Genomic DNA, 57,671 nt, shown 5'->3' with positions numbered 1-57,671 from the left:
ACCCGCGCCTTTGTCGGCCAGGGCGGCACGCTCCGGGCCGCCTCGCTCGACGTCAAGGCGGACGGCGATTATGACGCCAACTCCGATACGACGGCCGTGGCCGTCTCGGGTGCGGTCAGCGTTTCGGACATCAAGGCGACCGCCAAGGTGACGGGCCAGGTCGATGCACATGTCGGTTCGGCTTCCGGCGTCGCACCGTCCTCCGACATCGGCGTTGTCGATATTGACGGTCAGGTCAACATCACCGCGATCGGCAACATGCTGGCGACGCCCGACATCTTGAATGTCGGGATTTCCGGGCTCGCCACGGTCTCGCTGCTTGAACAGAACGCTTTCGTTTCCGGCACGGTTCGAGCCTATATCGGCCAGGGCGTCGATGTCGACGCAAGCGGCGTGGCCATCCTTGCCGACGCGCCTGAGATGAAGGCGGATGTGCAGGGCGCGAGCATCGCGGTGGGCGGATTGGTCGCAGGCAGCGATGTTACCTCCAACGCCACCGTAGACGGTGTCGTCGAAGCCTTTATCGGCGCCGGCAGCAGCCAGGTTGCGGCGAACGTGACGACCGACGTCAATGTGGGCGGCGGTGCGATCACTGTCGTTTCAGACAGCGACATGCATGCGGTCGCAAATCTCCTGGGCGTCGACGTGGGCGGGATTCTGTCTGTCGGCCTTTACAAGCCGACAGCCACCGACAGCGGCAAGACGTCATCCTTCGTGCGAGACGGCGTGAACCTGCTGGCAGGCACGCTCGACGTCAGTGCGGGCAAGCTTGGCGGCGTGGACAGGGTTGTCAACAAGGCCGAGGCGAAAGCCAACAGCGTCGGCGTCTCGCTCGTCGGCACCGTGCAGGATCTCGAGGCCGTTGCGCAAACCAGCGGCATCATCGAAGCCTATATTGGCGCAGCAGACGGCGTGAGCGCCGGCGGCGACCCGAACGCCGTGGTCAAGGTGACCGGCGGAGCTGACGCCGTCGACATTTCGGCGCGCGGCGACATCGACGCGATCGCCCGCACCGAAGGCGGCGGCGGCGCGCTCGGCGTCACCGTCGGACTTTACAAGCCAACAGCCATCGCCGGCGGCAAGACGCGGGCCTATGCCGGCGACGGCGCGGACCTGCGCGTGACGGACCTGAACCTGACGGCCGATGGGGATGCGCTGGCCGATGCCAAGCTCTTCAACGTCACAGTGTCCGGTCTTGCATCCGTTTCCGGCCTCTCGCCCACCGCGCTGACCTCCAACGACGTCGAAACCTATGTCGGCCGCAACGACGATGCCTCCGAAACTTCTATTGTGAACATCGACATACTGAGCCAGGACGGGCTGTCGCGTGGCCGCATTGACGCGGTCGCCACCGGCAGAACGGAGGCGCGCGCCGTCACCGAAGGCTTCAGCATCGCCGGTCTGGTCGGCGTGTCGATCACCACCGCTGTCTCCGACATGCAGGGCAAGACCCGCGCCTATGTCGGCAAATACACCGACCTGACGGCAGGAACCGTCAATCTCACCGCGACGGAAGCAACCGCCGCGGCCAATTCGACTGTCACCGCCACCAGTTTCGGTGGGCTCGCCGATGTCAACGACCTCGAAGCCCGTGCGACCGCCAGTCGGATTACCGAAACCTTCGTCGGCCACGATTCGATCATCGATCTCGGCGGTGCTGCCCTGACCGGTATCGCCACGACCGCGACCGGCGCGTCGATGGCCAATGCGGTCGTCAACGCTGCCTCGGGATCGCTGGGCGTTTCGGCCAGCGACATCACGGCAATCGCTACGATCGGCGACGGAACCGGGCAATCCTCACGTACCCGGTCCTATATCGGCGACAGCGCCAAGGTGACCGCGGGCGATGTAACACTGAACGCGACCTCCAATACGACTGTCAATGCCGATGTGACCAGCTTCAAGGCCGCTGGCCTTGCTGCTATTACGAGCACCACGATCACCGCCAAGGCCGCGCATGACACCGAAGTGTTCGTGGCCGACGGCGCGGACGTGACGCTGAGCGGCGCGCTGTCCATGACCGCGACGGGCACGTCCACCTCGGCGCCACAATCCAAGGGCGTCGGCATCGCCGGCGGTATCGCCTTTGCGTCGACAACCGTCACGACCTGGATCGACAGCGATACCCGCGCTTATATCGGCGAGGACGGCGAACTCTCCGCGACGAGCGTCAGGCTCCTGGCGGAAGGCCACCACACCGCCGCTGCGGCGGCGCTGGGCACCGGCGTTGCCGGTCTGGCCTCGGTCACGGCGCTGGACGTGACTTCGAAGGATACCGGCGGCGCGGAAATCCGCATCGGCGCCGAGGCAAGCGATGCTTCGCAGGGCACGACAAAGATCATCACCACCTCGGGCGGCATCGACCTCGATGCCGACCTGACGTCGAATGTCAGTTCCACTGCGAAGGCGACAACGCTCAGTGTCGGCGCGTCGATTGGCGACGTCATCACACGGGCGACCAACCAGTCTCAGGTCATCGGACGGATCGGCGGCAATGTCGATGTGACTTCGGCTGCTGGCTTCGACATGCAGGCAAAGCTGGTCGGCAACTCGATCAGCGCTGCGACTTCGCTGACCGCCGGCGCAATTGCCATTTCCAACTCCAATACCTTCTCGGATTTCGACGCCTCCATCGACTTTACCAGCGGGCAGGGCGGCTCGATCCACGCTGAGAACAGCGTCAACATAGCCGCCCTTCTGAACCACGACGGCGCCAATTTCCTGCGAGTCTCGGCAGCCACGCCGCGCGGCGCAGTCGCATCTGCCAATAACGTTACCGGCGGCCTGGCGGCTGTCGATAGTACGCAGGTCAATGCCGATGCCAGTTCAACCCTGAACCTCGACATCGACGAGGGCCTGTCGCTGACCTCCGCATCCGGCGATATCAACATCGCCGGCCGTCATGGCAACGAGGCCTTCGGCGGTGGTTCCACGGCTAGCGGCGGCATTGTCCGGGTATCCTCGGTCGATGTGAACGTGACGGCCGGCGGTTCGACCACGGTGAAGTTCCGCGGCGATGTGGATGACGATACGAACAGTGCCGCCAACAACATCAATGTCGATGCCGTAGCGCTTGCCACGACCACTTCGACCATGTCGTCGGACGGCGGCGGCCTCGCCAATTTCGCATCCGGCAGCGCGGATTCGACGACCGTGCATACGATGAACCTGACCTTTGCCGGCGTCGGTAGCGTCATGCGCGTTGGCGGTAACATCAAAGGTACGGCCAACCTTGTTACGGACGCCGACTCGGCGGGCCGCGTCAGCGGTGGCGGGTTCATCAGCGATAGCTCGGTGACGACAAGTGCTTCGGCGACCGGCACGGTGAATTTCGTGATCGGCGATTCCGAACGCGTCGAAGCGCAGGGCAACATCGAGATGATCGCCCAGCACGGCGCCAACGGCGGCGACGTGTCGGACGGCACGGTTGCAGGGTCCAACGACGCCGGCAATTTCATCGACTTCGGCAAGCCACACAAATTGAGCGACAGCGCGACGATCACCTGGACGGGCGCCACCACAGGCGGTCTTGTCCAGAACAAGGAATACACCGTCGTCGTGCGCGACGGGAATACTGTGCAGCTCGGCGCCAGGTTCGGCTCGAGCGCCGTCAACGCGGAATATGACACGATCACGATCCCCAACCACACCTTCGTGGACGGTGACCAGCTGATCTACAACTCGAACGCAGGCGACGTAATCGACGGCCTGTCGAACGGCACGACGTATCAGGTCAAGGTCATCGACGAAAACACGATCAAGCTGCAGACGATCGGTTTCGTGGAGGTGTCGGACACATTTACGCGCGGCATGATCGACGACGCGAACGACAAGATTCTCGACGCGAGCACGCCTTTCAACAACGGCGACGTGGTGACGTATCGCCCGGCGCAGCCTCGCACGTTCATTCCGGCATTCGTCGACGCCAATGTCACGCTCGACAATCCGGCGACCGACGCCAACGAGTTCTCCGTGAGCCAGGACAACTCCAATGTCGGCCGCATCTATCTGCCCAGCCACGGATTCTCGAACGGCCAGGCGGTGATCTATACTGGCTCAGGAATAGCCGGGCTGGTCAGCGGCCATACATATTATGTCATCAACGGCGGCAGCTATACCGGCGCCGTCGGCGTGGCATATAATTTTGACGCCAACTTCATTCGGCTGGCTGACAATCCTGGCGATACGGTTGGTTTCATCAACAACGCCGGCACCCCCGGTGATACCAGTGACGACTTCTATGTCGCGCCGGTCGTCAAGAACCTGGCCTTCTCGAACACTTTCACTGACAATTCGCTCATCGGCGTGGGCGAGCAGACGCTCAGCAACCTGAACTCGGGTCAAGCTTACTACGTGGTTCAGAAGGATGCCGCCGGATACAAGCTGTCGACCAGCCTCAACGGCACACCGGTCGCGCTGAATCTCAACGGCAATAGCAGCACCGGCACGCATAGGTTGGTCAAGGAAGGCGTCGATCTGCAGGACTCAGGTCCTGCCTCGGGCCAGACTCTGGTCTACAACATCACAAGCAATTCGATTTCCGGCCTGTTCGACGGTGTCGGCGGTGCAGCCGGCTTCAACGTGCCGACCTCGGCCGATGGCGTGGTCACCGGTTCGGCCGGCGGCTCGTCCGGCGGCGCCTGGAACAACAAGGACTCGAATACTTCCTCTTCTCAGACGGTGTCGACAAACCTGACGGTGAACGCCGGCGCAATGCTGAAGGGCGCCAATGTCCTGCTTCAGACCGACAGCCGGATGGGATCGGTCGCCACCGCGGACGGCGGTGGCGGCGGCGGCATCTCGCTCGAAGGGGCCCAGGCTACGGCCACCGGCGTCAACAAGAGCGACATTGTCATCGGTTCTGACGCCAGCATCGAGGCGCTTCATGACCTGACGGTCAGGGGCATTACCAAGTCCTATGTCTCTTCGGAGGCGCAGACATCGAGCGGCGGCCTGGGCGCGTCAAGCGACGGGACTGCGACGTCGACGTTGAGCTTCGGCATGAAGCAGCAGATCAATGGCGACCTTAAGGCCGGCCATGCCCTGGTTGTCGACAACAAGGTTGACAACAACGCGACCGCGCATGCTGAAGCCTATGGCGGCGGCCTCGGGGCCAGTACCAATGTGAGTGCGACCGCACAAGTGCAGGCCGCGGTTGGTTACAAGGGCGCTGAAATCATCCTTCAGGGCAACGCCGACCTCGTCGGCACGACCGTGACGGTGAATTCGGAGATCGTCCGCAACCGCGCCAACGCCAACACCAACACGACTGCCGGCGGCGCCGGCGGCTCTGCGGTCGCCAACTCGACAGCGAGGATCAGCGGCAGCAACGAAGTTGTTCTCCAGCATAGCTCATTCGTGCTCGCCAACGAGTCCATCCTTATCCAGTCGCTCTACTCCGGCACGGACAACCGCGCGACGGCAAGAGCGAAGCTCTATGCGATCGGCGGCTCGACGACCGCAAACGCGACCGATGAGGTGACCAACAACGCCAAAATCGAGGGCTTCTGGGAGGCCGTGCTCAAGGCCACGACGGTCGACGTCAACGCGCTCGATTACAATTTCAGCAATACGCGCGACCGGAGTCCCGGCGGCTTCTATATCGGCCCTGCTCATAGGGGCGGAAGCGAATCCACCGACCGCAACCGTGACATCTTCTGGGAGGCGCATGTCATCCTGCTCGGCGAGCCCAATCCCGAGCTGGAGATCGACAAGGACGGCGTCATCACCAAAATCGCCAACATCAATTTCCTGGGCGTCAATGCCGGCAAGACGATCGGCGACACGCTGGTTGCGTCCAACGCTCTAAATCCGCAGGTCATCATCGACGATATCGTCTATGACTCGGCTGGCAAGCTGACCTTCTATGCCAATGCAATCTCTGGAGAAAACGGCCGAATCTGGGGCAATCACGGGCTGGTCGACAGCCAACGCACCTGGGATTCGGTGAAGATCACGAACTCGTCGAAATTCGACCTGGTGGTCAACCACATCGACACGCTCGACGGGTCTTCGGTCGTCGACATCAAGGTCGACACCATCTACGGCGATACCGGCAACAATCCAGCCGACAACAACATCTCTCTGAATCCGGACGATCCGACAAAGCGGGCCGACGGGGTAACACCGGCAACGCCCACCTTCGAATTCGACGTGAACCTGCGGCATCCTCAGACCGACGTGAGGATCATCAACCTCGCAGCGGCCGGCGTGCCGAACAGCGACATACTGCTCTACCGCGGCATCGAGAACACGCTGGGCTTCACCAAGATCGAGAACCAGCGCGGCAACATCTTCGTCGACGAACTCAACCTCGTCGATCAGCAGGCGGCGCTCGCTGGCCTGTACCTGAACACGCATCCGGCCAGCGGGCATCCTTATGACGAAGGCCTGATCCGCACCAACACGCTCGACGTCGACGCATCCGGCAATATTGGTGACCAGAATGCCGCCGGAGGGCAGCCGCGCAAGGCGCTGATGGTCGAACTCATCCGCATCACTCATGCGGTCGACAAGGGCCAGACGCCCACCTTGAAAGAGGTCCATCTTACCGCCGATGCGGGCGGCGATGCGGTGCTCGACATCACATTGCACGACCGCTCCGCCGATCCGGCGCTGTCTTCGCTCGCCGTTACCATCGACCGCATCACGGCCGGCGATGACGTCGACGTGGTCGTCAACGACTCCAGGGCCGGCGACAATCTGTCGAACATCGACGGCGTGCATGTCAGCACGTACTACCCGCTGGTCAACCTCGTCACGACCCAGGCTCGCACGGGCGAATATTTCGACCATTTCAGCCCGGACGTCACCGGCATCTCGCTCTACAACTTCGTGCGCCGCAGCCTCGGCACCGAGTATGACGAGGTGGATTCCACCTACACGTTCACGGCGGTCCGCGCCGGCGATGACATCGACATCGGCCACGTCACGACCACGTCCCTCTACACGGGGGACGAGCCGCGCAGCTACCGGACGACGTCGATCGAAGGCACGCCCTATGGCGCCGACGTTGTCGTCGATACGCCGGACACGACCATCAACTTCATCGTCAACACCGACGTCGCCTGGACCGGGGGGACGCCGCCGGACGGCACGCCGCAAATCTTCCTGACCACAAACGGCAACATCACCGCCACCGAACTCAAAGGCGACATGCTGGTTGGTCATATCCATTCGACGCTGGGCAACGTCATCCTGAGCTCGCCGCAGAAGATCCTCGACGCCGACGGGTTACCGACCGTCGACGTGACCGCCGTCAACATCACCATGTTCTCGGGGGTGGCCTCGTCCGAACAGGCCGCGACATTCGGCGGCATCGGCCTTGCGACCGACTTCCTGGAAATCAATGTCGACCGCAATAACGGCTTCGGCGTCCTCAACGCCTTCGACAACAATGCCGGTATCGTCTCGCATGGCGGCATCTACCTCGACGAGCTGTTCGGCCCGATGGAGGTCGACACCGTCAGGTCGCTCGCCAATGTCAGCCTGCGCACCGTTGACGGCTCGATCCGCGACGCGCGCAACAACGGCCTCGGCGATGACAACGCCAACGTGTATGGCAATGCTATCGATCTCGACGCCAACGGCGTCGGTGCGAGCATCGGCTCGTCCGGCAACGATCTGGAGATCGACAGTTCGCGCGGGTCGCCCACGCTGACCCTCGACCAGAATGGCGACGACGTCGCTATGGAGGCCGACGCCAGCATCTATGTGACGGAAACCGACGGGCTCCTGCGGCTTCTGCTTGCCCATACTTACACGGGCGACATCCGCATCACGGTGCGCGAATCCGCCAACGCCACGTCGACGGGCGAGGACCTGCAACTCGTCAAGAGCGGTAGCGCGCAGTTCGCGGAGAGCAATTCCAGGCTCCCCGGCCTGCATGTGGACGCCCTGCGTCCGCTGCCGCACGGCCTCATCCTTGCCGAAACAGGCTCGGTGACGCTGCGCGTCGGCGACGACGTCGAGACGCATGAGAATTCGGCCATCGTCGCCGGCAACCAGATCGACATCCATGGCGACCATGCGGACGCCGATGAGGGCTATGGCACGCACATCCTGCTGCGCGGCCAGATCATCGCCGGCGCGATCATGGTCGTGGCGGGCAATCGCTCGCCGGGCTCGCCTTCCGGTACCTCCGCGTCGCGGCCGATCGGCACCTGGCGGCCTGACGACAACGCGGCCGGCGTCACCAACGCCGACAGGCTGACCCGCATCTTCGGCAACGCCGACAGTGACTTCTTCCAGTTCGGCGACACGACCGGCTCCGCAGGCGGCACCGCCTGGGGCAGCGCGGGCTACGTCTTCATCGGGTCGAAGACTAGGGTTTATGGCAGCGACGTTACCGCGACCGGCAGCTATGCGACGCCGAATGACCGCAACGACGGCGAGGACAGCTTCAAGGTCTACTTCCTGCAGGACGCAGCCGCCCAGACTTCGCCGGCGATCACGCCGGTGGGCGTCACCTTCACCACCGACCAATATACGACCGGTGCTGCGCTTCCAGCCTATACCTACCAGATGAATGTGCTCGCCGAGCACACTCTGACCCTCGACGGTCAGTCGGACACCGACACCTACGAGGTCTACACGCTGGGCTCGCAGGGCAACCAGCGCAACTACATCATCAACGTGCTCGACACGGGCGAGGAAGATGATGGCGTGGACACGCTTTCGATCTTCGGCCGGGACAGCGCCAACAACGGCGCCGCTTTCCAGAACGACGACATCTTCCTGCTGCGCGCGGCGGCCTACTTGCCGCACGAGACGGCCGACCGGCCGGGCTATGTGGCCCTGCTGCATGGCACGCTCGGCCCGTATCAGGACGTCGTGCAGGGGAACGAGGATTCGAAAGAGGTCCAGAGGATCAACTACGACACTGGGCTGAACGGCCGGCTCGCCGTGGAAGGTCGCGGCGGCAACGACGCCTTCTTCACCGACGACACAACCGTCATCACCACATTGGACGGCGGCGCTGGCGACGATCAGTTCCAGGTTGGCCAGATATTCGGCGCGCAGCGCGATTCCGCCGATGGCGGGCTGCTGCCGCAGGATGTCTTCCCGAACCTCGTGGCCACGACCCGCGGTTGGCTGTCGGCTGGCTCGTCGTCGCCGATGGTCGCCCAGGGCGGCACCGGTAACGACACTTTCCGCGTCTATTCGAACCAGGCCGAACTGCGCCTGGAAGGTGACGACGACAACGATCTGTTCATCGTCCGCGCGTTCGCGCTGGCGGCGACGACCGACTTCGACTGGAACGGTGACGGAACGATCAACAAGGCCGACCTTGATGCCGGCGTGGCGATCCTGAAGGGGCTGAAGAGCGGCTCGCTCACCTTCGCGCAGCTTTCAAACGGCACGGCCCTGCAGGCCAAGATCGGCAACGTCTTCGACACCAATGGCGACGGCGGCATCAACTATCTCGACCTGCTGATCACCAGCGATCCGACCGACGACGTCATCGTTCTCGACAGCAAGGGGGTTGCGACGCCCCAGATCGGACTCGGATTCTCGGTTGCCCAGGCACCCGACATCCGCGCTGGCGGTGGCCAGGACGAGGTCCGCTACAACATCAACGCGCCGGTTTCGGTTGACGGCGGCACGGGCTTCGACAAGCTGGTCATCCTCGGCACCGAATTTGCCGACGACATCGTCATCACGGACAAGGGCATATTCGGCGCCGGCCTCAACGTGCGCTACTCGACCATCGAGGTCGTCGAGGTTGATGGCCTCGAGGGCGACGACGAGTTCTTCGTGCAGTCGACCGCTTTCGGCGTCGCCTACCGCGTGATCGGCGGGCTCGGCTCCGACACGATCAACGTCACCGGCGACGTCACCGAGGACATCGTCACCCGCGAGCTGGAAGGCGTATCCGGCGCGGTCGACCACCTCGTCACCTCGAACGATGCGCTCTACAACGGTCTCGTTGTCGACGGCTTCGACTACAACGTCTCGACCGCGCATGAAGGTCTCGTGGTCATCAATGAGGAAGCTGCCGGCGACACCAGCTCGGGACACACCGTTGTCCGCGAGGAGTCCACGCTGGCCAACCAGTTTGCCGACTTCTACACGGTTCGGCTCTCGCAACAGCTGACGGGCACGCAAGTGGTTTACGTCACGGTCTCCGCGGCGCGCTCGCCGCAGGAGGAGCGTACGATCAACCCGGCGACCGGTCTTCCCTACGATCTCAATCCCGATCCGCTTAGCGATAAGCTTGGCGACTCGATCTGGCTTTCGACCGATCCGATGTCGGGCAATCACACCAACACCTACGCCGACGGCGACCTTGCGACGACTGCCGACGACAGCTTCCTGCACAAGGTCACGATCGACGGCCAGGACTTCTGGATTCCGGATCGCGCCGTCGTCCTCAGGTTCGACGCAAGCAACTGGAATCAGGAGCAGAACGTCTACGTCTTCGCCCCCGACGACAAGCGCTCGGAAGGCGACCGCGTGGTCGTGATCCAGCATTCGGTCATCTCGAATGTCGGCATCTACAACGGGGCCGATGTGCGCAACGTCGAGGTCGACGTCCTGGATAACGACACCCCCGGCGTCTATGTCCGTGAGGTTGATGCAGCGGGCAATCTCGACAACCGCACCATCGTCATCGAAGGCACCAACACCACCAAGCTGACCGATCAGATCGAACTGCGTCTGGCCAAGGCTCCGGCCGGAACGGTGGTGGTCGACATCGTGCTCAACGACTTCGCCGACAAGGCGATCAAGTTCTTCGACAAGGTCGATTTCGCCGATGACGGCCTTCTCAACGGAAGCGCCACGGACAGCCGCCTGACGCTGTTCGCCAATCCGACCTATGACGCGGTGAACGATCGCGTGGTGATCGGGCAGGTGAAGTTTACTGCCGGCAACTGGAACGACCCGATCATGCTCGGCGTCGAGGCGCGCGATGACTACGTCCGCGAGGATGTGCAGACCGCCGTGGTCGAATTCGTGCGCAATGACGTTCTGACCACCGACGCGAACTATGTGTTCCCCAACCTGCGGTCGGGCCTGCAACTCCTCGACGTGGAAGTCCACGACAACGAGACCTCGGGCGCGGTCATTCTGGAGAGCGGCACCGGCACGCAACTGATCAAGGACATTCCGGCCGGCAGCGGCAAGAACGACACCTACCAGATCCGCCTGACCCGCGAGCCGGACGCGACGGTTCGGGTAGCCGTGCTCACGGACGGCCTTGCCGATGTCGTCAAGATCGGTTCCACCGTCATCTCGCCGGAAGACTATGCCGTTATCGGTGGGCTGCAGGCCACGCAGATGTTCACCGGCAATATGGTGTTCGGCACCCAGGGCGGGTTCCTGACCATCAAGCGCGGCGCAGGTTCCGATCTTGGCAGCTTCATCGACCAGGGCTTCTTCGGCGCTTCCGATGCCGCTCATCAGGTCTTCAGCGGCAACCTGACCTTCGCCACCAGCGGCGGCAAGCTGGCGCTGAACGGCGTCGGCCTCAACATGCTCGGCTTCGCTGCCGGGGACAAGATCCGTGTCAGCGCGCCCTCGGCGAACGGCTTTGACGTCAACAACGACGATTATGTGGTGTCCAGCGTCAGCGCCACGCAGATCGTCCTGACGAAAACCGGTGTGTGGGCCAAGGCGGGTGCTTCCGCCCAGCCGGTCGCTCTCAGCGAGTTCGTGCCGATCGAAGGCGAGCATATCCGCATCGGCGGCAGCGCGGTCGCACAGGAACTGTTCGACGGCGTGCTGACCTTCGGCGTCAATGGCCTCAATCTGGCGGTCAACGCTACTGGCATTGGCGGGCTGGGCTTCGTCGTCGGCAACAAGATCCGCATCGACGCGACAGGTGCGTTCTCCGCCAATGACGGCGACTACGTGATCCAGTCGGTCAGCGCCAACCAGATCGTCCTGACGACGCTCGCGGCGGTCGATCCGTGGACGACCTCTGGCACCGCCACCGCGGCAGTCTCGGTGAGCAAGCTCGTCAGCAATGACGGCGACTACCAGATCGCGTCGATCTCGGAAGACGGCAAGACCATCACCCTGACCCAGACGGGCTCGTGGGCCGCCGCCGGCGCGACCGCCAATCCGGCCGTGCTCAGCGATCTTGCCGAACGCTTCATCTTCGAAGGAACCGTGAATTACGGCCAGGAGACCAATCCGCAATCCTTCCCCGGCCAGTTCCTTGACCGGGGGCTGACCGGCGAGCAGGAAGGCTGGCTCTCCGAGGGCTTCCTCGAGGGTATGTGGGTGCGGATTTCGGACCTCAATGGTGGCCATCCCGACATCGAGGCCAAGATCCAGCTCATCCGCGGCGACAACGCCGGCAAGGATGCGAAGCTGCAGCTGATCCACGTCATGATCGACGGCGTCGAACAGACGCTGAGCGCGACATGGCTGGGCGACGCCACGGCCGACAATGTGCGCGTTGTGCGCATTGCGCCTGAGGCGGTGTTCAGCGGCGACCCGTCGGCTGCCGATGCCTGGTACAAAGTGCAGACCGTCGAACTGGCGGCCGACGTGGATTACATCGTGCCGCCGACCCGCGACGGCGTGAAGGTCTTCCCGGTCTCCACACATCTTCTGTCCAAGCTGCGCGGCCCGCTGGCCGTCGAGGGCGGCCCGGCCGGCGCCGACCGCTCGCTGACCGCCGGCGTCAAGCTGCCGGGTGAGAAGGATACCTTCCTGATCGCCATCGGCGCACAGCCGCCGGAAAGCCAGCAGATCGACGTCCTGAACATCTTCGACGACTCCAGCCAGGCAGACGGCACCGGCGTCATGGATCAGACGACGCTGCGCGGCTTCGGCATGGCCAACGACCTCATCTTCAAGGGGCTGAGCGGCCCGCTCTATGGTGAAGCTGCGGCAGGCTCGCCCCAGATCGTCGTTCCCGGCGGCATCAGCTTCGGCAAGGTGAACTACGGTTCGACCAGCGTCGGCACCGACGGCCACCAGAGCACCATCGAAGTGTTCAACCTGATGCTCGGGCAGGGCAACGACCGCCTCGACATCGGCGGCACGCTCGATCCGGCGCCGTTCGTCTCGGCCCAGAACGTGTTCGAGTACAACAATGTGGGCCATGACCCGGATTATCCGGCCAATGTCACCATCCGCAGGGACGATTTCGACTGGAAGGCGCAGGGCTTCCTGCCCGGCCAGACCGTCACGATCGACGGGGTTGCGGGAAGCTGGACCGTCATCTCGGTCGAGGACGCGTTCTATCTCGACGGCAACGGCCAGAAAGTTTCCAACGGGTCGGGCGGGTTCCTGCGCGATCCCAACGACAACTCGATCCTGGTGTTGAGCGGCCCGGCCTTGCCGGCTGGCCTGACGGGCGAGCGCAAGATCGTCGCCGTCGATCCGCTGGTGCTGGAGACGGTCGCCTATGACGTGGCCTATACGGCGACGGGCGGCATCCTGAAGCGCAAGGACGGCCAGAGCTGGGAGGCTCACGGCTTCCTCAAGGGGCACCTGATCAATATCGGCGGCCAGAACGGCAGCTTCGATCAGGCGAAGCAGTACCGCGTCCTGTCGATCAATGGCGACACCATGGAAGTGCTGGGCGAATCGATCGACAGCGCTACCAACGTCAGCAACAACATCTGGGTCCAGGGTCCGCATGGCGGACTGACCATGGTGCATGGCGGCGGCAACCTGCCGGTCCAGACCATAGGCTCCTACCAGACCAAGACTTACACGAGCGGAAACGTCAGCAAGAACATCCTGACCCGCCTCGACGGTCGCAACTGGCAGAACGACCGTTACGTCGTCGGCCAGCTCATCCAGGTTGGCAACGAGGGTGAGACCCGCGAAATCCTCGGCTTCGGCAACGCCGCCGATTACGGCATCGCGAAGCCGGCCGGCGAGTTCGCCACCTGGGGCACTGGCTCGGTGATGATCCTCTCCGGTCCGAACTTCGGTGCGGCGACCACCATAAACAACATCGACCTGCATCGTTCGATCCCGCAGCGCGTGGAAGTGCAGATCGAGGCGACGCTGGTGGTCGACACGCTGACGCGTGCCGCCGGCAGCTGGCTCGACGACGGCTTCGCGGCAGGGCAGGTGATCTACATCGAAGGCCTGCCGGGCGGCTTCACCGTCAAGTCAGTCACCAAGACCGACCTGGTGCTGAACGGCACAGCGATCCACGACTGCGTCATCGACGAGGGCAGCACGATCACCGTCTACCGGATCGACCTGAAGAAGGATGCCGGTCCGGAAGTGGGCGGCGATCACTTCGTCATCGCTCCGGCCACGCCCAACAGCGTGCTCGCCGGCCCGAACAGCCCGCTGGTCGTCTATGGCGACACCAGCCAGGACGGCGCTTGGTATTCCGGCCACTCCTATGACCGGCTGGGCCAGGAGTTCGGCCAGAAGCCGTTCGATCCGTTCCCGGAACTGCCGGACGAGCAGAACGAGGACAATGAGTGGGTCTTCCCGCTCGCCAACCGTTTCGTCTACTACGGTAATGACATCATCGACGCCAGCGCGCTATTCGCCAATCTCTACAATGCGCAGGGCAACCTGGTCGGCAATCTGCCGAGCGTGGGCTTCACCGCCTATGGCGGGGCCGGCAACGACCTCATCATCGGCAGCCAGGCTGGTGATCATCTGGCGGGCGGCTCGGGCGACGACACCATTCTCGGCCAGGGCGGCAGCGACCACATTTACGGCGACAGCGGCTTCAATGTGGACATCCTGACCCGCGCTCTCCATGTGGCCACTTCCGATATCAGCCCGGCGCCGACCATCGATCCGCGACTGGGCGCCAGCGACCAGACCTTCAAGCCGGTCAAGGTCGAGACGCCGATGCGCGACGACATGGCCGCCGGTAACGACTTCCTTGACGGCAATGGCTCCATCAACAAGGACCTCCCCAACATCATCTTCGGCGACCACGGCATCGTGAAACAGTGGGTGGACGATCCCAACCTGCCTCCGGTCCTGCTGCAGAAGATTCAGACGACCAACCTGTCGACCGTGATCGAGATCAGCACCGCCGAGCCACAGAACGGCGGCGACGATGTCATCTATGGCAGCGACATCCCCGACATCCTGATCGGCGGCAGTGGCAACGACATGCTCGACGGCCGTCAGGACGACGACCTGATCTTCGGCGATAACGTCAAGCTGACCCGCAATGGCGGCGATGACGGCAACCTGCTGGACGACATCCAGAACCTCCGCTTCCAGACGCTCGCCGGCACGCTGATGTATTCTCGCACCGATCGCCCGGTTCCGGCCGGCGTTGATCCACGCTATGCTTATGACGCGACGGGTGCCAACTCGTTGACCGAGTACACGTCGGGCAGGCTGTTGACCGATGGCGTCGCGCGCAACTATCGCGACCCGACCGGCCCGCAATGGTGGGCGGAATACAAGATCGACTATGCCCAGTATCACACCTTCGCCATCAACAATGGCGATGCTGGTGTCGGCAGCTTCGGCAACGACTACATCGCTGGCGGCGCGGGCAATGATGAGATCTTCGGTCAGCTTGGCCATGACGTGATCCAGGGTGACGGCTCGATCGACGGCGCGGTCGCTGCGACCGCCCATGTCGGCGCCGCGCGCAAACCTGTGCGGCTGGCCAATCCTAACGGCTCCGGCATCGACGACCCGGCAGGCGCGCTATTTGTGGTGCCGAGCTTCGAGGCAGCCAGCGATGGTCAGGACTATATCGAGGGCGGCGGCGGCCGAGACGTCATCTTCGGCGGCCTGGGCCAGGACGATCTGGTGGGCGGCTCCTCGGACTTCTTCAGTCTGACGACTGCCGACAGCCGTCCCGACGACATGGACTGGATCTTCGGCGGCGCCGGCCTCCGGATCGCTCGCAATGATGGGTTTGATCCGCTGGCGGGCAAGACTGCGGGCGCGACCACCTACGGCAAGGATATCGTCACGATCTCGGACGGCACGACGTTCGGGAGCAAGCACGGCCGTGATTCCGATGCGATCGTAGGCGACAATGGCGACATCATCCGCATCGTCGGCATCAACCACACTGACGTCAATCCGCACCCCGAAACCAATCCGTTCGGGCAGAACTACGTTACCTTCAATTATGACAACTACGGCGGCGAGAAGATTGTCGTCCGCGGTATCCGGTTGCTCGACTACACGCCGGGCGGACCCGACTTCAAGCCAGAGGACTTCTCGCTGGTCGATCCGGCTACGACCCCGACCACAGCCGACGACGACATGCGGCCCATGTTCTCGCTCTGCTGCTGTGATCCCCATACCGGGATTTGGGCTCGCGTCGACATCGGCGGCAACGACGAGATCCATGGCGAAACCGGCGATGACTTCGTCTATGCGGGCGGCGGCGGGGATGTGGTCTTCGGCGATGCCGATGACGACGACATCATCGGCGGCTGGGGCTCGGACTGGATTTCCGGCGGCACCGGCATCGACGGTATTCTTGGCGACGACGGACGCATCTTCACCAGCCGCAACACCAGCAGCCAGGCCAATGCCGAAAACCTCTATGGCGTCCTGGCTCTGCGCGCCACGGACCCTGACACCAGGACCAGCCAGGGCGACGTGTTGAACGAACTGATCCGTACGCCGGGCGACGTTCAGGTCGAATTGATCAACGTGGCGGGCGCGCTGACAAAGTCGGTCGACCTCACGCCGTTCAACCTGACTGCCATTGAAATGGGGGCGGCCGATCCGTTCCTTTCCGACCAGCAATTCGCCGACGACGTCATCTTCGGCGGCCTCGGGCAGGACTTCCTGCACGGCGGCTCCGGCGACGATGCCATCAGCGGCGCGGAGGCGCTCGGCGAATCCTACGCTCCGCGCTTCGACAGCCTCGGCAATTTCGTCGGGCTGATCCGGACCGACTTCAGCCGACCTTACAACCCGGGCGATATACTGCATTTCGGTTCTGGCGATCCGCATTGGAACGAACCCAAGCCCGTACAAAGCCGGACCGGCGAGTTCTTCCTCTACAATGAATATGATCCGCGCCGTGTGATCCTGTTCGATGGCGCCGCGGGACATGTCTGGGATGGGCCCACCGCAGCGAATGGGGGCCTGCCTCCCATAAACCAAGACGGTATCACTGGTGGGGCTGAACTACTGCAGTACTTCCTCAACTGGCGCAGCGATGAGGGCGTCAGCGTGCTTGGCTACGTCGCGTTCAAGCCAGACGGCCAGACACCTGATCCGACCGTGCCGCAGGAATACCGTCAAAGCGATGGGGACGACCGTATCTTCGGCGATCTGGGCAATGACTGGATCGTCGGCGGCACCGGTCGCGACCATATCTATGGCGGTTTCGGCAACGACCTGATGAATGCCGACGACTATCTGGGCACGATCAATCCGAATCCGCCCAATGCCAATCCGGGTCAGTTGCCGCTGCACGGCACCGACGAGAGCCCGGACACGCACTGGAGTTATGAGGACCGGGTGTTCGGCGGCGCAGGTCTCGACATCCTGATCGCCAACACCAAGGGCGACCGCATGATCGACTGGGTAGGCGAGTTCAACAGCTACATCGTGCCGTTCGCGCCCTTCGGCATCGCGACGGTCAGCCGACAGGTGCCGCCGCATCTGTACGACTTCCTCTACGCCCAGGCGTTCGGGGACGGCGTGGACATCACCCGCTACACCGATACCGGCACGTCGAACCACAACCAGAAATACTCGAACGTGACGACCATGCAGGGCGGCATCGACGGTGAGATTGGGCTGGTGACCCAGCAGGACCACGGCTACTGGCAGAACCAGACCGGTGGACCGACCGACCCGCAGGCCGGCAATGTTCCCGGCGGGCGGCGCGATGTGCTGCGCACGGCTGCCTTCAATGACGGCACGCTCGACGTCTTCGCGGCCGACCAGGGCAAGTTCGCAGTGTCCAACGCTGCGATGTCGGTGCAGTCCAACAGCCCGACGGACCAGGCAGCGGCGGTGTTCTACGCCGATCAGTATCTGCCTGTCTATTTCGAGGTTTCGGCGAAGATCACCGCGGAGAAGCCGCTCTCTGGCTGGAAGGCGAACACCTACATCATCTTCGACTACCAGTCGCCGACCGACTTCAAATATGCCGGCATCAACATCTCGAACAACCAGATTGAAATGGGCTATCGCGACGCGAGCGGATGGCAGCAACTCATCAAGTCGAACAAGCCCGTTCAGTTGAAAGCGGGTACGGCTTACGACGTGCTCGTCGCGATCAATGGCACGAACGTAACCGTGTCGGTGGCCGGCGTGAACCAGTTCAGCTACACCTTCGCGCCGCGCATCGAGGATGGCGAGCCGCAGGGGCTGAACAAGGGCATGATCGGCGTCGGCAATCAGGGGGCCAAGGGTGCGGTCGACAACTTCACCCTGCAGATACTGCCGCCCGAACTGACTCTCGACTACACCGATCAGTTCGACAACGCTCAGGGACGCTTCCCGCTTGCCGGAACCGCAGGCTGGACGTTCAGCAATGGCCGGCTGATAGCCAATGGCGGGGCAACCGCGAATACGTTCAAGCTCGGGGCGTCGCTGGCAGCGGACTCGTATCTGGAAGTCGAAACCAAGCTGTCAACCGCCACGAGCGGCGGCATCGTTTTCGACAGCTACGCAGCGAATGACTACAAGTTCATCACGCTGGACGTCGTCAACGACAAGGTGGTGGTCGGCCATGTCAGCCCGAAGGGCGGCATGACGATCGACGCGAGCTTCACCAAGGTTCTCGACGCAAATGTCGACTATTCGCTGCGGCTCATCTTCAAGGGCGCGTCGGTCAGCATCCAGGTCAATGGAGGTCTCGTCGGCACCTACGGATACAACTCGGTGCTGGTGGACGGCCAGATCGGCCTGATGACCGGCAGCGGCGCGACCTCGTTCGACCGCTTCCAAGTGCGTACGAACGATCTGTTCTTCAGCACTGCCTCCAGCCTGATGGCGGCCTCGTCCGGAACGACCGTGAACGCGGTGAACCTGACGGCCGGGGCGCCGGTCAATGCCCTGCTTGACCAGGCGGTCACGGTATTGAAGGCGAGCGGACGTTTCGACGATGAGCAGATTGCGTCGCTATCCGACATCACCATTGACGTTGTCCAACTCGACGGCCGCACCCTCGGACGCTATGAGAACGGTACGGTGTTCCTGGATACCGATGCCGCCGGCAACGGCTGGTTCGTCGACCTGACGCCGGTAACCGCAGAGGAATTCACCTGGCGCGATGGCAAGCTGGTTGCTGTTAGCGGCGGCGCGGCCGATGGCCGTATCGACCTTCTCTCGGTGCTGATCCATGAGCTTGGCCACGGTCTTGGCCTCACCCATGACGACGGTGTCTCCGGCGGCCTGGGCACGGTGATGGGTGAGGTGCTGGCAGTTGGCGAGCGGCGTCTGCCCACCGTCGATGCCGATGCCGGCCTCAGCGTCACCGTCTTCTTCGACGAAGGGCTTGGCGGTTTCGTCAGCGGCTCGGCAGGCGGGAACGGGGAGAGGGCAGCAAGCATCGAACTGCCTCTACCTGTCGCGGCCGTGTCGGCTGGCAGGACAGCCTCGTCAAATGGCAGCAAGTCGTCCGACGGCGGCGCGACAGGCTTCTTCGACGAGCAGAGCGGTGTGTTCGTGGAGGCGTCGGAGTTCGAACTGATGCGGTTCGCCAAGATCGGCGGTAACAGTGCGGACGACGCCTATGTGGTTGTCGAAGAGAACAACGACAACCATCGAGAGGCCACTCCTGCGTCGTCTCGCCATGGTGACGATGCCATCGAGGAACTTAGTGGCATGATCGAGTGGGAGGCCCGTACCGGCCTGCTGCAAAGACTGGCCGGACTGTTCAGCAGGTCATAGGACGCGAGTAAAAAATGAGGGTATGCCCGGCGAATGAATGAAATGCTGAAGGGCCCGACGCCGGGCCAGGCAGGTTCAGCTTCAGGAACGGTGAGCTTCGCCGTTCTTGACCAGGCCTTGTGGCAGAAGTTTCGCAACGCCGCGGGGCCAGAGGAATTCGTGGAAGCGTGGCTGGCGCTTCTTTGCCGGCAAGTTCCGGGTGTGGTGGCCGGTGTAGCCGTGCTTGGCGAGCCCGATGTCGGTCCATTCACTCCGGTGGCATGGTGGCCCGACAAGGATGTGGTCGGCGTCAGCCTCTCGGCCATAGCCGAGAAGTCGCTCGTCCAGCGTCAAGGCGCCGTCACCAGCGGCCTCGGTTCGGATGGAGCGCAGGCGGTTCGGCAGATTGCCCAACCCCTCATCGTCGACGGGCGGATCTACGGCGTGTGCGCGGTCTCCTCTGTTGGCGATGAGATTGGCGCCGGCGAGACGCTGCGTCGCATGCAATGGGCCGCAGGCTGGATGGAAGTCCTGCTGCGGCGCCAGATGCAGGCCGACGACCAGGAAGCGCGCGAGCGCAGTCGCATCGCCTTCGACATGCTGGCGACCGTGCTCGACAACAATAGCATTACCGCCGCAAGCACGGCCCTGGTCACCGAGCTTGCGCTCAGGCTCGATTGCGACCCGGTCAGCGTCGGCTTTGTCCGGCATCGCCGCTGTTCTGTCGCGGCTGTCTCCCATGCGGCGGATTTCTCGAAAAAGATCAACCTGATAAAAGATATCGCGGCGGCGATGGACGAGGCTGTCGACCAGCGCAGCATCGTGCTTCATCCTGCGAGGGAAGGCTGGGAATACCGCGTTAGCCGCGAGCACGAAGAACTTGCTAGGGAACACAAGACCGGTGGCGTGCTCACCGTGCCGCTGCAGTTCGACCACCGATCGATCGGCGCTATCACCTTCATCAAACCGGCAGGACGGGAGTTCGACGAGGCTGAGATCGATCTGTGCGATGCGGTGGCGGCTGTCGTGGGGCCGGTGCTCGAGGAAAAGCGCCGCAACGATCGCAACATCCTCGTCAAGATATGGGAAGCGTCCGCCAGGCAGGCCGAGCGGTTGCTCGGGCCCCGCTACTTCGGCCGCAAGCTCGCCACACTCTGTTTTGCCGCTGCCGCGGTCTGGCTCAGCCTGGCCACCACGGACCACGCCGTTACGTCGCCAGCTATCGTCAGGGGCACGATCCAAAGAACGATCGTGGCACCATTCAACGGCTATGTGGCCAGCGAGAACGTACGTGCCGGCGAGACGGTGAAGAAAGGCGACACGCTCGCCCAGCTCGACGACCAGGACCTTTCCTTCGAGCGGTTGAGGCTCTCCACTTCGCGCCAGCAGCGGATGACCGAATACGACCGCGCGCTCGCCAAGTATGATCGCGCGGAGGCGGCGATCATCAAGACCCAGATCGAACAGGCGGAGGCGCAACTGAAGCTCATCGACGAGCAACTGAGGCGCACCCGTCTCGTCGCGCCCTTCGATGGTTTCGTGGTCCAGGGCGACCTGAGCCAGTCGATCGGGGCCGCCGTCGAAAGGGGGCAGGAATTGTTCCGGATCGCGCCCCTCGACACGTACCGCGTTGTTATCGATGTCGACGAGAGCGACATCGGCGACATCGCGCTCGACCAGGCGGGGGTGCTGCGCGTGGCCTCCCTGCCGCAGGAATCCATGAGCTACCGTATCGAGCGGATCACCGCGCTTTCCATGCAGAAGGACGGCCGGAACTTCTTCCAGGTGGAAGCTGCCCTTGATCACCCGAGCCCGCGGCTCAGGCCAGGCATGGAGGGTATCGCAAAGACAGCGATCGACCGGCGCCTGCTCGTGACGAGCTATGCCGGCAAGATGCTGGACTGGGCCTACCTCGTCCTGTGGCGTTGGCTGCCTTAGGTTGAGCCGATGGAACAGTCCTACCTCAGCTCGTCCTGGTATCGGGTCTCCGGCTTGAAGCTCAGGCTGCGCAGTCACGCCCGCATCCACAGGGCAATCTTTCGCGGCCAGCTCTGGTATGTGCTGCAAGACAGAACGTCCGGCCGCTTCCACCGGTTCACGCCCGAAACCTGGTTCATCATCAGCCTGCTCGACGGCAGGCGGACGATCCAGGAGATCTGGGACATGGCCTGCGCGCAACTCGAGGACAAGGTGATGACTCAAGACGAGGTCATCCAGCTTCTCGGACAACTGCACACGACTGACGTGCTGTTCGGCGACGTGCCGCCCGACATCGGAGAACTCGCCGATCGGGGTAAGAAGCAGCGTGACCGCAAGCTCATGATGAGCTTCATCAATCCGCTTGCCTTGCGTTTCGGCCTGATCGACCCCGACAAGTTTCTGCAGGCGACCTTGCCGCTGATTAGGCCGCTGTTCTCCTGGGTTGGGGCGCTCGGCTTCTGCCTACTGTTCGGCTATGCATTGGTGCTTGCCGGGGTGCATTGGAGGGCGCTCACCAAGGACGTCACCGATCGCGTGCTGTCGGCGGAGAACCTGATCCTGTTGCTCATCGCCTTTCCGATGATCAAGGCGGTGCATGAGCTGGGCCATGCCTATGCGGTAAAGCGGTGGGGTGGCGCCGTCCATGAAATCGGTGTGATGCTGCTCGTCTTCATGCCGGTGCCTTACGTCGATGCATCCGACAGCCTCGCCTTCCAGAACAAATGGCACAGGGCCATTGTTGGCGGTGCGGGAATACTGGTCGAGATCGTACTCGCGGCGCTGGCGCTGATTGTCTGGGTCAACGCTGAGCCTGGGCTGGTTCGGGCCTTCGCCTTCAACGTAATGCTGATCGGCGGCGTGTCGACGCTTGTCTTCAATGGCAATCCGCTGCTCAAGTTCGACGGCTACTACGTGCTCTCCGACATTATCGAGATTCCCAACCTCGCCAGTCGCGCCAATGCTTATCTCGGCTATCTGGTTCAGCGCTACGCGTTCCGGATACGCTCGGCCACTTCTCCCGTCACGGCATCGGGGGAGGCGGGCTGGCTCTTCTTCTATGGATTCGCCGCGTTTTTTTACCGGCTGACCATCACGGCGGCGATCGTCACCTTCGTCAGCCGGCAGTTCTTCATAGTAGGAACGCTTATCGCATTGTGGGCGGTCATACTGATGCTTGGCGTGCCGGTCGCGAAGGGGATGTGGTTTCTGTTGGTCAACCCGGCACTCCGACACAATCGCGGCCGCGCCTTCGGTGTGGTTGCAAGCACGATCGCCGCGCTTGCGGTTGCGCTGCTTCTGGTGCCGTTGCCGCATTCAACGATCGCGCAGGGAATCGTCTGGTTGCCCGGCAACGGCATCGTCAATGTCGGGGCCGATGGCGTCGTGAAGGAGATTCTGGCCGCTCCCGACAGCGAGGTGGCGCAGGGCATTCCCCTGGTCAGGCTGGAGGATCCGCTGCTTACAGCCAAGGTCGAGTTGCTGACGATCCGCGTGCGGGAACTGAAGGCGAGGCTGGCCAAGCAGGATATAGCCGATGAAGCCAATTCCCTCATCGTCAAGGAAGAGCTGCGGCTGGCAGAGGCCGATCTTGCCTTGGCCGCGGACAGGCAGAAGTCGCTTACTGTACGCAGCCAGGCTTCCGGGACCTTCATACTGCCGGGCGCGACCGACCTTGTCGGACGCTTCCTGCATCGCGGCGAGACAGTCGGCTACGTCGCCGAGTTCGACCATCCGCTGATCCGGGTCGTCGTGCCGGAGGACGAGGCGGATCTGGTGCGCAGCCACACCCGAGATGTCAGCGTGAGACTGGTCGGCGATATGTGGCGGGCCGTTCCGGCCACCATGATCCGGGAAGTGCCGGCACTGAGCGACACGCTGCCGAGCGCCGCCTTGAGCACTGTCGGCGGCGGCACGATCTCGCTTGATCCCACCGATCCAAAGCAGCGCCGCGTGGTCGCCAATCTCCTCCATCTCGACTTGCGCCTGGATGAGGATCGGACAATTCCGCGCATCGGCAGCCGCGTCTACGTGCGTTTCTCATACGGGGCGGAACCGCTTGTAGGACGTCTCTATCGAGGCGTCAGGCAGGTATTTCTGCGTGTTTTTCAGATATAATTTTAGTAAAGTCGTATAATTCAGATTTATTAAGCGGTGTGCTGTGGTATTTCTCGAACGGCGATGCGGTTATGCGGCTCGTCGGAGCAATCCTTTTTGCGCATAGCGGTAAATAATCAGTATAGCCGGCTACATATTTACTCAGGAAACGATCAGAAATCCGAACTATGGTCCCTTTTGTATATAGGACCTTTGTCTGATAGCGTTACGACCAACGACTACAAGATACATCTCTCCTATGGGCGCGATCCATGTGTTGATAATTAATCATATTCTTTCAAAAATCTGACTGGACATTAAAGCCATGACGGTGTTCTCTGCTCATTAGGGGGAAGCTGGCGGCGGAAATAAGTAAATCTCATTTTAGGCTGCAGATGGCGTCAGGATTCTCCTTGGATTAACAAGGGAGTGTTTCATGACCACACAATTGCTTTTCTATCAAAACGCAACGCCGGTCAGTGCCGAGCGTCACAAGGACCTCGCCGTGAAGGCAGGGGTAAGCTATCGTTTCGCCAGCAGCGTCAATTCCGTACCGCTCACCGCCGTCGAGTTTGCCCAGGCAGCGGCTGAGTATCCGATTGTCTTCGCCGGGGCCGACGATTCGGTCATGCCTGTCGTCGTGCTCGGTGCCCAGCAAACCGAGAACCTGTTCATCAACGACGAGGGTGGCTGGCAAGGTAAATACATACCGGCCTTCGTCCGCCGCTATCCTTTCGTCTTCTCCACTGACAAGTCAGGCAAGACGTTCATCCTGCACATCGATGAGAGCTTCGAAGGCTGCAACCGGGAAGGGCGCGGAGAGCGCCTGTTCGACAATGACGGCCAGCAGACGCAATATCTGAAGAGCGTTCTGAATTTCCTCCAAGACTACCAAGGGCGCTTCCAGCGGACCAAGGAGTATTGCGACAGGTTGAAAGCGCTCGACCTTCTGCAGCCCATGCAAGCCCAGTTCAACCTCAACAGCGGCGAGCGACGGTCGCTTTCGGGCTTCATGACGGTTAACCGGGAAAAGCTGAAGGCGTTGCCGGATGCAGATCTGCTCGCCATGTTCCGCAACGACGAACTCGAGTGCACGTATCTGCATCTCCACTCGCTTCGCCATTTCGGCGACATGATCGAGCGTATCGCCACGAGGGGTGCGGCGCCCGAAATCTCGGCCGAGCCCATCGAAATAACCAAGGAGGTATCACGGCATCCGTCCAGGACGGCTGGCCGCAACGCCAAGGTCGAGGAAGCCTCGGCATAGCCTGCTGCCATGCGAATACGAAATTGCCGATCGCCAGGGAGCGGGGGAGCGGACACCGGTCCCTGGGGCAGTTGCTCAGCTTGCGGAGTAAAGTCGGGTGAGCGAGCAAGCGCAAATGTGGTCACTGCCAGCTCTTGAACGGTACGCGGAACGGGCTGACCCGAAACAGCACTGGCTGGATCCAATCGAGGCGGCCGCCACGGCCGCCCCGAGCGCGCTTCTTAGGCGGCTGTGGCGATCGCGGATCGGAAGGTTGGTCGGCGGCGTTGCCGCGCTGGAGCCGGAACTCAAACTGGCGTCGGACGCTCGTCTGGCGGGGCGCGCTCGCGAGATACGAGCAACGATGCGTCGTGACGGGCTGGACGAGCAGCTTATCGTTGCCCTCTTTGCGCTGGTGAGGGAGGTTTCCCGCAGAACCGTCGGGCTGCGGCACCACGACGTCCAGGTTCTCGCGGGTCTTTCAATGATCGGGGGGGCCGTCGTCGAGATGGACACGGGCGAAGGCAAAACGGTGACTGTCGCCTTGCCGGCGGCGGCCGCCGCCTTTGCCGGGATGCCTGTGCATGTTGTGACGGTGAACGAATATCTCGCGGAGCGCGATCATAGGACGTTGTCGCCGATCTTCAGTTTTCTGGGCCTTTCCACTGGCGTCGTCACCAGCGAGCTGTCGCCAGCGGAGAAGGTTGCCGTTTATGCCCGCGACATCGTCTACGCCAGCAACAAGGACATCGCGTTTGACTATCTGCGCGATCGCATCGCGCTCGGTATCCGACCGAATTTCCTCCGCACGAGGCTCAGAGAATTCGCTGGTGATGCTGATGCCAGCCAGCGTGTGGCAATGCGCGGGCTGCATTTCGCCATCGTCGACGAGGCCGACAGCGTGCTCGTCGACGAAGCGCGCACCCCGCTGATCATCTCAAGGGAGACCGATGCCAGCGAGGAACGGGAGTGGGCGCAACAGGCCTTCCGGATGATCGAGGACCTGGAGCCGGGCCTCCACTACAGAATGCGGGCCGAGGAGCGGCGGATCGAGCTAACCGATGCCGGACGAGCTTGCCTCGAGGACAAAGGTCGGGCCGTGGGCGGCATCTGGCTGAATCGCATCCGGCGCGAGGAAGGAGCCCGCCAGGCGCTGTCGGCCACGCACATCTTCCGGAAAGGCGAACACTATCTCGTCCAGGACGGCAAGGTGCAGATCGTCGATGAATACACCGGCAGGATCATGCCCGACCGGTCCTGGAGCGACGGGCTGCACCAACTGATTGAATTCAAGGAGGCATGCGAGACAACGAGTCGGAAGCTGCCGATGGCTCGCATGACCTATCAACGCTTCTTTCGGCGCTATCTTACGCTTTGCGGTATGACCGGGACCGCGCGTGAAGTAACGAGTGAACTGTGGTCGGTCTATCGGCTCGGCGTCGTTCGCATTCCGCCGAACGTGCCATCGAAGCGTCGAGATCTCGGCGCCATAATCTGCGCCAATCAGGACGAGAAGTGGCGCTGCATCGTCGAACGCGTGAGGACGTTGCACTCCAGCGGCCGGCCGGTGCTGATCGGCACGCGCTCGGTGCTCGCCTCCAATCAGCTCAGCCGGTCCCTCATGGAGGCAGGGCTCGAGCACGAAGTACTCAACGCGGAGAACGTCGCGCGCGAGGCCGGCATCATCGCCGAGGCTGGACGCCGCGGCCGCATCACCGTGGCCACCAACATGGCTGGCCGGGGCGTCGATATCGCCGTCGACCCCGATCTTCTCGACGATGGCGGCCTCCATGTCATATTGAGTGAATTGCATGATGCGGGTCGCATAGACCGCCAGATGCAAGGGCGAACCGCAAGGCGCGGCGAGCCGGGTACAACTGAGACGGTGCTTTCCATGGAGGACCCGCTGCTCGAACTTCTGCCAGCGCGCCTGCCACGATCGTCGCAATTCGGTCGGGTGCTCTTTCATCTGGCTCAGCGTCGCGCCGAGCTCGCTCACAGGCGGGACCGCAGGAATCTGCTCGCGCAGGACGGGCGGCTGGGTGTGCTCCTGGCATTCTCGGGGGGGAAAGAGTGATGTCAGCAAGGTCGTCGGTTCGACGAGTGAGGCTCACCGCGGCGAAAGCTCCTCACCCCCGGCGATCTTCCGACAGCGAAGGAATGGAACCCCGTCGATTGGCTCGGGCAGTGGCATGGCGGTTGGCCGCGGGGCTGATCTTCGGGATTTCGACCGCGGCATCGGCGGCGGCCGAATCGTTCGACTGCGTCATTGATCCCGCAATCGTGGTCAAGGTCGGCAGCCAGGTTCCGGGCCTGCTCGATTCCGTCATTATCAACCGCGGCGACAGGGTCACCGCCGGTGAGGCGATCGCGACGCTCTCGTCGAAAGTAGAGTCGGCAACGGTAGCGTTGATGACGGTGCAGGCAGGGAGCACAAGCGAGATCGAGGCGCAAAGGGCGCGCCTGGACCTTGCACAAAACAAGCTGGCGCGTGTCGAGGAACTGGTAAAGCGCAACATATCGGCCAAGAGCGACCTCGATGCCGCGATTGCGGAGGCGGAGGTGGTGAAACGGGAGTTGGCGCTCGCGGAAATGCGCAAGCGCGCTGCGGAACTGGAGCTCAACCGGGCGCAGGCCGTGCTCGAACAGAAGACCATCCGCAGCCCGATCACCGGTGTGGTGATCCAACGGTCGCTCTCCAAGGGCGAATATCTCGATCAGGACAAACAACTCGCCACGATCGCCCAGCTCGACCCTCTGTTTGTCGAGTCCTTCCTCCCCGTGAGCAAGTTCGGCAGCATCAAGGTGGGCATGCCGGCAATGGTCAAGCCTAACGAACCGATCGCCGGCACGTATGAGGGCACCGTCAAGGTCGTCGATTCGGTGTTCGATGCCGCCTCCAGCACGTTCGGTGTGCGTGTGGAGCTTTCCAATGCCGGCCAAAAGCTTCCCGCCGGCCACCGCTGCAGGGTTTCCTTCGACGGCACGACGGATTGAGCGCTGATGTCAAAGTTTAGCAAAGCACTGATCGCCTCTCGAATTTACGGGGAAAGCTGGCGGTCCTCTTTCCAGGCACGTGCAAAGGCAGCAACGCGGCCGTAGGAGCCCTCATAGCCAAGGCTCATCAGGTCCGCGTGCAACTGCTTGATCGTGCGCTTCTGCTTGCGCGACCTGCTCGCTTCCCTCCGACATCCGCAGCCCGCAGGACGGGGTGGTGCATCAGCTTGCGGTCCATACCGTCGGCGGGGTCATCACGCCCGGTGAAGTCGTCATGCTCATCGTGCCGGTGGCGGATGAACTGACCGTGGAGGCGCGCGTGGCGCCCCAGGACATCGACCAGTTAAAGCCTGGCCAGGAAGCCAGGCTCAAATTCTCGGCGTTCAACCAGCGCGTCACGCCCGAGCTGAACGGGAACGTCAACGAAATCTGGCGGCGGTTCGATTCCGGCTGCCGGATTCGAACTGGGCGCATCAAGCGCGGTTCAAACCGGTAATAACTGAGGAATCTGGGTGCTCATCCAAACAAATTACCAAAATACATCAGGTGGCTGGATACCATCAAAAATACCAACACCAATAGAAGCGTTTGACTAAGCGCAATGGTTGTATGAAAAAATTATGAAGCAAAATAAAGCACTTGCGAGACCAAAAAATACAACTTAAAGTTGTTGGTGCCCAGAGGCGGATTCGAACCACCGACACGCGGATTTTCAGTCCGCTGCTCTACCAACTGAGCTATCTGGGCCTGTGCCGGCTAACGGGATCGCCCGCCGGGTTTCGCGAGAGCGCCGGGCGGCGCCCCTTGAAAGCGCGTGGGTTATAGCACGGGAATTCGGCCTGTCCAGCGCTTAGGTGTTGATAAAGAAAAATCGCGGGAAACGGCCAATTGCCGCGCGCGTTCACGGCTCGTCCTTGGGCGAGGGGCCTTGCTTCGAGCCATCGTCCTCTTCGTCCTCATCGTCGCGGCGGGGGATGACGTAGGCGCCCTTCAGCCAGCGATTGAGGTCGATGTCCTTGCAGCGCGCCGAGCAGAATGGATAGTGTTCGCGCGCGGAAGGCTTGCCGCATTCGGGGCAGGGCCGCTTCGGTCGGAGCGGAGTAACCTTGTCGTCCGGGCTCATGGGCGCGCGACGTGCCAGTTCCGATGCGCCTTGAAACCCTCGCCGGAAAGCAGCGCCACGCTCTCATAGAGCGGCAGGCCGACCACATTGGTGTAGGAGCCGACCAGCTTGACGACGAAGGAGCCGGCGAGGCCCTGTACGGCATAGCCGCCGGCCTTGCCGCGCCATTCGCCGGAAGCGACATAAGCGTCGATCTCCTCTCGCGGCAGCCGCTTGAAGCGGACCCTGGTTTCCACCAACCGTTGGCGCAGCTTGCCGCCCGGCGTGATCAGGCAGATGCCGGAGTAGACACGATGCGAGCGGCCGGAAAGCAGGCCGAGGCAGTTCACGGCGTCGTCGATCGTCTCGGCCTTGGGCAGGATGCGCCGCCCGACCGCCACCACCGTATCGGCGGCGAGCACGAAGGCCGGCCCATAGTCGTCCTCGCTCTTCAGCGAGGTCAGCGCCTTCTCGGCCTTTTCCTTGGAGAGGCGTTTCGCCAGCGAGCGCGGATGTTCGGCGCGCAGCGGCGTCTCGTCGACGTCGGCGGGCAGCACGCGGTCCGGCTCGATGCCGGCCTGCTGCAACAGCTCGATCCGGCGCGGCGAACCCGAGGCAAGCACGAGCTTCTGCAGGATGCTCATCGCGGTTCGCGCCAGACTGTTACTTGAAGCGGTAGGTGATGCGGCCCTTGGTCAGGTCATAAGGCGTCATCTCGACCAGGACCTTGTCGCCGGTCAGCACGCGGATGCGGTTCTTGCGCATGCGGCCGGCCGTGTGGGCGATGATCTCGTGTTCGTTTTCGAGCTTCACCCGGAACATCGCATTGGGCAGCAGTTCCGTGACCACGCCCGGAAATTCTAGGACTTCTTCCTTCGGCATTCGATACCTTTGCTTGGATGGCGGTTCCGGCGCCTAGAGCATGATGCCGAAAAGTGTCAAGCGGTTTTCGGACGACATCATGCTCTATTTCTTTGATCTGGAGTCGGATGATTTCCGGCCGAACCGGCCGGAAATCATCCGACTCCGGCCGGAATTTGCGGCGGAACCTATATGATAATCGCCCGCTTGTGAACATGCTTAGAACCTTTCCGGCCTGGATAGAATCGGCACCTTCCGCAGAACGGCTCAATCCAGGCCGGAAAGTTCCCAATCGGTGGCGCTTTTTCACTCCGGCGGCGCGAAACGCTTGGCAATGCGCGCTTTCAGCCGCTCGCGCACATCGCGATAGGCCGCCATGATGTGCTCGCGCGTGCCGCCGGTGTCGGTCGGATCGGGCATTGGCCAATACTCCACCTCGACGGCGAGCGAGCGGGTGAGCTCGAGCGCGGCATGGTGCGCTTCCGGCGCCAGCGTCACGATCAGGTCGAAATAATCGTCTTCCAACTCGTCTAGCGTTCTCGGCTGCCGCTCGCCAAGCGTCAGACCCTCCTCGGCAAGCACGGCGTCGACGAAGGGATCCCGCTCGCCGCTGCGCACGCCGGCCGAGGCGACGAAGGTGGTGGCCGGCAGCAGCCGTCGCGCCAGCTGTTCCGCCATCGGCGAGCGCACGACATTCATGCCGCACACAAACAGGATCGAATGCGGCAACCCGGTCAGGATCAGCCCCGCCAGTGCAGCACGCAGACCAGCGTGAACAGCCGGCGCGCCGTGTCGAAGTCGATCTCGATCTTACCGGCGAGCCGATCCATCAGCGTCTGCGAGCCTTCATTGTGCAGGCCGCGCCGGCCCATGTCGATCGCCTCGATGTGACTGGGCGTCGAGGAGCGGATGGCCTCGTAATAGCTTTCGCAGATCAGGTAGTAATCCTTGACGATGCGCCGCAGCGGCGTCAGCGACAGGATGTGGGTGATCACGTCGCCGCCGTCCTCGCGGCTGACGGCGAACACCAGGCGCTGCTCGGCCAGCGACAGCTTCAGCCTGTATGGACCGGCGCCATCGTCGTTGACCGGCCGAAAACTGTTTTCCTCGATGAGGTCGAAGATCGCCACCGCCCGCTCGTGCTCGACATCGGGCGTCGAACGTCCGATCGATTCGTCGAGCTCGACGTCGATCAGCCTGTCGCGGTTTTGGTGGCGGCCGGACATCGCTACATGTTCAGCCGGATCGCCACGGAGCGTGCGTGCGCGTCGAGCCCTTCCGCCTTGGCGAGCGCGATCGCCGCAGGCGCCAGCGCCTTGAGCTGTTCCGGGCCGAGCTTCAGGATCGACGTGCGTTTGACGAAATCGAGCACGGACAAGCCCGACGAGAAACGCGCCGAGCGTGCCGTCGGCAAGACATGGTTGGAGCCGCCGACGTAGTCGCCGATGACTTCCGGCGTGTGCCGGCCGAGGAAGACGGCGCCGGCATTGCGCATTTTGGCTAGGAAGCCCTCGGCGTCGTCGAAGGCGAGTTCGACATGCTCGGCAGCGATCCGGTCGACCAGCGGCAGCGAGGCCTCCAGCGTCGGCACCAGGATCACCGCGCCGAAATCGCGCCAGCTTGCGGCTGCCGTTTCGGCGCGCTGCAAGGCCTTGAGCTGGCGCTCGACGGCTTGCCCGACCGCCTTGCCGAATTCGGCAGTGTCGGTGATCAGGATCGCCTGCGCCGACGCATCATGCTCGGCCTGGGCGAGCAGATCGGCGGCGACCCAGTCCGGGTCGTTCTCGGCGTCGGCCACGACCAGCACTTCCGAAGGCCCGGCAATCATGTCGATGCCGACGGTGCCGAACACCTGGCGCTTGGCGGCGGCGACATAGGCGTTGCCCGGTCCGACGATCTTGGCGACCGGCCTGATCGTCTCGGTGCCGTAGGCGAGCGCGGCGACGGCTTGCGCCCCGCCGACGCGGTAGATCTCGGAGACGCCGGCGAGGTCGGCCGCGACCAGCACCAGCGGATTGATGACGCCGCCCGATGCCGGCACCACGATCGCGATACGCTCGACGCCGGCGACTTTCGCCGGCACCGCATTCATCAGCACCGAGCTCGGATAGCTGGCCGTGCCGCCGGGCACATAGAGACCGACGGCCTCGATCGCCGTCCAACGCGAGCCGAGCTCGACCCCGGCGGCATCCGTATAGCGGTCGTCCTTCGGCTTCTGCCGCTCGTGGTGGGAACGGATGCGGTCGCGCGCGAATTTGAGCGCCTCGACCGTGGCGGGGTCGGCCGCCGCATAGGCCTTGGCGATATCGTCTCTGGACACGGCGATGCCGAGCTTGCCGAGATCGGCCTTGTCGAATTTGAGCGTATAGTCGATGAGCGCCTTGTCGCCCTCGGTGCGCACGCGCGCGATGATATCGCGCACCACGGCCTCGACATCGGCCGACACCTCGCGCTTGGTGGTGAGGAATGCCGAGAAACGCTGCTCGAAATCGGCGTCGGATTGGTTAAGCGTGATGGCCATTATGCGGGCTCAGGTCCTGTGCACGGGTCGCGAGGTGGCTTCCCAGGAACCGCCGATATCGGCGAGCCGAGCCTCGATGCACTCGACGTCGAGCATGATCGTGCCGCCCCCCGAAAACACCAGCTCGATGATGCCGGCCGGCTTGCTGATCGCAACGAAGCTGACCGCCAGCAGCGACAGCACCTCGGCCGGTTTGTCGCGTTGAATGCCGCTGGTCTTGGCGCCGAGCACGCGGTCGAAATGCAAAACGCTTTGCCGCCGCTCGTTGTGTTGGCGAAAGAGGCCCGATTTCGCCTCCCAGACGAAACGGTTCATGGTCAGCACGAAGCGCTTGGCCGCCGGCAGGTATTCGAGGTCGGAGACCTTCATCACGGCGTCCTGGACATGGGCCGAGACAATGCTCAGATCCTGGTCGTCGAGCGCGATTAGCTTGAGAGCCATGCGGAATTCGCACCTGAAGGTTGATTATTCAATCTTCTGTTATGCGGTCTTTCCGCTCTGCGCAACCGAGGCGCTTTGTCAGCCCGAAATCCGCTCGATCACCGCGCCGCAGCCGGAGAGCTTCTCCTCCAGCCGCTCGAAGCCGCGGTCGAGGTGGTAGACCCGGTTGACGGTGGTCTCGCCCTCGGCGGCAAGGCCGGCGATCACCAGCGACACCGAGGCGCGCAGGTCGGTCGCCATCACCGGCGCGCCCTTGAGCTTGGCGACGCCGTCGACGATCGCGGTCTGGCCGGAAAGCGTGATGTGCGCGCCAAGGCGGGCAAGCTCCTGCACATGCATGAAGCGGTTCTCGAAGATCGTCTCGGTGATGCGCGACTTGCCCTTGGCCATCGTCATCAGCCCCATGAACTGCGCCTGCAGGTCGGTCGGGAAGGCCGGGAAGGGCGCCGTCGTCACATCGACCGGCGCAATGCCGGCGCCGTTGCGCTTGACGCGGATACCCTCGTTGGTGGGCGTGATCTCGGCGCCGGTCTCGACAAGAACGTCGAGCGCGGTCTGCAACAGGTCGGGCCGGGCGCCTTCCAGCATCACATCGCCGCCGGTCATCGCCACCGCCATGGCATAGGTGCCGGTCTCGATGCGGTCGGGGATGACCCGCACACGCGCCCCGGACAGCGCCTCGACGCCCTCGATGGTGATGGTGGAGGTGCCAGCGCCGTGAATCCTGGCGCCCATGGCGATCAGGCATTCGGCGAGGTTGACGATCTCCGGCTCGCGGGCGGCGTTTTCGAGCACCGTCTCGCCCTTGGCGAGCGAGGCCGCCATCATCAGCACATGCGTGGCGCCGACCGAGACTTTCGGGAACACGTAGCGATTGCCGTGGAGACGGCCGTTTTTCGTTTTGGCGACGACGTAGCCATTGTCGACGTCAAGGTCGGCGTCCAGCGCCTGCAGGCCCTCGAGGAACAGGTCGACCGGACGCGTGCCGATGGCGCAGCCGCCGGGCAGCGACACCTTGGCCTCGCCCATGCGGGCAAGCAGCGGGCCGATCACCCAGAAGGAGGCGCGCATCTTCGACACCAGCTCGTAGGGCGCGGTGGTGTCGACGATGTTGCGGGCGGAGAAATTGATGGTGCGCGAATAGCCTTGCTGCTGCTTCTCGCGCCGGCCGTTGACCGAATAGTCGACGCCGTGGTTGCCGAGGATGCGGATCAATTGCTCGACATCGGCCAGATGCGGCACGTTCTCCAAGGTCAGCGTGTCGTCGGTGAGCAGCGAGGCGATCATCAGCGGCAGCGCCGCGTTCTTGGCGCCCGAGATCGGAATGCTTCCGGCAAGCTTGTTGCCGCCGACAATTCTGATGCGATCCATGAAAGAACGTCCCCTCGGCCCGGACGGGCCGGTTTCAATCGGTTGAGTATGCCCGGCTCTAGACTATTGGCCGATGCGGTTCAAGAAATAGGATTTCCCCATCTGTGGACCAAGTGTGGTCGGCCAGTGTGGCTGATTTGAGTTACTTTTTTTGCATTTTTCCAGCAGACGACAGTCCCTCAGGCCGCTTGTCAGCGTCGCCAGCGCGCCGGGAACGCGCCTGCGCCTTGCGTTTCTGCAGGTTGGCGCGCAACGCCTCGGCGAGCCGGTCCTTGCGCTCGCCGCCGCTCTTTTTGGGTGGATTTGCCTTGTCGCTCATCGTCCGTCCCCGCAGGCGGATAGCCGGCTGTGGTTCCGGCATAGTTAACATTGTGGCGCGGCCATGTCATGGACGCCGCTTGGAAGCGGCTTTCACAGCCGCGGCATTCAATGCATGTCGCCCAAAGGCGCGCAGCGGTTTTGGGACAACGAGATGGCGTCGTTTTAAGGTTTTCTTGGCCTTGCGCTTGCCGGTTCGTTATGGCAGAAGCGCCGCCATCGCAGGCTGCGGTAGCTCAGTGGTAGAGCACTCCCTTGGTAAGGGAGAGGTCGAGAGTTCAATCCTCTCTCGCAGCACCAGCCCGCTTCGGGCACCTCATCCCCCCCTTGATCAGAGCTGTCATTCGTTATCGACGGCTTCGAGGACACCAGCTGCCCAGGTGGGTCTACCGCCATCCTTCCCAGGCCCTATGACAGGCACGGATGCGCGGCATAAACGTTGGCGCCATCGATCAACTTGCTTGAGGAGGAAACCGGTATTGCCCCTGTGCCCGCCGATGATGCGCCACTTGAAATCCCCCGACCTGTTTGGTGCGATCGACCGTCTGCCGGCGCTTGGCGCGCCGTTTGGCAGGCGTAGATTTGAGGTCTTCAATCCATCGACCGGCGAACTCTTGGCGGAGCTTCCGGACATGGGCGTCGAGGAGACGCGCGCGGCGATCGACAAAGCCTATGCCGCTCAGGCCGAATGGGCGGGGCTGACTGCCCGGGAGCGCAGCGAAATGCTGTGGCAATGGCACCAGTTGATCGTCACCCATACCGATGATCTCGCGGCGATCCTGACCGCGGAGATGGGCAAGCCGCTTGCGGAAGCCAAATCGGAAGTCTCTCACGCCGCCGCCTATCTGCAATGGTATGCCGAGGAGGCCAATCGCATCTACGGCGAGACGATCTCGGCGCCGTCGACGGACCGCCGCATGCTGGTGATCAAGCAGCCGATCGGCGTCGTCGGCACGATCACGCCATGGAACTTTCCCGCATCGATGGTGGCGCGCAAGATCTCGCCGGCGCTGGCGGCGGGCTGCGCCATCGTGCTGAAGCCCGCCGAACAGACGCCGCTTGTCGCGGGCGCCATGTTTGCGCTCGCCGCCGAGGCCGGTTTTCCCGACGGTGTCGTGAACCTTGTCTACGCCTCCGAGGGTGCCGCGGTGGGGCGTGAGCTCTGCCACAATCCCAAGGTGCGCAAGATCAGCTTTACCGGATCGACCGAGGTCGGGCGCCTGCTGATGCGCCAGTGCTCGGACCAGATCAAGAAGGTCAGCCTCGAGCTGGGCGGCAACGCGCCTTTCATCGTCTTCGACGACGCCGACATCGACGCCGCCGTGGACGGGGCGGTCCAGGCGAAGTTCCGCAATGCCGGCCAGACTTGCGTTTCGGCGAACCGCCTTTACGTCCAGTCAGGCGTGCATGACGAGTTCGTCGACAAATTCGTCGAACGGGTTCGCCAGCTTCAGGTCGGTGACGGTTTCGATCCCGGTGTCGCCATCGGCCCGCTGATCGACAGCCACGCGCTCTCCAAGATCGAATCCCACATCGCCGATGCCGTGGGAAAAGGCGGTGCGATCCGCTGTGGCGGAGGCCGGATTGGTAGAGACGGCACCTTTTTCCAGCCGACGGTCCTGACCGATATCTCCAGCGCAATGACGGTGGCGCAGGAGGAGACGTTTGGGCCATTGGCACCTGTCATCCGGTTCGAGGATGCGGATCAGGTCGTGCGTGAGGCCAACGACACGATCTACGGCCTCGCCGCCTATTTCTATGCTTCCAACCTGAAGCGCGTCTGGCGTGTGGCGGAGGCTCTGGAATATGGCATGGTCGGTATCAACACCGGACGCATGTCCTCGGAAGCAGCACCCTTTGGTGGAGTGAAGCAGTCCGGCATCGGGCGCGAGGGGTCCCGCCACGGCCTCGAGGATTACCTTGAGATGAAATATCTCTGCATGGGCGGCATTTGAGGCATAAGCGGCCGGGCCGCTTGTGAAGAACGACGTGCCGCGGAATTATGGCCCGCAGAGGTCGCTGGGTTCCGCTCGCCGGTTCAGTTGCTGATATGCGACAACGCCAGGTCAGCCTCGTCCTGAGCCTCCAACAGGAGTTCCTCCGCCGACCGGAACATGTCCTCGAACGCCAGTTCATGCTCGAAGACGACGCCGCCGACGCGGATGGCAAGCACGTCCTTGTCGCCTTTCGGCGCGAAATAAATCTGTCCGACCGTTTCTCGAACGCGTTCGCCGATTTCCTTAGCCTCCTGCTTCGTCGCGCCGGGGAGGAAAACGCCGAACATCGAGTTTCCGATACGGCCGATCAGATCGTCCTTGCGCACCGAGGATCGGATAGCCGAGGCGATGAGACGCAACGCTTCGTCACCCCAGCCGAGACCGAAGCGCAGGTTGATCGATGCAAGATGTTCCGGGTGGATGACCAGGAAGGCGCCCGAACGCGGGCCGGCCGGCCTCGCCGCCCTTCTGTCGACCATCGACGTGAACACCGCCCCGTTGAGGCAGCCGGTCAGCCGGTCGTAGGTGCCGGACCTGGTGAGTTCCTGCCGGCAGCGGCGGATCTCGACCTCTCTCCAGCCGAGCAGGGCAAAGAGCGGCAGGCCGATGACGATGGGTACAAGCGTCGCGGTGATGACGCTGCGGCCGAACGGCGTCAACGCATCGCTGAGCAAGAGCAAGTAGTTCAGGCCGAGTGACAGGGCGACGCAGCCGGCCGTGCCCAGCAGGGACAGCCAAAAGACATGCTTCCATGCCTTTGCCGGCGCGGTCTCGGTTTCTGTGCTCACTGGCCAATCTCCTGTTGGACACATTGGCTTAAAGACGGTTTGTTACGATTTCCGTTTCAGCGAGGTCTATAATTTGAAGGAAATCAGCGTCTTTCTCCTTGATGCGTGCTCGCCAGTGGTTGCGGTCCGGTTTCTCGCTTCGATGATTTGATTCGGTCGCTAAAAACAGGTCAGCATTTGGTAGGATCGCTGAACGGCTTTAACCATTCCGTTTTTACGCAATCCCGAACGGAAAGCCGTTAAAGCATGTCTCCCGAAAGTGTGACCGGTTTTCGGGACAAAGACATGCGTAAAATCAAAAACCTAAAGCGCATGGAGCGAATCTGAAAGATCGCGACGCGCTTTAGGCACTTTTCCTGGAGCGCTCTATTGCGGCGGGCCGAAGATGCCCATCTTGGCGCCCCTGGCCACGGATTCGGCCTTGCCGTAGATGCCCGAGGCCGACGCCATGGCCCAGCCATTGGCAACCAGCCAGGCGCCGACATCCTGTTTGCCGAGCGCGCAGGGCGCGGCGATGGCGAAGCGGTCGCCGTCGGGCGGCAGGACACATTTGAGCGCCCGGCCGCGTAGCCAGGCGTTGAAGGCGGCGCGGGCGCGCTGGCCGCAGGGCCAGACGGCATCGCCGAACACGCAGGTCCTGTCGGGGTCGATATCGACGGTCCCGCCGATGATCACCTTGCGTCCCATGGCTTCGAAGACCGCCGACGAGGTGGCGACCGGACGATAAAGCAGCGTCTCATGCCAGTCCTGCGGCATCGGCGTCTTCGGCGGCGAGGCGAGGCCAAGCTCGCCGAGCGGAGGGCGGGGCTCGATGCGCTCGATTCCCGACGCATCGAGCGGCGGCGACGCGATGAGGTCCTCGGCAATCCTGCGCGCCGGCTGGCCTGGCCGCATGTCATGAACGGCGACGCCAGGGGCGGGCCGCGCTTCACCTGTCTCCTGGGCCGGCGGAGACGAGGGAGGCTCGGTCGCCAGCCGGTGCCTGGACCCGGCGATCAGCAGCGCGCCGGCGACCAGCCCCAGGCCGCCGAGCATCGTGGCAAGCCGGCCGGTCGATTTCACCTCGCCCACAAGCGCCTCGTCGTTTCACCGGATCATACATTAGGCGCTGGCGACATTGCTTGAAAAGCAAGGCGTTGCGTTAAGTCTCGCGCAACCAATGCGGCCTACACTCGGCAGCGGACGTCGAGGGGATGACATGACGCGCAAGCCGACACTCTTCTTTGCCTTCCCGGCCCTCATGCTGTTCCTGCTGGCGGCCGAACGGACGGCGACGTTCCTTCTTGGGACCTATTCGGCAAGCCCGACCATGTGGCGGATCTGGCTCGAGCTGCGGCCCTTCTCGACGATGTTCTGGCAGCAAGTGCACTTCTATCTCGGCGGGTCGATGGCGCTCGACGCTGTGGTCATCGTCGTTGCGTCAGTCGCCTGCTGGATGGCTTGCTACGCCAAGAGGTCTACTGGCTTCTTCCTCACAAATCACGCTGCGCTGATTTTCGCCGGGAAGATGCTCGCGGGGAGCAGCCATGCGGAAACGGCGAGCACGATTGCCGCCTTCACAATGCCGAGCGGCATGCCGTTTTCACTGATGATCGACTTCAGCTTGAAAAACAGCCTGGTCCTGTGCCTGGGGCTTGCGGCCTGCGCCTATTGCCATGTCGCCTTCCTGCGCGAGGCAAGGCTGCGCGCCGAAGCCCGCGCCGTTCGTATTTTGGCGCTGCAGCGAGACCTCTAAGCCACCCGCTTCTGGCCGAAGTTCCTTCCGTTATCGCCCGGTGCCGCGTCAGTTGATCTTCTTGTAATAGACCTTGCCGTCGGCCTGCTGGATGCGCTGATAGGACGGATTGGGTCCAGGCGGCGCGACCTTCCGCTTGAACGCGGGCGAGCCGTCGACGGAGTCCGGCTCGGCGGGATTTTCAACTGCTGACGCTTCAGCCACCGTCGTGCCGGAAAACGCGGATGGCTCGGGCGCGCGGGGCATCTCGGCCTCGACTGCAACGGGCTGGCCCTGCTCCAGCCGGACAATATTGCCGTTGATGCGGCCGAAGCTCGCCTGCAACTGCCGGTCCAGCGTCTCGAACCGGCTCTGGAAGCCGTTGTTGACCGTATCGATGCGGGCGCCGATCCGCTGCTCGAACTGGCCGAGCTGGTCGAGCCGCGCCTCTATCGCCCGAAGGTCGTTGACGCCGCGATAGAGATAGATGGCGGCCGTCACGTTGACGAAGGTGACGAGCGCGGCACCCACCATGACGACGCCGATGGTTCTCGCCCGGTTCGGCCTGCCCGGCGCTTTTTCCTGTTCGCCGAGCTCGATTGCCGGAACGTCCGGCACGCTGATCATCGTCATTCAACCACCACCTTTGCGCCCACCGCGACGCGCTTGAAGAGATCGATCACATCCGTGTTCGTCAGTCTAAAGCATCCGGACGTGCCGTCGAAGCCGACACCCTTGGGATCGTTGGTGCCATGGATGCGATAGAGCGTGTCGCGTCCGTCGCGCGCCAGATAAAGCGCCCTGGCGCCGAGCGGATTGTAGGGGCCGGCCGGCACCATCGCCGGCAGTTCCGGCTGGCGCGCGCGCATCTCCTTGGGCGGACGCCATTGCGGCCATTCAGTCTTGGCCGCTATCCTGACCGTGCCGGTCCAGCCGAAGCCGTCGCGGCCGACGCTGATCTGGTAGCGTAGCGCCTGGCCCTGGCCGGTGACCAGATAGAGCGCCTTCTCGTTTTTGCGGATGATGATCGTTCCCGGCTGCTCGCCGGTCTCAAAGGCGACCGTCTTGCGCAGGCTGGGTCCCATGGCGGGAAGCGGCGGCAGGCTCGATCCGGCCGCGGCGAGATCGCAGGCCGACGCCAGCGCAATGCCGATCAGGCAGGCGCCGGCAAGGCGTGTCGCTATCCGCCGCTTCGAGCTAGCGCTGGGCATTGTCCAGCCGCTCCTTGAACATGCGCTTCAGGTCCTTGTTGAAGCGGGCCCGCCCGTCCACCTCGGAGGGCAGGATGGCGCGGTTCAGCGCATCGGCCAGCAGCGCGTTGTCGAGCGCCAGCGACTTGATGTGCGGCGCCTTGAAGATCTTCTCCAGCTCGCTGCGCGAGAAGTGGTTGCCGAACCATTTGCGCTTGTGCTTGTTGGCGACCAGCGTGATCGAGACGGCGTTGCCGCGCAGTTCGCGGATCTTCTTGTAGAGCCGCTTGCCTTGCCGAAGCGAGGCGACGTTGAGCTCGAAGACGATGAAGATCTCGTCGCTCGTCTGCAGCACCGAATTGTGCCACGGCGTCTCGATGTTGGGCAGGTCGATGACGATGTCGTCGAAGCGGTAGGCGACGAGGTCGAGCAGCCGGAAGACGAAATCGGCGCCTTGCGGCTCGAACGGCAATTGCGGCCGCTCGAAGGAATAGAGCGTCAGGCCGGAAGGCCGCGACAGCTTGATGACATCCATCAGCTCGACATCGAGCCGGTCCGGCTGGCCGATGATGCCGGCGAGGTCGAACTGGTTGAACTGGTTGAGATAGGCGCCGCAATTGGCGCTCTGGAAGTCGAGGTCGACGAGGCAGGTCGAGGCCGCTCGCTCGGAAGACTTCGAGGCCAGATGCTCAGCCGCCGAGATCGCCAGCGTGGTCGCGCCGGCGCCGCCGCTGGCGGCGATGAAGGTGACGATGCGGCTCTTGGTGCCCTGGTTGCCGGTATCGTGGAAGGTGACGGCGTTGAGCAGCTCCTTGGCGTCGAGCGGCTTGTGCAGCCAGTCCGACGCGTTCATGCGCACCAGCACCCGCGTCTGCTCGGAGGTCAGCTCGCCCGACACCGCGATCAGCGGCACCGACGCCCAGGCCGAGCGCGCCTCGACGAGCGCATTGTTGCCGAGCAATTCGCCATTGCCGAGATCGAGGATGATGATGCCGGGACGTGTATCGACCGGCGGCCCTTTCAGGAACTCGACCGCTTCCGAAACCCTGACGTCGTAGATCGCCAGCGCATCGAGCCGGGTGGTGACGTCGTGCCGGAAATTCGCATCGGAAGAAAACAGCGCAACCTGCTTGCGTTTGGTAGGCAGCACTCTCGTATCGATGGCGTTCATGGCCATGTACTCTTTAAATCTTCACCAGTTACTGTACTCAGCATGGAAGGCATGGTGATGTTGTCGAACCCGAGCAATCCGCCGAGGAAGAAGAACTGGAACGGATGATTGACGATGCTTACGGTGATGGTCGGGACAGGGCCGCTGGGGCGGGTCCAGTAGCCGAGGCCGGAGGCGGTATATTCGATCTTGACTTGGGATTTCTCTAAGTTGGGCAGGAAATCGTGCATGCCAGCGCGACTGGTGCTGCCGTCATAAACGAAGTCAAAGAATGTCTGATCGGCACATGTGTCGCCCGATTTACAGCTGGTACCTGTGCACGATGCCGCTCCCGCGGAATCTGCGGTGCAAACGTAGTCATAAGTGTCAGCCGGCACGGCAGCACCGACGAGAGTTGTATCGGCTTGGGTTGTAGTCTCCGACGACAACGCGGTGGCAATCGGCGTGGAAATTTGCGCCAACCTCGCGCCGGCCTGCACCGCCTTGCTTGCCGCATTCCATTGATAGAAGGCGTACCCAAAGTCGACAAAGCCAAGCAGAAGCGTCAACAGGAGCGGCATAACGATGGTCGCTTCGACCATTGTTGCCCCGGACTGGTTTGTCCAGAATTTGCTCCGCGGCATCACCATCCGAAGACACGCTCCTGGTGCGACACCGTAATGTTTAGGTTGCCGAAGCCGAGGTAGGTCCACAGGCCGAGATCGTGGTCGGGGTAGTACGGATAGGACATGCTGACCGTCACCACGTCGACCGTGCTCTTGCTGCTGAGATAGAGCTCTATATTGGGAGTGGTGGTCGTATCGACCGCAGCCGTGGAGGTCTTGGTGATTTCGACTTGTGTCGGGAGCCATCCGGTCACTCGAGCGCTGCCGCCACTGACCACGCCATTGGCTGCAAGATTTTGAGCGCGCCCCTTGCAAGTAGCCCAATCGCTGCTGCAGCGCGCCATGTAGCGGGCAGCATCCTCGACGCCCGCTTCGAGAAGCAGGCGTTTGTTAAGGACATTGGAGAACTCGAACACGCCGGCTGATAGCAGGAGAACGAACGGCGTGACGATCGCCATTTCGACCAGCGCTGTGCCGTTCTGGTCGCCGCGGAACCGTGCAATGATCTGGCGAAGCTTGGTCATCGGGCTCACCGGTAAAGCTGCGCCTCATTGCGGAAAGCCTTGTCGAGTGTGCCGTTTCCGAGGGGGCCATCGACATCGACGATCTCTAGACTGATCGGCTTTTCGGCACCAGTGCCATCGGGGTCGTCACTTGGGTTTGATTTTTGGACTGGCGTATTCAAGAAAACGCTCGCATAGCCGTCTGGCTTCAACTGGGTATGACCATTGATCTTGTCCTCGTTTGCAAGGCAATCGACGATGGCCAGGTTCATTAGCCGGCGATCGGGATCCAGCGACGGTGTGTCGCCTTTGAAGCAGGATGGATCCCCGCTCTCCTTCGTCGGAACCAGCGATTTGTCACCGACCAGGCTGTGCGCGATCTCATATTTGTAGACATCGTATCGAGACGCGGGTTGAGTTGTATCTCCGGTCGGGTAGCTCGTGCTTGGAATGCTTGGGACGGCCGCGCCCTTGTGGTTGACGCTCCAATACTGGGCATAAAAAGTCGACGCGTTGGCGATCTTTTGCGAATAGGCGTTGTTGCCGGCATCCCAGGATCCGGAAGGAAGCGGCAATGCCGAATTGTCGGTAACGGGATCATATTTACTGCAGGTATTGCTTTTCTGCCCCTTGCGCACGTTTGTCGCCGGCCGGTAGTTCCAGTCCTTGTTGTATTTGTTGAGCGAGCCGCTGTAGAGGTCGAAGCGAACATTTAGGCCGGCGCTGACCTGGCCCAAGGTGACGCCGGTTTTGGTGGTGAGGGCGTTACGATTGTAGCAGGTGCCCGCAGTGCCCATGGCGATGGCGTCGCGCAGTGATTGCAGATTGTTGTCGAGCAAGCCGAAATTGCCAGGGCCGGGGTTGTTGTCCACCTTCAGGATGCGGAATTCGCGGCTGTAGGTATCCCCCGATGCGAACGCCTGCTGGATCGTCTTGCTGGTCGCTGGCGTATCGGTCTCGAATGGATTGCACATGAAGACCGGCACGGTTTCGCAAATCGACTGCTCGAAGCCTGCGACCGCAGTCGCTCCGACGTTGAAGGAATCGTTGGTGGATCCGTTGAGATAGGAAACCGGGAAGATGGCATCGAAGCCAACTGGCGTTACCCTGACCTCGGCGAAAATGGCATCCTTGGCGTCGGTGATCTCGTCGGTGATCACGTCTTCCGTTCTGATCGCTTCGTCATCAGATGGCGGTATTGATCTCAGGAAGCGTACTGTCACGCCGGCATCGGTAAGTGTTTGAGCCACGGTCGATGTGCCTGAGAACGAATACTTGTTCCCGGAACCGAGGCTGGGGTCCTTGCCGGTAACGAGGTTGGCTAGCGCTCTTTTGGCCCGGCTGATACTGTCGGCCCTACCATCGAGCTCGCCGGCCGCCGCCAGAGCCATGGCGTCGGCACCCTTCTGCAGGTCATTGTGAAGGCTGTTGGCGCGGCTCATATCGATCGCCAAGATGGCGAATCCGACGAGCACCGGCAGCATGATGGCGACGAGGATCATCGCTATGCCGCGTTGATCGTTCCAGAATTCACGAATGGTCCTCAACATGATCTTACTCTCTGTTCCATTCGTGCCAGGCGTCCTCGCGCGCCTGACGCACCGCATCCCTCTGCTTAATTCACTGCGTGCCGGCCGGGCCGACATTCACCGTCATGTTCGTCGTTGGCGCCGGCGCTGGCGGGAACTTGTATCTCTGCACGACGCCGACGGACCGAGCGCCATCGCCTTCGATCTTCGTGTTGTTCGAAGCCGGGCTGTACGGATCGACTGTCTGCAGCAGCTGGTTGGCTTTCTGCGAATCGCCCGCCGCCAAGGTCATTGTGTCGTAGTTGTTCAGATAGTCCGCGGCGCAGCCCGCGAGCAGGCTGGAGCCGAGAAAGACGAGCAGGAGCTTATTTCTTGACATAGACCAGCTTGTCCTTCGATTTCACATCCAACATGTGGCCATAGGGACCAGTCACGCCTTCGCCGTGTTCATATTTGCGGATCATGTCCTTGTTCACCTCGAGTTGCCCGAGGATGAAGAACTCCGGGTCGTTGGCCGGCCGCGTCTTGTCGAACGGCGTCGCCAGCTGTTGGCCGGGTTTTACCGGTCGCACGAGGTGCGGCGTGACGACGACGACCAGTTCGGTTTCTTCCTTCTGGTTGCTCGAATTGCGGAACAGAGTGCCGATGACCGGCACCTGGCCGAGCCACGGCACTTGGTTCTGCAGCTTGGTAGTCTTGCTGGACAGGAGCCCGCCGACAGCGAAACTCTGGCCGTCGCGCAGTTCGACCACGGTCTGCAGCTTGCGGTTGGTGAAGATGGGGTCGCCGGCTGTGGTGAAGCCGGTCAGGTCGCTCACCTCTGGCGCCAGTTTGATATGGATCTTGCTGTCGTCCATCACGACCGGTGTAAACAGAAGATTGACGCCGAATTGCTTGAAGTCGATCTGGACTTGGCCATCAGTGCCGATGCTCCGGATCGGGACTTCGCCGCCGGCGTTGAAGCTGGCAGTCTCACCTGAAAGCGTCGTGAGGTTGGGCTCGGCCAGCGTGCGCACCACACCTTTGGCCTCGAGCGCTTCGATGATCAGATCGACCTTGATGTTGCTGTCGATAACGCGGGTGATCAGCGCCGCGAAGGGATTGGTGTTCGACAAGAGGCCGCTGAGCAGGTCCCCCGGTCCCAGCACCACGCCATCTTCGTCGACGGCCGCAATGCCAGTCCCGGTGCGGCTTGTGCCACTGCCATTCGTGCTTTTTATTGAAACGCCGAGATCGCGGCCCGCGTTGCGCTTGGCTTCCAGCACGCGCACTTCAAGATTCACCTGCTGGCTATCGTCGATTGTCACGGCGTTGATGATCGCATCAGGTCCATATTGCTGCGTGACTTCCACGACGGATGCGAGCGTCGCGGCGTCCTTGACATGGCCGCTCAGTCGAATCTTGCCGTTGATGGAACCGATCTCAATGCGGGCCTTCGGCGCCACCTGGCGAATGGCCGCCGCCATGTCGCTGACATCCTGGCCGACCTCGATCTGGATGGCGCCCAGCGAGCGCTTGTCCTCGGAAAACAGATTGACGGTTGTGGTGCCGACGCTCTTGCCGATGATGTAGAGCGTCTTGTCGGTCATCGGTTGCGCGTCGGCGATCTTTTCGTCACCGACGACGATATCGCCCAGTGTGGCGTTGACCTGGATCGTGGCGGATTGAGAAACGGGCACGAACACGCGATGTAGCGACGGGCTCGATACGTCGATGAAGCGGTCGGCGGCATGAACCGCAGGGCTCAACGGCAACACAATACAGGACCAGGCCAGAGCGGCGGCGGCCAGTGATCCCCGAAAAATTCGCATCTAGATCGTCCCCCTTGCGGATCCATCCCAGCGGACCCACCCGGATCCCCCTATCCGAATGCGCCTTTCGCTATCTCTGTCGCGGCACGTCGTATGTTTCGAGCTTCACGCCGCGAAATACTCCGATTGTAGCCCGGGCTGGCGGTTCCGGCTGCACATATTTTACCACTTCCTTTACAACTTCTTGCGGTTGTGGTGCGGGTGCCACAGTGGGTTTCACCTTGCTCAATTGATCGATCCGGCTTCCAACCCGTTCCACGGCCTGGGCCAATCCATCGATCTTTTCATTGGCCTGCTTACGCTCTTCGGCGGCGGCGGCTTCCGCGGCCTTCTGCCTGTCGAACTCCGCCTGCCGCCTTGCGACATCGTCTGGCGTGTCGCCGGTCAGGTCGGCGAGTGTCACACGCTCCGTCGTTTCGCCCTGGCTCGCCGCGGTTTGCCTGAGCGCCAGCGACAACTGGCCGGCGCCGGCAGCGAGCGTCAGCTTCTGCGCGTCCTTGGTGCTGGCCTCGAGGGTCACCGATTTCACGACCTGAGGATTGTCCTTGCTTTCATCGGCCACTTGGTCGACCGCGAGCACTTTCATGCTCTGCAGCAGCACGTCGACGAAGCTCTTGTCTGCTCCTTCGCTGTCGCGAACCGTGCGCGTCAACAACACGTCGACCCGATCACCGGGGAACACGAAACCCGCAACGCCGAGCACATCGTTGACACGGATCGAAACCGCTTTCATGCCTTCGCCAAGCACTGCAGAAAGCGTTGCGCGTTGCCCGGCGCCAGTGATTTTGGAGGCCAGGATTGGCTCATTGGCGCTGATCGTCTGAAGTGCCTGCCGCGCGCCGTTGCCGGTCATAGCATCCTTGATCGTCTTGAAGGCGCCCGCGGGCACCGCTCCTGCCGGCCACGCGATTTCACGCAATTTGTCGGCGCTCAAAGCGTCGCCGAATTTCAAGGGCACTGCCGCGACCACAACCGTGCTGGCCTGCACACCGTTCGATTGAGCCAGGGCATTGCGCTGGCCCGCCAGCCAGATGTTGATAAGCACGACCGCCAAAACGCCGAATATACCGGCGAGCACGATCATAATGAGTGTATTGGCGCGCATTTCCCCAAACCCCATTGAAGTAGACCTGCCATAGCGCTGGCAGATCGCACTCAGCCCGAGATTACCTCGTTATATCAACTCGACCAGGCCCGAAGGTTACCTCCGGGCCTGGTCAGTTTCTAGATCAGGTGCAGGTCACCGCCGCATCGTGGGACTTGAGAGTGGTGCACAGCGTGCTCCACGCATCGGTGACATAAATACCGACGCCGACGATAAAGGCGATCGCCGCTGCGGTGATGATACCGATCAGAATCGAATATTCGACCATAGCAGCGCCGTTATCGTCGTCGCGGAACTGCCGGGCCATCGTCATGAGCTTCTTCATGCCAATTTCTCCCTTTGGAGGTTTGAACCCGACGAGACGAGCCTAAGGATGAACCCCATACCCAAGCATCCCCCGTCGAATTCAATCCTAGGTCCCGCAAAAAAGCCGAGTCAAACGGATTAACAGTCCCTTAACCCTCCAATACTCGATTTGAGACTTTCTCAATTTTGACAACAGCTTGATTCGTTTCGTTTTTCAAGCGATCTTAACCATTCATTCACAATTCGGCCACGCCTGTGCCCCCAAAGGTACACATTAGAAGCATGACATATATATTTATATTAAGTGGGTTAGAGAGGTGACCGCAGATGCGGTGACAAAGGTCCTAAGACTTTGGTCGGTGAGTGTGGAGCACGGCAAAAATAAAACGATTTCTCAAATCGCTATTTCTTAACTATGTCGCAAGTAATACATGCTTTGTGGCTTGCAGGCCGCTTGTGCCCCTCGTGGTTAACGCTTAGTTTCGTCGCCGGGGAAAATCATAAGGGGTTAAGCGGCATGTTGGGTCGCTTCATCAAAGGGCCGAACGAACAGAAAACGCCGCCGGCGCTGGTCGTGCCTGCGTCGAATGGAGCGGCCAATGCTCCCGCGGCCGAAGCCGAACCGCAGGGCGATGACTTCCTTACTCTCAAGGTCGAACTGCATCGTCATCTCATTGATCGTTTCAACCTGACAGCGCTCGAAAGCGCGTCAAAGGACGAGATCCTGAATGAGATACGGCCGATCGTGCGTGAGTTCGTGCGCGGCCGGAACGTTCCCTTGAATGCTCGCGAACTCGATCAACTGACCAGCGACACGGCCGACGAGATGCTGGGTCTCGGTCCGATCGAACCTCTGCTCAAGGACGATACGATCACCGACATCATGATCAACACGCATGAGCGCGTCTTCATCGAGCGTCGCGGCATGATAGAGCAAACCGCGATCCGTTTCCGCGACGAGGCGCATCTGCTCCGGATCATCAACAAAATCGTGTCGAATATCGGCCGGCGGGTCGATGAATCCTCGCCGATGGCGGATGCACGTCTGGACGACGGTTCACGCGTCAACATCGCCGTGCGACCGGTTTCGGTCGATGGTCCTCTGGTGTCGATCCGCAAATTCTCCAAGAATCCTTATTCGCTGGAACGCCTGATGGCGTTCAATTCGATCCGCCAGCCCATGATCGACATGCTGCGGATCGCGGTGCAGGCGCGCAAATCGATCCTGGTTTCCGGCGGCACCGGCAGCGGCAAGACGACACTGCTCAACGCCTTGTCGAGCTATATCCCGTCAAAGGAGCGTCTCGTCACCATCGAGGACGCGGCGGAACTGCAGCTGCAGCAGCCGCATGTCGGCCGGCTCGAAACGCGTCCCCCCAATGTCGAGGGCAAGGGCGAGATTCGCCAGCGCGAGCTGGTGAAGAACGCGCTGCGCATGCGACCGGACCGCATCATCGTCGGCGAGGTGCGCGGCGAAGAAGCCTTCGACATGCTGCAGGCCATGAACACCGGCCATGAAGGCTCAATGACCACCATCCATGCCAACACGCCACGCGACGCCATTTCGCGACTGGAGCAGATGGTCGGCATGACGGGAATGCCGATGACGCACGACTCCATACGCGCTCAGATCGCCTCGGCCATCGACATCATCGTGCAGACGCAGCGTCTGTCCGATGGCGGCCGGCGCGTCGTCTCCATCTCGGAGATCACGGGCATGGAGGGCAATGTCGTCCAGCTGCAGGAAATCTATCATTATATCCGGCGCGACGTTACCGCCGACGGCGCGATCATCGGCGAATTCCGCGCGACCGGCGTGCGCCCGCGCTTCGCCTCGGAGGCAGCAACGCTAGGCCTTCATTTCGGCAAGGACGCGTTCAATCCGCAGGTTGCCATGTAATGCTGACCGGACAGGCGCTACTCTATTTCATCTATGTGGTGGCAGCGGCCTCCGTCATCCTTGCCGGCGAGGCGTTTTACCTATCGCTGGCCAGTCGCCGCTCGCGTCGGGCCGCGGTCAATCACCGGCTTCGCCGCCTCGCCGATGATGCTCCCGCGGAGCAGACCCTGCAAAGTCTGCTGCGCGAACGCGGGCTGACCGATTCAGGAGACTTTGTCTCCGGTTTTGTCTGGCTGAACCGGTTGTATACCCAGTCCGGCGTGACCGGAAATCCAATGACTTTCGCGGTGTCGTTCCTTCTCGCAGGTTTAGGGCTGGCGTTGCTTCTCTGGCTCCTGATCGGTCTTTCCGCGCTCGCGGCGCTCCTCGTCTTCCTGGCAGTGGGCTTCGCATTGCCGCTTCTCGTCCTGCGTCGGGCCTGCAAAAGACGGATCCTGAAGTTCGCCAGGCAATTGCCCGACGCGCTCGACATGATCGTCCGCTCTCTCCGCGCCGGTCACCCGGCGCCGGTCGCAATCGCCCTGGTCGCCCGCGAAATGCCTGATCCGCTCGGCACGGAATTCGGCATCGTCGCCGACGAGATCACCTTCGGGCTCAGCATGGAGCAGGCAGTGCGGAAACTGTCGGAGCGTGTCGGCTTCGAGGGCCTGCATCTCCTGTCGGTATCGCTCTCGATCCAGGCCAAGACGGGCGGAAACCTCACCGAGATCCTTGCGAACCTCTCGTCCGTGCTGCGCGAACGACAGAAGCTCGGATTGAAGATCAGGGCGCTTTCGGCCGAGGGCCGTGCATCCGCCTGGATCATCTCGCTGTTTCCTGTCGTTATGTTTCTGATCCTGATGCTCGTGGCGCCTTCCTACTATGGCAAGGTCTGGGGCAACCCGTTGATCCTGCCGGTATTCCTGACGTTCGGGATCTGGGCGTTGCTCGGCGACTACATCATGTACCGCATGGTCACTTTCGATTTCTAGGAGCGACCATGAGCCTGCTTTCGAACACAACCGACCTGAGCTTTCTGATCTCTCTCGCCGTTTTCGTGGCGGCGGCAGCTTTGTTTCTGTTCGCCGCACTGGTGTTCCTGCCGGCGATGCAGACCCACAGGCTGGTGGCGGGCAGTCTCGTCGGCGATGGGGCCGTGGACCGCCGCTCGATCCTGGGACAGGACCATCTCGCCAGGGCCGCGGCGCAAAAGCCGGTCGAAGCCTACTTCAAGTCGATGGAGAAGGAGCGCAACGAGCCAGACGCGCTCGAAGCCAAGCTCTTCCGCGCCGGCTTTTATCAGGCGAGCGCGCCTCTCATCTACACGCTCTGCCGGCTTGGGGCCGTCGCTGTAGGCTTTCTGGTCATGTATGCCCTCCTGTCGAGGGTATTGCCGCCGCGACTGCCGGGCTTCTTCGCTTTCGCGGGCGCGAGCCTGATCGGCCTCGGCTGCATCGTCATCCCGAGCATCATGCTCGATCGCTTCGAGAATACGCAGAAGGAGATCTATCGCCGCTCCTTCCCCGATTTCATGGACATGATGATTACCTGTGCCGACGCCGGTATGAGCCTGGAGGCGGCGGTCGAACGGGTGAGCCAGGAACTGGCGGGCACCCATAAATGGCTGGGCATCCAGCTTACGATTATGAATCTTCAACTGCGAGCCGGTAAGCCTTTGCGCGAGGCATTACGCGAGCTCGCCGATCGCATCGGGCTGGATGAAGCCAAGGCATTGGCAGTACTGTTCCGGCAATCGGAAGAGCTCGGCACCAGTCTCACCGATGCCCTGCGCGTCTACAGCGCCGAGATGCGCGGTCAGCGGATCCTGCGGGCGGAAGAGCGAGCCAACGCCTTGCCCGTCAAGATGATGATCCCGCTTGGCCTCTGTATCTTTCCGGTGGTGCTGATGGTCATTATGCTACCCGTGATCATTCGCATGAAGGGCATTTTCTTCTAGCCGGTCGCATGATTAGCCTCTAAAACAGAGTCGGGGATTCGTGGGACACACAATGACACGGCCAAAGCGCCTCGCAGTCGTGACCAGCCTGCTGCTTATTTTCCTTGCAGGCTGCCAAACGAACGACATCGCCAACGGTGTTGTCCGCACCAACGAGCCCGCCAAAGGCGACTATACCGCCTTTGGTGATACCTTCGACGGGCTGAAGACAGTGAGCGACGTCGACTACTATGCCTCCGATCAGGCGATTACCGAAGCCAAGACCCAGTTCCGTTCCGAAAATTATGGCAATGCCGGCGCCCTATTCTACAAGGCGACGCGGCTTGCGCCCAATGACGGCGTCGCCTGGCTGGGCCTTGCCGCCTCATGTGACCGCATTCGCCGCTTCGATCTGGCCGACCTCGCCTATGGCCGGGCCTACCGCCTGCTCGGCGCGACGCCGGAATATTACAACAATGTCGGTTATTCCTATCTGCTGCGCGGCAAGCTGCAGGACGCGCGCAGCAATTTCCTCAAGGCTTATGAGCTGGCGCCGAACGATCCGACCGTGGCCAACAATTTGAAGCTTTTGTCATCCAGCGTGCAGAACATAGAGCGGTAGAACGTCCTATGTTGCTGGCTGCTTCGCTTGTATTCAAAGCGTCCGCAATCCTGTTGCTGGCAAGGATCGCCTGGACAGATTTCGTCACGCAGCGGATATCCAACCGTGACGTGCTGCTGCTGCTCTGCCTCGGCCTTGGCGCGCTGCAATTCCAATCACTGCAAACTCACTCATGGTTGGAGATGGGGATTAGCGCGTTCGGCGGCGTTATGCTGTTCCTTGCGCTCTTTCCCTTCTGGCTTTTGCGCAAAATTGGCGCCGGCGACGTCAAGCTGATGAGCGTAACGCCGTTTCTGATTGGCGGAAGCAATCTCCTGGTCTTTGCCGTGCTGCTGCTGGTCTTCGCGATCGGTACGGCTGCATTGGTCAAGAATCCCTTCCTGCTGCCGGCCGGGATGTTTCGCCACTATGTGCAGCACATGGACCGCAAGGGTGTCGTGCCATTCGGCGTGCCGATCTCTGCAGCCGCCATCTGCGCCATAGCTTTGCAAACGTATCACGCCATTGTTGTGGCAACCAGTTCTGGGATCTTGGAGCAGCTTAATTAAACTACGCCTACCTCAAAACTGATGTGACCGGGCAAATCGAAAAGCGGCGGGGGCTGCTCCAGAGTTCTCTGTTAGCGGAACCGGACGGAGGGAGGATGAAACGGTCGGTATCCCGGCGCTACGTGACACTTGTTATCTTCGTGACGGCAATCTTCGTGGCGGCCGATCTCGTCATGCTCCCGCAATCGCATCTGATAGTCGGCCCTTCCAACGCAGTCTATCTGTTGAAAGCGGTGCCTCTGATAGCGTTCTTCTTTGCCGCGGCGCGGGTCATAGAGATGCGGCGGCCCAAGTTCCCGGACGCAATGCAAGCCTTTTTGGCAGGCACAATTGACGCCATGAAGAATGTGGGCACCTTCCTGATGCTGTTCATTCCGCTTTCAATGGCGAGTTTCCTGTTCATGTACCTTGCGGCGAACACAACGCGTCCGCTGATGGACGCCTACCTGGCTTCGTTTGACGCGGCAATCGGCTTCGACTGGCTCCGAACAGTCGAACTCGCCAACAGGGTTCCCTCAGTGGCGACTACGATGGTCTATTGCTACGCCGCACTTTCCTACGAGCTTCCAATGGTCTTTCTGGTGCAATCGATCTGGGGTCGACGCGAACGGGTGCTGGAATTCGTGGCTTTAAGTGCTCTCTCAGGCCTTATGACCGGCATCCTGATGCTGGCCGTGCCCGCCGCCGGTGCATACGCCTTCCACATGCCTGATCGCGGCACTTTCAACCATTTTACGGCTGTTGGAGGTCTCGCTCATCTTTCGACTTTGGCGCAACTGCGTACTTCAGCGCCATTCACATTTCTGATTACCAATACGATTGGGCTTACAAGCTTTCCTTCTTTCCACACCGCGCTTGGCATCATAATCACTTACAACTTGCGACGCTCGATCCTGTTTTTGCCGGTGGTGGTGATCAACGCAATTATGATCCTCGCCACCGTCCCAGAAGGTGGTCACTACCTTGTTGACGTCCTCTCTGGGGCGGCAGTGGGGGTTATCTCGATCCTGGTTGTCAACCTAGTTGCGCAGTGGAGTCCGTCGCGTCAGGTCACGCGTCCGGCCAGTCCGATTTGAGACTTCGCAGGCGCCGCCGTCGCCCCCTCTAAAACCCAGCCGTCTGCTTCTCCACCAGTTTCAGTCTACCCTTTTCCACCTTGAAGAACGGCATCGATCTTTGGCTCGAGCCGTCGGCGCGGAAGCGGAACAGGCCGGTCGAGCCGCGGAAGCCGCTCGTGTTCTCCAGCACCTGCTTGGAGAAACCGTTGGGGCCGACCGAGCTCGCTATGCCCGCCGACAGCGCCACCATGTCGTAGGCATAGGCGACGTTGACATCGGGCTGGTAGTTGTAGGTCGCCTTGAAACGGTCGGCGATCGGTCCGGTCTCGCCCTGGTCGAGCGTCGCGATATAGGCGCCCTCGTAGAGCGGGTCGATCGGACGTTCGAGCCAGCGGTCGGTACCGATCAGGCTCACGGCCTTGCCCGGAATGGCTTTTGCCTTTAGTGCGGCCAGCACGGCGGTCGGGCTGCCGTCGCCGCTGGCGACGACGACGGCGTCGGGCGCCTCGACCAGCGAGCCCATGTCGGACACCGCCTTCGCGCCGTCCGACGCCGAATAGGGGAGCGTCACGGCAAGCGCCGCGCCATAGATGCTGAGCGCGTTGGCGACCCTGGCCTCGACGGCGCTGGCGTCAGCGCCCGCCGGCACCATGAGCACGAATTTCTTGGCGCCCTTGCCGGCGATCGCCGCCGCGCCCGCGGCCGCGCTGTCGGCTTCGCTGAGGCGCACCGAATAGACGCCCGGGCCGCCGGCGAAATTGTCGGCCAGCGCCAGCACCGGCGGCCGTTGCGTGCCGGAGAGTTTCGCAAGGTGCTGCGCGGCGCCCAGCTCGGCCGGGCCGATGACGGCCCTCGCGCCGCCCGAGGTGATCGCCTTCACCGCAAGGTCCTTGGCTAAGGAGCTGTCGCCGCGCGTGTCCTCGATCGTCAGCGTCACCAGCTTGTCGCCGAGATCGGTCATCGCGAGGCGCGCGGCATCATACATCTTCCTGCCGTTCTCGCCGGCGCTGCCGGAGGCCGAGAGCGGCAAAAGCATCGTTATCTTCGTCGCGCCGGTGCCGAGCGTCAGATTTCCCTTCGGCGCGGTGCTTGCAGGGCCGCCGGCTTGCTGCGCGGGCTGGGCGGCTGGGCTGCCGGCCTGGCTGCCGGGCGCGGCGATCGCCGAGGGATCCAGCACCGCCGATGCGCCGGTCTTCGACTGGCAGCCGGAGACGGCCGCGACAACGGCGAGCGCAATTCCAGGAAAACTGCGCAGCGGCAAGGCCCGCAAACAACGCCGCCGGAAATGCCAAGCGGCGCCGGCATAGGCGTCAGCCGGCGCCGTGCACGCGCAGGCAACCGCCTCCGCCCAGGCTCTCATGACCATCATCGCGGCCGATCGGCGCAGCGTTCGACCGTCAGCTCAGTGCATGTACTCGACCATGCGGTCGTGGAAGCACTCGCACTTGTTGAGATAGTCCTCGTCCTTGTAGTTCGTCTTCAGGTAGCCATAGGCCTTGCCGCAGGCGACCTTGGCTTCCGATGCCCAGACGAAGGCGGGGCGCGACGAGTTGATCCATTCCGGGCTGTTGGCGACGGCGATGGAGTCGTCCATCAGCTTCACCACCCGGTCCTTGAGCTCGACCATGTTGTCGGTCAGCACCAGGTCCGACGTGCCGACGGTGCGGCAATAGTTCACCGCCGGCTCGCCGATGATGTCGGCGGCAAAGCCCGTCGATCCGGCCAAGAGCAGCGCCGTGGCCGAAGCCAGAAGTCTTGCGGAATGTCTCATGTAAGCCCCTCTTCGAATTGCCAATTCACGGTTCGCTGATACATAGCATGGGAGTGCGGCCGCGCGCTACGTCACTGAGCCAAAGTTTCGGTGCCGTTCATCAGACTGTCACAGTTTCCGAATGGGTCGGCTGGTTGTGATCGTAAAGAATGTTGATCGTTGAACCGACTCCAACGTTCGTCAACGTCGCCACCTCGACCATGTTGCCGCCACTGGCGGTGCCGTTGTCGTCGACCATCACATGAGCCGAGCCACCGTCGAACGTAACATCGACCGTGCTGCCCACCTGCCCATCCGTAGTCGGCGCATTAGCCCCGAGGGATTTGAGCAGATCAGACAAGTCGATAACATCCTGACCCTGTGCATTGAAGTCTGCGATGACATCGGCCACGTGGACCGTAAGCTTGGATGGATCGATCACAAACGTGTCGTTGCCGGCACCACCGGTCATGTGATTGAGCCCCGTGCCTCCGATCAGGATGTCGTTGCCGATACCGCCGTCGAGGTAGTCGTCGCCGGCACCGCCGACCAGGGTGTCGTTGCTGGATGTGCCAAGCAGGTTGTCATTTCCGGAAGTCCCGGCGATCGCCTCAACGGTCAGCTGATCGCCCGTCGTGCCATCGATATGGACATTGAAGGTTTGCGTGGCGGTATCGCCGTCTTGATCCGTGATCGTCACGTTGATGCCGTTGAAGTCGAGATCCGCCGGCGGCGTTTCAGACTGCGCGCCGACCTCGACGCCATTCAGACGGAACCCGCCACTATTTGAGGCATCGCTGATGACTTTGACAGCGTAAATGTCGTCGCCGGCTACATAATTGGTGGTACCCGCGACAGCCGACCAGTCAAGCTGGCTGATCTGGAGGACCTGGCCCGAAGTCACGTTGAGCGTCACCTGATCATAATGCGTGGCATCGGTGTAAACCAAGACGGTGATTTTGGCCGTCGACATGCCGCCAGTGTAGCCCTCGGTCGTGAACTTGAAATCGTCGACGCTGTGAGGGGTCGTATTGTTACTATCGTTGACGAATGCGAACTTTATGGATTCACCGGGGTCATTTGTCTGACCGGAGCTCCCCTTGACCGCCCAACCTTGGTTACTGGTGTTCACCAAATCCCCAGGTTGGCCGGTGGGGGCAACGCCGTCATCGCCCGTCACAAGAATGTTGAAGTCGGTGGCAGCACCCAAATCCACGACCAGTGAACCTGTCGGTCCCCCGGCTGTCGCTGAAGTCGCCGCGATTGGAGTAAAGACGACATCACCTGCTCGGTGCAGCACTTCAAGCGAGTCGGTACCATCGGCATTCAAAGTTAGGACAGCAACGACATCAGTTCCTTCGTACAGGTTGAGCACGATCTGGGATGCCGAGCTGGAGGCAACTTGTACATTCTGCCCCGTCGCCGAAATGCTGCCAAACCCATCCGCTCCGTACTGCCACTCGGCAAACTGGCCGGTGTAGGTGGTGGCCGTTGCCGGATTGAGCGCCGACAGGCTCACAATGCCATCGTGGTTACCGTCATTGATGAGGGTGAAGGCAGGGGTATCGTCGACGACATGGACGACGAGGTTGTCGCTTGCGGTGGTGCCACCGGCACCGTTGACGGTGAGCGCGACGCTGTCGTTGAAGCCGGTTGCGTCGACGGTATCGTTGCCGGTCGGCACCTTGCTGTCGTTGTCGATGGTTGCCGACAGCGTGTAGCTGTAGGAGACGGTGCCCGAATGGGCATCGCCGCTGTAGCCGGTCAGCGTCAGGATGCCTTCACCGGTGTTGACGGTCTGCGTGCCGTTGAAGGCTTGGATCTGGGCCAGCGTGAAGGTGGTGCCGCCGATGACGATGTTCTGGATGCCGTCGCTGGCCGCGATGGTGAAGGAGCCGGTGCTGGTCTCGGTGTTGGAGGCAGCATTCGAGCCGTTCGGGTTGAGGCCGGCCTCATAGACGGTGTTGTCCGGGCCCTGGGCCGAGGCGGTGACCACCGAGGCGGTGTCGTTGGCGCCGGTGACGTTGATGGTCAGCGTTGCCGACGAGGTGTCGCCGTCGGCGTCCTGCATGGTGTAGTGCAGCGTGTAGCTGAGGTTGCTGGCCGCGGTCAGTGCCTGGGTGGCGGCGCGGCTGTTGTCAAGCACGTAGCTCCAGGTGCCGTTGGCGTTCTGCGTCAGCGTGCCATAGGTGTTGAGCGCCGCGATCGCGGCCGCGTCGCCGGCGGACCAGCTGACGAAGCTCTGGGGCGTGTCGGCGCCCGAGGCGTCATTGGCAAGCACGTCCCCGGACACGGTGCTGGTCGGCGGCGTGTTGGCCGCGCCGGCGCCGTCCTCGACCACCGTGTAGGGCCCGTCATTGGTGGCGGTCGGCACGTCGTCGACGACATGGACGACGAGGTTGTCGCTTGCGGTGGTGCCACCGGCACCGTTGACGGTGAGCGCGACGCTGTCGTTGAAGCCGGTTGCGTC

38 protein-coding genes, 2 tRNA genes and 1 pseudogene (1 of these 41 running past the window's edge) are annotated in these 57,671 nt (G+C 62.2%); 16 read left to right on the top strand and 25 right to left on the bottom strand.

From position 1 onward, the window contains the following. The 7 genes and pseudogenes from ABID26_RS12735 to ABID26_RS12705 form a co-directional block, all read left to right on the top strand. Positions 1–19,779, top strand: the 3' portion of a protein-coding gene (locus ABID26_RS12735) for an LEPR-XLL domain-containing protein (protein WP_354415648.1). 16,533 nt of this gene lie to the left of the window's left edge; 19,779 of the gene's 36,312 nt are visible here — the last part of the coding sequence; its start codon lies off the left edge, out of view; its stop codon occupies positions 19,777–19,779. Between the two features lie 33 nt (positions 19,780–19,812). After that, positions 19,813–21,696 (top strand): efflux RND transporter periplasmic adaptor subunit, encoded by a 1,884-nt coding sequence (locus tag ABID26_RS12730; protein WP_292372103.1) that lies wholly within the window; start codon positions 19,813–19,815, stop codon positions 21,694–21,696. Positions 21,697–21,705: 9 nt separating this feature from the next. After that, entirely contained in the window at positions 21,706–23,853 is a 2,148-nt protein-coding gene (locus ABID26_RS12725; protein ID WP_292372101.1) for a zinc metalloprotease, read from the top strand. A gap of 415 nt (positions 23,854–24,268) precedes the next feature. Further along, entirely contained in the window at positions 24,269–25,099 is an 831-nt protein-coding gene (locus ABID26_RS12720; RefSeq protein WP_354415645.1) for a SapC family protein, read from the top strand. A gap of 97 nt (positions 25,100–25,196) precedes the next feature. Beyond that, positions 25,197–27,155, top strand: coding sequence for a preprotein translocase subunit SecA (locus tag ABID26_RS12715; protein ID WP_354415642.1), 1,959 nt, complete (start codon positions 25,197–25,199; stop codon positions 27,153–27,155). A 98-nt stretch (positions 27,156–27,253) separates the two neighbouring features. Continuing rightward, positions 27,254–28,075, top strand: coding sequence for an efflux RND transporter periplasmic adaptor subunit (locus ABID26_RS12710; protein ID WP_292372095.1), 822 nt, complete (start codon positions 27,254–27,256; stop codon positions 28,073–28,075). A 190-nt stretch (positions 28,076–28,265) separates the two neighbouring features. Further along, positions 28,266–28,505, top strand: a pseudogene (locus ABID26_RS12705) (HlyD family efflux transporter periplasmic adaptor subunit); the annotation flags it as partial. A gap of 241 nt (positions 28,506–28,746) precedes the next feature. Here ABID26_RS12705 and ABID26_RS12700 read toward each other — a convergent pair. From ABID26_RS12700 to ABID26_RS12655, 10 genes are all read right to left on the bottom strand, one after another. Then, positions 28,747–28,822: transfer RNA gene (locus ABID26_RS12700), tRNA-Phe, on the bottom strand. A 154-nt stretch (positions 28,823–28,976) separates the two neighbouring features. Further along, entirely contained in the window at positions 28,977–29,198 is a 222-nt protein-coding gene (gene yacG, locus ABID26_RS12695; RefSeq protein WP_292372093.1) for a DNA gyrase inhibitor YacG, read from the bottom strand. Then, positions 29,195–29,821, bottom strand: coding sequence for a Maf-like protein (locus ABID26_RS12690; protein ID WP_126102026.1), 627 nt, complete (start codon positions 29,819–29,821; stop codon positions 29,195–29,197). Before ABID26_RS12690 ends, yacG begins: the two co-directional genes overlap by 4 nt. A gap of 19 nt (positions 29,822–29,840) precedes the next feature. After that, on the bottom strand, positions 29,841–30,059 hold the full coding sequence (gene infA / locus ABID26_RS12685) for a translation initiation factor IF-1 (protein WP_006200926.1): 219 nt from the start codon (positions 30,057–30,059) through the stop codon (positions 29,841–29,843). 285 nt (positions 30,060–30,344) lie between these two features. Further along, entirely contained in the window at positions 30,345–30,767 is a 423-nt protein-coding gene (locus tag ABID26_RS12680; RefSeq protein WP_354415615.1) for an arsenate-mycothiol transferase ArsC, read from the bottom strand. 11 nt (positions 30,768–30,778) lie between these two features. Then, positions 30,779–31,264, bottom strand: coding sequence for a UPF0262 family protein (locus ABID26_RS12675; protein WP_292372091.1), 486 nt, complete (start codon positions 31,262–31,264; stop codon positions 30,779–30,781). 2 nt (positions 31,265–31,266) lie between these two features. Next, positions 31,267–32,559 (bottom strand): histidinol dehydrogenase, encoded by a 1,293-nt coding sequence (gene hisD / locus ABID26_RS12670; RefSeq protein ID WP_292372089.1) that lies wholly within the window; start codon positions 32,557–32,559, stop codon positions 31,267–31,269. 9 nt (positions 32,560–32,568) lie between these two features. Then, a complete protein-coding gene (locus ABID26_RS12665) occupies positions 32,569–33,000 on the bottom strand; it encodes a DUF2948 family protein (protein WP_292369115.1) in 432 nt (143 codons plus the stop codon). A 78-nt stretch (positions 33,001–33,078) separates the two neighbouring features. Further along, positions 33,079–34,371 (bottom strand): UDP-N-acetylglucosamine 1-carboxyvinyltransferase, encoded by a 1,293-nt coding sequence (gene murA, locus ABID26_RS12660; RefSeq protein ID WP_292372087.1) that lies wholly within the window; start codon positions 34,369–34,371, stop codon positions 33,079–33,081. A gap of 142 nt (positions 34,372–34,513) precedes the next feature. Beyond that, the gene (locus ABID26_RS12655) at positions 34,514–34,690 is read right to left on the bottom strand and encodes a hypothetical protein (RefSeq protein ID WP_354415611.1); all 177 of its coding nucleotides are present in this window, start codon (positions 34,688–34,690) and stop codon (positions 34,514–34,516) included. A 224-nt stretch (positions 34,691–34,914) separates the two neighbouring features. Between ABID26_RS12655 and ABID26_RS12650 the strand changes: the two genes are divergently transcribed. Next, positions 34,915–34,989 (top strand) — tRNA-Thr (locus tag ABID26_RS12650). Positions 34,990–35,189: 200 nt separating this feature from the next. Continuing rightward, entirely contained in the window at positions 35,190–36,644 is a 1,455-nt protein-coding gene (locus ABID26_RS12645) for an NAD-dependent succinate-semialdehyde dehydrogenase (protein ID WP_292369156.1), read from the top strand. An 83-nt stretch (positions 36,645–36,727) separates the two neighbouring features. Here the strand turns inward: ABID26_RS12645 and ABID26_RS12640 are convergent, their stop codons facing one another. After that, entirely contained in the window at positions 36,728–37,474 is a 747-nt protein-coding gene (locus ABID26_RS12640; RefSeq protein ID WP_245460098.1) for a GGDEF domain-containing protein, read from the bottom strand. A 366-nt stretch (positions 37,475–37,840) separates the two neighbouring features. Next, positions 37,841–38,545 carry a thermonuclease family protein gene (locus tag ABID26_RS12635; protein WP_292372085.1) on the bottom strand — a complete coding sequence of 235 codons (705 nt, stop codon included), beginning with the start codon at positions 38,543–38,545 and terminating at the stop codon, positions 37,841–37,843. Positions 38,546–38,672: 127 nt separating this feature from the next. On the opposite strand from ABID26_RS12635, the gene ABID26_RS12630 reads away from it, so the two are divergent. After that, positions 38,673–39,209: a hypothetical protein gene (locus ABID26_RS12630; RefSeq protein ID WP_292372083.1), complete on the top strand. Its 537-nt coding sequence runs from the start codon at positions 38,673–38,675 to the stop codon at positions 39,207–39,209. A 48-nt stretch (positions 39,210–39,257) separates the two neighbouring features. On the opposite strand, the gene ABID26_RS12625 is transcribed toward ABID26_RS12630, so the two are convergent. From ABID26_RS12625 to ABID26_RS12580, 10 genes are all read right to left on the bottom strand, one after another. Continuing rightward, positions 39,258–39,821 carry a hypothetical protein gene (locus ABID26_RS12625; protein WP_292372082.1) on the bottom strand — a complete coding sequence of 188 codons (564 nt, stop codon included), beginning with the start codon at positions 39,819–39,821 and terminating at the stop codon, positions 39,258–39,260. Further along, on the bottom strand, positions 39,818–40,399 hold the full coding sequence (locus ABID26_RS12620) for a L,D-transpeptidase (RefSeq protein WP_292372081.1): 582 nt from the start codon (positions 40,397–40,399) through the stop codon (positions 39,818–39,820). The genes ABID26_RS12625 and ABID26_RS12620 overlap by 4 nt, the downstream gene beginning before the upstream one ends. Then, complete coding sequence (locus tag ABID26_RS12615; protein ID WP_292372080.1) at positions 40,386–41,549, bottom strand: AAA family ATPase; 1,164 nt, start codon at positions 41,547–41,549, stop codon at positions 40,386–40,388. Before ABID26_RS12615 ends, ABID26_RS12620 begins: the two co-directional genes overlap by 14 nt. Beyond that, positions 41,546–42,130: a TadE family protein gene (locus tag ABID26_RS12610; RefSeq protein ID WP_292372078.1), complete on the bottom strand. Its 585-nt coding sequence runs from the start codon at positions 42,128–42,130 to the stop codon at positions 41,546–41,548. Before ABID26_RS12610 ends, ABID26_RS12615 begins: the two co-directional genes overlap by 4 nt. 41 nt (positions 42,131–42,171) lie before the next feature. Next, entirely contained in the window at positions 42,172–42,678 is a 507-nt protein-coding gene (locus ABID26_RS12605) for a TadE/TadG family type IV pilus assembly protein (protein WP_292372076.1), read from the bottom strand. A 5-nt stretch (positions 42,679–42,683) separates the two neighbouring features. Beyond that, positions 42,684–44,207, bottom strand: coding sequence for a TadE/TadG family type IV pilus assembly protein (locus ABID26_RS12600; RefSeq protein ID WP_292372074.1), 1,524 nt, complete (start codon positions 44,205–44,207; stop codon positions 42,684–42,686). 70 nt (positions 44,208–44,277) lie between these two features. After that, on the bottom strand, positions 44,278–44,565 hold the full coding sequence (locus ABID26_RS12595) for a hypothetical protein (protein WP_292372072.1): 288 nt from the start codon (positions 44,563–44,565) through the stop codon (positions 44,278–44,280). Further along, positions 44,552–45,997: a type II and III secretion system protein family protein gene (locus tag ABID26_RS12590; protein WP_354415605.1), complete on the bottom strand. Its 1,446-nt coding sequence runs from the start codon at positions 45,995–45,997 to the stop codon at positions 44,552–44,554. The genes ABID26_RS12595 and ABID26_RS12590 overlap by 14 nt, the downstream gene beginning before the upstream one ends. 70 nt (positions 45,998–46,067) lie before the next feature. Continuing rightward, a complete protein-coding gene (cpaB, locus tag ABID26_RS12585; RefSeq protein WP_292372070.1) occupies positions 46,068–47,102 on the bottom strand; it encodes a Flp pilus assembly protein CpaB in 1,035 nt (344 codons plus the stop codon). A gap of 124 nt (positions 47,103–47,226) precedes the next feature. Next, positions 47,227–47,427, bottom strand: a complete 201-nt coding sequence (locus ABID26_RS12580; protein WP_292372068.1) for a Flp family type IVb pilin — start codon at positions 47,425–47,427, stop codon at positions 47,227–47,229. 498 nt (positions 47,428–47,925) lie between these two features. Between ABID26_RS12580 and ABID26_RS12575 the strand changes: the two genes are divergently transcribed. The 6 genes from ABID26_RS12575 to ABID26_RS12550 all read left to right on the top strand — a co-directional run bounded on the left by ABID26_RS12575 (position 47,926) and on the right by ABID26_RS12550 (position 53,469). Next, positions 47,926–49,308 (top strand): CpaF family protein, encoded by a 1,383-nt coding sequence (locus ABID26_RS12575; RefSeq protein ID WP_292372067.1) that lies wholly within the window; start codon positions 47,926–47,928, stop codon positions 49,306–49,308. After that, positions 49,308–50,279 (top strand): type II secretion system F family protein, encoded by a 972-nt coding sequence (locus ABID26_RS12570; protein WP_292372065.1) that lies wholly within the window; start codon positions 49,308–49,310, stop codon positions 50,277–50,279. Before ABID26_RS12575 ends, ABID26_RS12570 begins: the two co-directional genes overlap by 1 nt. A 14-nt stretch (positions 50,280–50,293) precedes the next feature. Then, complete coding sequence (locus ABID26_RS12565) at positions 50,294–51,244, top strand: type II secretion system F family protein (RefSeq protein WP_435528573.1); 951 nt, start codon at positions 50,294–50,296, stop codon at positions 51,242–51,244. 52 nt (positions 51,245–51,296) lie between these two features. Continuing rightward, positions 51,297–51,845, top strand: coding sequence for a tetratricopeptide repeat protein (locus ABID26_RS12560; protein ID WP_292372061.1), 549 nt, complete (start codon positions 51,297–51,299; stop codon positions 51,843–51,845). Between the two features lie 8 nt (positions 51,846–51,853). Beyond that, the gene (locus ABID26_RS12555; protein ID WP_292372059.1) at positions 51,854–52,393 is read left to right on the top strand and encodes a prepilin peptidase; all 540 of its coding nucleotides are present in this window, start codon (positions 51,854–51,856) and stop codon (positions 52,391–52,393) included. Positions 52,394–52,488: 95 nt separating this feature from the next. After that, positions 52,489–53,469: a phosphatase PAP2 family protein gene (locus ABID26_RS12550; protein WP_292372057.1), complete on the top strand. Its 981-nt coding sequence runs from the start codon at positions 52,489–52,491 to the stop codon at positions 53,467–53,469. A gap of 28 nt (positions 53,470–53,497) precedes the next feature. On the opposite strand, the gene ABID26_RS12545 is transcribed toward ABID26_RS12550, so the two are convergent. The 3 genes from ABID26_RS12545 to ABID26_RS12535 form a co-directional block, all read right to left on the bottom strand. Continuing rightward, complete coding sequence (locus ABID26_RS12545) at positions 53,498–54,811, bottom strand: ABC transporter substrate-binding protein (protein WP_292372055.1); 1,314 nt, start codon at positions 54,809–54,811, stop codon at positions 53,498–53,500. 42 nt (positions 54,812–54,853) lie between these two features. Next, positions 54,854–55,222 carry a hypothetical protein gene (locus ABID26_RS12540; RefSeq protein WP_292372053.1) on the bottom strand — a complete coding sequence of 123 codons (369 nt, stop codon included), beginning with the start codon at positions 55,220–55,222 and terminating at the stop codon, positions 54,854–54,856. 100 nt (positions 55,223–55,322) lie between these two features. Further along, positions 55,323–57,671: VCBS domain-containing protein (locus ABID26_RS12535; RefSeq protein ID WP_354415600.1), on the bottom strand; the 2,349-nt coding region annotated here is incomplete at its 5' end.

Origin of the sequence: Mesorhizobium shonense (genome assembly GCF_040545255.1) — a bacterium.
Lineage (GTDB): Bacteria > Pseudomonadota > Alphaproteobacteria > Rhizobiales > Rhizobiaceae > Mesorhizobium > Mesorhizobium shonense.
This window is presented reverse-complemented; position numbering and strand designations above follow the sequence as displayed.

What these genes read in the sequence shown, in the direction of transcription:
- ABID26_RS12615 (WP_292372080.1), bottom strand. Translation starts at nt 41,549, where the DNA reads ATGAACGCCATCGATACGAGAGTGCTGCCTACCAAACGCAAGCAGGTT.
- ABID26_RS12560 (WP_292372061.1), top strand. Translation starts at nt 51,297, where the DNA reads ATGACACGGCCAAAGCGCCTCGCAGTCGTGACCAGCCTGCTGCTTATT.
- cpaB (WP_292372070.1), bottom strand. Translation starts at nt 47,102, where the DNA reads ATGCGCGCCAATACACTCATTATGATCGTGCTCGCCGGTATATTCGGC.
- ABID26_RS12550 (WP_292372057.1), top strand. Translation starts at nt 52,489, where the DNA reads ATGAAACGGTCGGTATCCCGGCGCTACGTGACACTTGTTATCTTCGTG.
- ABID26_RS12540 (WP_292372053.1), bottom strand. Translation starts at nt 55,222, where the DNA reads ATGAGACATTCCGCAAGACTTCTGGCTTCGGCCACGGCGCTGCTCTTG.
- ABID26_RS12555 (WP_292372059.1), top strand. Translation starts at nt 51,854, where the DNA reads ATGTTGCTGGCTGCTTCGCTTGTATTCAAAGCGTCCGCAATCCTGTTG.
- ABID26_RS12645 (WP_292369156.1), top strand. Translation starts at nt 35,190, where the DNA reads ATGCGCCACTTGAAATCCCCCGACCTGTTTGGTGCGATCGACCGTCTG.
- murA (WP_292372087.1), bottom strand. Translation starts at nt 34,371, where the DNA reads ATGGATCGCATCAGAATTGTCGGCGGCAACAAGCTTGCCGGAAGCATT.
- hisD (WP_292372089.1), bottom strand. Translation starts at nt 32,559, where the DNA reads ATGGCCATCACGCTTAACCAATCCGACGCCGATTTCGAGCAGCGTTTC.
- ABID26_RS12630 (WP_292372083.1), top strand. Translation starts at nt 38,673, where the DNA reads ATGACGCGCAAGCCGACACTCTTCTTTGCCTTCCCGGCCCTCATGCTG.
- ABID26_RS12610 (WP_292372078.1), bottom strand. Translation starts at nt 42,130, where the DNA reads ATGGTCGAAGCGACCATCGTTATGCCGCTCCTGTTGACGCTTCTGCTT.
- ABID26_RS12725 (WP_292372101.1), top strand. Translation starts at nt 21,706, where the DNA reads ATGGAACAGTCCTACCTCAGCTCGTCCTGGTATCGGGTCTCCGGCTTG.
- ABID26_RS12730 (WP_292372103.1), top strand. Translation starts at nt 19,813, where the DNA reads ATGAATGAAATGCTGAAGGGCCCGACGCCGGGCCAGGCAGGTTCAGCT.
- ABID26_RS12575 (WP_292372067.1), top strand. Translation starts at nt 47,926, where the DNA reads ATGTTGGGTCGCTTCATCAAAGGGCCGAACGAACAGAAAACGCCGCCG.
- ABID26_RS12720 (WP_354415645.1), top strand. Translation starts at nt 24,269, where the DNA reads ATGACCACACAATTGCTTTTCTATCAAAACGCAACGCCGGTCAGTGCC.
- ABID26_RS12605 (WP_292372076.1), bottom strand. Translation starts at nt 42,678, where the DNA reads ATGACCAAGCTTCGCCAGATCATTGCACGGTTCCGCGGCGACCAGAAC.
- ABID26_RS12690 (WP_126102026.1), bottom strand. Translation starts at nt 29,821, where the DNA reads ATGAGCATCCTGCAGAAGCTCGTGCTTGCCTCGGGTTCGCCGCGCCGG.
- ABID26_RS12620 (WP_292372081.1), bottom strand. Translation starts at nt 40,399, where the DNA reads ATGCCCAGCGCTAGCTCGAAGCGGCGGATAGCGACACGCCTTGCCGGC.
- ABID26_RS12675 (WP_292372091.1), bottom strand. Translation starts at nt 31,264, where the DNA reads ATGTCCGGCCGCCACCAAAACCGCGACAGGCTGATCGACGTCGAGCTC.
- ABID26_RS12625 (WP_292372082.1), bottom strand. Translation starts at nt 39,821, where the DNA reads ATGACGATGATCAGCGTGCCGGACGTTCCGGCAATCGAGCTCGGCGAA.
- ABID26_RS12545 (WP_292372055.1), bottom strand. Translation starts at nt 54,811, where the DNA reads ATGAGAGCCTGGGCGGAGGCGGTTGCCTGCGCGTGCACGGCGCCGGCT.
- ABID26_RS12590 (WP_354415605.1), bottom strand. Translation starts at nt 45,997, where the DNA reads ATGCGAATTTTTCGGGGATCACTGGCCGCCGCCGCTCTGGCCTGGTCC.
- infA (WP_006200926.1), bottom strand. Translation starts at nt 30,059, where the DNA reads ATGCCGAAGGAAGAAGTCCTAGAATTTCCGGGCGTGGTCACGGAACTG.
- ABID26_RS12655 (WP_354415611.1), bottom strand. Translation starts at nt 34,690, where the DNA reads ATGAGCGACAAGGCAAATCCACCCAAAAAGAGCGGCGGCGAGCGCAAG.
- yacG (WP_292372093.1), bottom strand. Translation starts at nt 29,198, where the DNA reads ATGAGCCCGGACGACAAGGTTACTCCGCTCCGACCGAAGCGGCCCTGC.
- ABID26_RS12665 (WP_292369115.1), bottom strand. Translation starts at nt 33,000, where the DNA reads ATGGCTCTCAAGCTAATCGCGCTCGACGACCAGGATCTGAGCATTGTC.
- ABID26_RS12570 (WP_292372065.1), top strand. Translation starts at nt 49,308, where the DNA reads ATGCTGACCGGACAGGCGCTACTCTATTTCATCTATGTGGTGGCAGCG.
- ABID26_RS12580 (WP_292372068.1), bottom strand. Translation starts at nt 47,427, where the DNA reads ATGAAGAAGCTCATGACGATGGCCCGGCAGTTCCGCGACGACGATAAC.
- ABID26_RS12595 (WP_292372072.1), bottom strand. Translation starts at nt 44,565, where the DNA reads ATGTCAAGAAATAAGCTCCTGCTCGTCTTTCTCGGCTCCAGCCTGCTC.
- ABID26_RS12600 (WP_292372074.1), bottom strand. Translation starts at nt 44,207, where the DNA reads ATGTTGAGGACCATTCGTGAATTCTGGAACGATCAACGCGGCATAGCG.